At 69.6% G+C, this 52771-nt stretch carries 58 protein-coding genes (2 of these 58 only partly in view); 26 read left to right on the forward strand and 32 right to left on the reverse strand.

Going from position 1 to position 52771, the window contains the following annotated elements; all coding sequences use genetic code 11:
• On the reverse strand, positions 1 to 7 hold the 5' portion of the coding sequence (locus tag ACV7GQ_RS13315) for a hypothetical protein (RefSeq protein ID WP_470310722.1). 176 nt of this gene lie to the left of the window's left edge; 7 of the gene's 183 nt are visible here — the first part of the coding sequence; its start codon is at positions 5 to 7; its stop codon lies off the left edge, out of view.
• A gap of 163 nt (positions 8 to 170) precedes the next feature.
• Here ACV7GQ_RS13315 and ACV7GQ_RS13320 point away from each other — a divergent pair, with 163 nt between their 5' ends.
• Entirely contained in the window at positions 171 to 569 is a 399-nt protein-coding gene (locus tag ACV7GQ_RS13320; RefSeq protein WP_470310723.1) for a hypothetical protein, read from the forward strand.
• A 13-nt stretch (positions 570 to 582) separates the two neighbouring features.
• Here ACV7GQ_RS13320 and ACV7GQ_RS13325 read toward each other — a convergent pair whose 3' ends face one another.
• Genes ACV7GQ_RS13325 through ACV7GQ_RS13340 form a run of 4 tightly spaced genes read right to left on the reverse strand, consistent with a single transcriptional unit; the run spans position 583 to position 6114 of the window.
• Positions 583 to 1599: a cytochrome b/b6 domain-containing protein gene (locus ACV7GQ_RS13325; protein WP_470310724.1), complete on the reverse strand. Its 1017-nt coding sequence runs from the start codon at positions 1597 to 1599 to the stop codon at positions 583 to 585.
• Positions 1596 to 1976, reverse strand: a complete 381-nt coding sequence (locus ACV7GQ_RS13330; RefSeq protein ID WP_470310725.1) for a hypothetical protein — start codon at positions 1974 to 1976, stop codon at positions 1596 to 1598. Before ACV7GQ_RS13330 ends, ACV7GQ_RS13325 begins: the two co-directional genes overlap by 4 nt.
• A complete protein-coding gene (locus ACV7GQ_RS13335) occupies positions 1973 to 2635 on the reverse strand; it encodes a 4Fe-4S dicluster domain-containing protein (RefSeq protein ID WP_220617178.1) in 663 nt (220 codons plus the stop codon). The genes ACV7GQ_RS13330 and ACV7GQ_RS13335 overlap by 4 nt, the downstream gene beginning before the upstream one ends.
• Before the next feature lie 11 nt (positions 2636 to 2646).
• Positions 2647 to 6114: a formate dehydrogenase subunit alpha gene (locus tag ACV7GQ_RS13340; RefSeq protein WP_470310726.1), complete on the reverse strand. Its 3468-nt coding sequence runs from the start codon at positions 6112 to 6114 to the stop codon at positions 2647 to 2649.
• Positions 6115 to 6357: 243 nt separating this feature from the next.
• Here ACV7GQ_RS13340 and ACV7GQ_RS13345 point away from each other — a divergent pair, with 243 nt between their 5' ends.
• Positions 6358 to 8271: a hydrogenase iron-sulfur subunit gene (locus ACV7GQ_RS13345; protein WP_470310727.1), complete on the forward strand. Its 1914-nt coding sequence runs from the start codon at positions 6358 to 6360 to the stop codon at positions 8269 to 8271.
• Positions 8272 to 8640: 369 nt separating this feature from the next.
• A complete protein-coding gene (locus ACV7GQ_RS13350) occupies positions 8641 to 9267 on the forward strand; it encodes a TorD/DmsD family molecular chaperone (RefSeq protein WP_470310728.1) in 627 nt (208 codons plus the stop codon).
• A gap of 1 nt (position 9268) precedes the next feature.
• On the opposite strand, the gene ACV7GQ_RS13355 is transcribed toward ACV7GQ_RS13350, so the two are convergent.
• From ACV7GQ_RS13355 to ACV7GQ_RS13365, 3 genes are read right to left on the reverse strand one after another with little or no spacing between them, the layout of a single operon-like run.
• Positions 9269 to 9502 carry a hypothetical protein gene (locus ACV7GQ_RS13355; RefSeq protein ID WP_470310729.1) on the reverse strand — a complete coding sequence of 78 codons (234 nt, stop codon included), beginning with the start codon at positions 9500 to 9502 and terminating at the stop codon, positions 9269 to 9271.
• Positions 9495 to 9770 (reverse strand): hypothetical protein, encoded by a 276-nt coding sequence (locus ACV7GQ_RS13360; protein WP_470310730.1) that lies wholly within the window; start codon positions 9768 to 9770, stop codon positions 9495 to 9497. Before ACV7GQ_RS13360 ends, ACV7GQ_RS13355 begins: the two co-directional genes overlap by 8 nt.
• Positions 9760 to 9918 carry a hypothetical protein gene (locus ACV7GQ_RS13365; RefSeq protein ID WP_470310731.1) on the reverse strand — a complete coding sequence of 53 codons (159 nt, stop codon included), beginning with the start codon at positions 9916 to 9918 and terminating at the stop codon, positions 9760 to 9762. Before ACV7GQ_RS13365 ends, ACV7GQ_RS13360 begins: the two co-directional genes overlap by 11 nt.
• A gap of 90 nt (positions 9919 to 10008) precedes the next feature.
• On the opposite strand from ACV7GQ_RS13365, the gene ACV7GQ_RS13370 reads away from it, so the two are divergent.
• On the forward strand, positions 10009 to 11229 hold the full coding sequence (locus ACV7GQ_RS13370) for a DUF7405 family protein (protein ID WP_470310732.1): 1221 nt from the start codon (positions 10009 to 10011) through the stop codon (positions 11227 to 11229).
• On the opposite strand, the gene ACV7GQ_RS13375 is transcribed toward ACV7GQ_RS13370, so the two are convergent.
• The 7 genes from ACV7GQ_RS13375 to yqeC form a co-directional block, all read right to left on the reverse strand.
• Positions 11230 to 11373, reverse strand: a complete 144-nt coding sequence (locus tag ACV7GQ_RS13375; RefSeq protein ID WP_220617186.1) for a hypothetical protein — start codon at positions 11371 to 11373, stop codon at positions 11230 to 11232.
• A 46-nt stretch (positions 11374 to 11419) separates the two neighbouring features.
• Positions 11420 to 11767, reverse strand: coding sequence for a hypothetical protein (locus ACV7GQ_RS13380; protein WP_470313169.1), 348 nt, complete (start codon positions 11765 to 11767; stop codon positions 11420 to 11422).
• On the reverse strand, positions 11764 to 11910 hold the full coding sequence (locus ACV7GQ_RS13385; protein WP_470310733.1) for a hypothetical protein: 147 nt from the start codon (positions 11908 to 11910) through the stop codon (positions 11764 to 11766). Before ACV7GQ_RS13385 ends, ACV7GQ_RS13380 begins: the two co-directional genes overlap by 4 nt.
• Entirely contained in the window at positions 11907 to 12176 is a 270-nt protein-coding gene (locus tag ACV7GQ_RS13390) for a hypothetical protein (protein WP_470310734.1), read from the reverse strand. The genes ACV7GQ_RS13385 and ACV7GQ_RS13390 overlap by 4 nt, the downstream gene beginning before the upstream one ends.
• A 49-nt stretch (positions 12177 to 12225) precedes the next feature.
• Positions 12226 to 12990: a DUF7124 domain-containing protein gene (locus tag ACV7GQ_RS13395; RefSeq protein ID WP_470310735.1), complete on the reverse strand. Its 765-nt coding sequence runs from the start codon at positions 12988 to 12990 to the stop codon at positions 12226 to 12228.
• Positions 12987 to 14759, reverse strand: coding sequence for an aldehyde ferredoxin oxidoreductase family protein (locus tag ACV7GQ_RS13400; protein WP_470310736.1), 1773 nt, complete (start codon positions 14757 to 14759; stop codon positions 12987 to 12989). The genes ACV7GQ_RS13395 and ACV7GQ_RS13400 overlap by 4 nt, the downstream gene beginning before the upstream one ends.
• A 114-nt stretch (positions 14760 to 14873) precedes the next feature.
• Positions 14874 to 15593 (reverse strand): selenium cofactor biosynthesis protein YqeC, encoded by a 720-nt coding sequence (gene yqeC / locus ACV7GQ_RS13405; protein WP_470310737.1) that lies wholly within the window; start codon positions 15591 to 15593, stop codon positions 14874 to 14876.
• A 110-nt stretch (positions 15594 to 15703) separates the two neighbouring features.
• Here yqeC and moaA point away from each other — a divergent pair, with 110 nt between their 5' ends.
• The gene (gene moaA / locus ACV7GQ_RS13410; RefSeq protein WP_470310738.1) at positions 15704 to 16768 is read left to right on the forward strand and encodes a GTP 3',8-cyclase MoaA; all 1065 of its coding nucleotides are present in this window, start codon (positions 15704 to 15706) and stop codon (positions 16766 to 16768) included.
• 1 nt (position 16769) lies between these two features.
• Here moaA and ACV7GQ_RS13415 read toward each other — a convergent pair whose 3' ends face one another.
• Together ACV7GQ_RS13415 and ACV7GQ_RS13420 are read right to left on the reverse strand one after the other, a co-directional pair.
• The gene (locus ACV7GQ_RS13415; RefSeq protein ID WP_470310739.1) at positions 16770 to 18611 is read right to left on the reverse strand and encodes a molybdopterin biosynthesis protein; all 1842 of its coding nucleotides are present in this window, start codon (positions 18609 to 18611) and stop codon (positions 16770 to 16772) included.
• A complete protein-coding gene (locus ACV7GQ_RS13420) occupies positions 18608 to 19825 on the reverse strand; it encodes a molybdopterin molybdotransferase MoeA (RefSeq protein WP_470310740.1) in 1218 nt (405 codons plus the stop codon). Before ACV7GQ_RS13420 ends, ACV7GQ_RS13415 begins: the two co-directional genes overlap by 4 nt.
• A gap of 268 nt (positions 19826 to 20093) precedes the next feature.
• Here ACV7GQ_RS13420 and ACV7GQ_RS13425 point away from each other — a divergent pair, with 268 nt between their 5' ends.
• Positions 20094 to 20255 carry a hypothetical protein gene (locus ACV7GQ_RS13425; RefSeq protein ID WP_470310741.1) on the forward strand — a complete coding sequence of 54 codons (162 nt, stop codon included), beginning with the start codon at positions 20094 to 20096 and terminating at the stop codon, positions 20253 to 20255.
• A gap of 146 nt (positions 20256 to 20401) precedes the next feature.
• Here ACV7GQ_RS13425 and ACV7GQ_RS13430 read toward each other — a convergent pair whose 3' ends face one another.
• Positions 20402 to 20668 (reverse strand): MarR family transcriptional regulator, encoded by a 267-nt coding sequence (locus tag ACV7GQ_RS13430; RefSeq protein WP_135306228.1) that lies wholly within the window; start codon positions 20666 to 20668, stop codon positions 20402 to 20404.
• 158 nt (positions 20669 to 20826) lie between these two features.
• Here ACV7GQ_RS13430 and ACV7GQ_RS13435 point away from each other — a divergent pair, with 158 nt between their 5' ends.
• Both ACV7GQ_RS13435 and ACV7GQ_RS13440 read left to right on the forward strand, forming a co-directional pair.
• Positions 20827 to 21123 (forward strand): EMC6-like membrane protein, encoded by a 297-nt coding sequence (locus ACV7GQ_RS13435; protein ID WP_470310742.1) that lies wholly within the window; start codon positions 20827 to 20829, stop codon positions 21121 to 21123.
• A 2-nt stretch (positions 21124 to 21125) separates the two neighbouring features.
• Complete coding sequence (locus ACV7GQ_RS13440; protein ID WP_470310743.1) at positions 21126 to 22964, forward strand: ribosome biogenesis/translation initiation ATPase RLI; 1839 nt, start codon at positions 21126 to 21128, stop codon at positions 22962 to 22964.
• Between the two features lie 87 nt (positions 22965 to 23051).
• Here ACV7GQ_RS13440 and ACV7GQ_RS13445 read toward each other — a convergent pair whose 3' ends face one another.
• Positions 23052 to 23267, reverse strand: coding sequence for a hypothetical protein (locus tag ACV7GQ_RS13445; protein ID WP_166968259.1), 216 nt, complete (start codon positions 23265 to 23267; stop codon positions 23052 to 23054).
• Between the two features lie 78 nt (positions 23268 to 23345).
• A complete protein-coding gene (locus ACV7GQ_RS13450; RefSeq protein ID WP_166968258.1) occupies positions 23346 to 23867 on the reverse strand; it encodes an archaemetzincin family Zn-dependent metalloprotease in 522 nt (173 codons plus the stop codon).
• 39 nt (positions 23868 to 23906) lie between these two features.
• Here ACV7GQ_RS13450 and ACV7GQ_RS13455 point away from each other — a divergent pair, with 39 nt between their 5' ends.
• From ACV7GQ_RS13455 to fer, 5 genes are read left to right on the forward strand one after another with little or no spacing between them, the layout of a single operon-like run.
• Positions 23907 to 24305: a UPF0146 family protein gene (locus tag ACV7GQ_RS13455; protein WP_470310744.1), complete on the forward strand. Its 399-nt coding sequence runs from the start codon at positions 23907 to 23909 to the stop codon at positions 24303 to 24305.
• Positions 24306 to 24340: 35 nt separating this feature from the next.
• Entirely contained in the window at positions 24341 to 25207 is an 867-nt protein-coding gene (locus ACV7GQ_RS13460; protein ID WP_470310745.1) for a TIGR01548 family HAD-type hydrolase, read from the forward strand.
• A 51-nt stretch (positions 25208 to 25258) separates the two neighbouring features.
• On the forward strand, positions 25259 to 25648 hold the full coding sequence (locus ACV7GQ_RS13465; RefSeq protein WP_470310746.1) for a hypothetical protein: 390 nt from the start codon (positions 25259 to 25261) through the stop codon (positions 25646 to 25648).
• 54 nt (positions 25649 to 25702) lie between these two features.
• A complete protein-coding gene (npdG, locus tag ACV7GQ_RS13470) occupies positions 25703 to 26368 on the forward strand; it encodes an NADPH-dependent F420 reductase (RefSeq protein WP_470310747.1) in 666 nt (221 codons plus the stop codon).
• Between the two features lie 46 nt (positions 26369 to 26414).
• Positions 26415 to 27101, forward strand: a complete 687-nt coding sequence (gene fer / locus ACV7GQ_RS13475) for a ferredoxin Fer (RefSeq protein WP_470310748.1) — start codon at positions 26415 to 26417, stop codon at positions 27099 to 27101.
• Between the two features lie 47 nt (positions 27102 to 27148).
• On the opposite strand, the gene ACV7GQ_RS13480 is transcribed toward fer, so the two are convergent.
• Positions 27149 to 27415, reverse strand: a complete 267-nt coding sequence (locus tag ACV7GQ_RS13480) for a thioredoxin family protein (protein WP_470310749.1) — start codon at positions 27413 to 27415, stop codon at positions 27149 to 27151.
• A 104-nt stretch (positions 27416 to 27519) separates the two neighbouring features.
• On the opposite strand from ACV7GQ_RS13480, the gene ACV7GQ_RS13485 reads away from it, so the two are divergent.
• From ACV7GQ_RS13485 to ACV7GQ_RS13495, 3 genes are read left to right on the forward strand one after another with little or no spacing between them, the layout of a single operon-like run.
• Positions 27520 to 27675: a preprotein translocase subunit Sec61beta gene (locus ACV7GQ_RS13485; RefSeq protein WP_220617203.1), complete on the forward strand. Its 156-nt coding sequence runs from the start codon at positions 27520 to 27522 to the stop codon at positions 27673 to 27675.
• A 39-nt stretch (positions 27676 to 27714) separates the two neighbouring features.
• On the forward strand, positions 27715 to 28089 hold the full coding sequence (locus ACV7GQ_RS13490; RefSeq protein ID WP_470310750.1) for a DUF7532 family protein: 375 nt from the start codon (positions 27715 to 27717) through the stop codon (positions 28087 to 28089).
• Positions 28086 to 29486, forward strand: a complete 1401-nt coding sequence (locus ACV7GQ_RS13495; RefSeq protein WP_470310751.1) for a ribonuclease FAU-1 family protein — start codon at positions 28086 to 28088, stop codon at positions 29484 to 29486. The genes ACV7GQ_RS13490 and ACV7GQ_RS13495 overlap by 4 nt, the downstream gene beginning before the upstream one ends.
• Before the next feature lie 11 nt (positions 29487 to 29497).
• On the opposite strand, the gene ACV7GQ_RS13500 is transcribed toward ACV7GQ_RS13495, so the two are convergent.
• A complete protein-coding gene (locus ACV7GQ_RS13500; protein ID WP_470310752.1) occupies positions 29498 to 30880 on the reverse strand; it encodes an LVIVD repeat-containing protein in 1383 nt (460 codons plus the stop codon).
• A 71-nt stretch (positions 30881 to 30951) separates the two neighbouring features.
• On the opposite strand from ACV7GQ_RS13500, the gene ACV7GQ_RS13505 reads away from it, so the two are divergent.
• Positions 30952 to 31689 carry an SDR family NAD(P)-dependent oxidoreductase gene (locus ACV7GQ_RS13505; protein ID WP_470310753.1) on the forward strand — a complete coding sequence of 246 codons (738 nt, stop codon included), beginning with the start codon at positions 30952 to 30954 and terminating at the stop codon, positions 31687 to 31689.
• Positions 31690 to 31735: 46 nt separating this feature from the next.
• Here the strand turns inward: ACV7GQ_RS13505 and ACV7GQ_RS13510 are convergent, their stop codons facing one another.
• Together ACV7GQ_RS13510 and ACV7GQ_RS13515 are read right to left on the reverse strand one after the other, a co-directional pair.
• Positions 31736 to 31981 carry a hypothetical protein gene (locus ACV7GQ_RS13510; RefSeq protein WP_470310754.1) on the reverse strand — a complete coding sequence of 82 codons (246 nt, stop codon included), beginning with the start codon at positions 31979 to 31981 and terminating at the stop codon, positions 31736 to 31738.
• 74 nt (positions 31982 to 32055) lie between these two features.
• Positions 32056 to 32640, reverse strand: a complete 585-nt coding sequence (locus ACV7GQ_RS13515) for an LURP-one-related/scramblase family protein (RefSeq protein WP_470310755.1) — start codon at positions 32638 to 32640, stop codon at positions 32056 to 32058.
• Between the two features lie 118 nt (positions 32641 to 32758).
• Here ACV7GQ_RS13515 and uvrA point away from each other — a divergent pair, with 118 nt between their 5' ends.
• From uvrA to ACV7GQ_RS13535, 4 genes are all read left to right on the forward strand, one after another.
• Entirely contained in the window at positions 32759 to 35746 is a 2988-nt protein-coding gene (uvrA, locus tag ACV7GQ_RS13520) for an excinuclease ABC subunit UvrA (protein WP_470310756.1), read from the forward strand.
• 61 nt (positions 35747 to 35807) lie between these two features.
• On the forward strand, positions 35808 to 37691 hold the full coding sequence (locus ACV7GQ_RS13525; protein WP_470310757.1) for a S9 family peptidase: 1884 nt from the start codon (positions 35808 to 35810) through the stop codon (positions 37689 to 37691).
• 454 nt (positions 37692 to 38145) lie between these two features.
• The gene (locus tag ACV7GQ_RS13530; protein ID WP_470310758.1) at positions 38146 to 39795 is read left to right on the forward strand and encodes a pentapeptide repeat-containing protein; all 1650 of its coding nucleotides are present in this window, start codon (positions 38146 to 38148) and stop codon (positions 39793 to 39795) included.
• A gap of 39 nt (positions 39796 to 39834) precedes the next feature.
• A complete protein-coding gene (locus ACV7GQ_RS13535) occupies positions 39835 to 40791 on the forward strand; it encodes a WD40/YVTN/BNR-like repeat-containing protein (RefSeq protein WP_470310759.1) in 957 nt (318 codons plus the stop codon).
• Here the strand turns inward: ACV7GQ_RS13535 and ACV7GQ_RS13540 are convergent.
• The gene (locus ACV7GQ_RS13540; protein ID WP_470310760.1) at positions 40788 to 41174 is read right to left on the reverse strand and encodes a hypothetical protein; all 387 of its coding nucleotides are present in this window, start codon (positions 41172 to 41174) and stop codon (positions 40788 to 40790) included. The two genes, ACV7GQ_RS13535 and ACV7GQ_RS13540, sit on opposite strands and share 4 nt — an antisense overlap.
• Before the next feature lie 132 nt (positions 41175 to 41306).
• On the opposite strand from ACV7GQ_RS13540, the gene ACV7GQ_RS13545 reads away from it, so the two are divergent.
• Both ACV7GQ_RS13545 and ACV7GQ_RS13550 read left to right on the forward strand, forming a co-directional pair.
• Complete coding sequence (locus ACV7GQ_RS13545; protein WP_470310761.1) at positions 41307 to 41933, forward strand: hypothetical protein; 627 nt, start codon at positions 41307 to 41309, stop codon at positions 41931 to 41933.
• Between the two features lie 76 nt (positions 41934 to 42009).
• Positions 42010 to 43092 carry a geranylgeranyl reductase family protein gene (locus tag ACV7GQ_RS13550; protein ID WP_470310762.1) on the forward strand — a complete coding sequence of 361 codons (1083 nt, stop codon included), beginning with the start codon at positions 42010 to 42012 and terminating at the stop codon, positions 43090 to 43092.
• Here ACV7GQ_RS13550 and ACV7GQ_RS13555 read toward each other — a convergent pair whose 3' ends face one another.
• Positions 43093 to 43341 (reverse strand): DUF8151 family protein, encoded by a 249-nt coding sequence (locus ACV7GQ_RS13555; RefSeq protein ID WP_470310763.1) that lies wholly within the window; start codon positions 43339 to 43341, stop codon positions 43093 to 43095.
• 84 nt (positions 43342 to 43425) lie between these two features.
• Between ACV7GQ_RS13555 and ACV7GQ_RS13560 the strand changes: the two genes are divergently transcribed.
• Positions 43426 to 43653, forward strand: coding sequence for a DUF7860 family protein (locus tag ACV7GQ_RS13560; RefSeq protein ID WP_470310764.1), 228 nt, complete (start codon positions 43426 to 43428; stop codon positions 43651 to 43653).
• Between the two features lie 52 nt (positions 43654 to 43705).
• Complete coding sequence (locus ACV7GQ_RS13565; protein ID WP_470310765.1) at positions 43706 to 44101, forward strand: hypothetical protein; 396 nt, start codon at positions 43706 to 43708, stop codon at positions 44099 to 44101.
• Here ACV7GQ_RS13565 and ACV7GQ_RS13570 read toward each other — a convergent pair.
• The 5 genes from ACV7GQ_RS13570 to ACV7GQ_RS13590 form a co-directional block, all read right to left on the reverse strand.
• Positions 44092 to 45129, reverse strand: coding sequence for an ATP-binding protein (locus ACV7GQ_RS13570; RefSeq protein WP_470310766.1), 1038 nt, complete (start codon positions 45127 to 45129; stop codon positions 44092 to 44094). The two genes, ACV7GQ_RS13565 and ACV7GQ_RS13570, sit on opposite strands and share 10 nt — an antisense overlap.
• A 55-nt stretch (positions 45130 to 45184) precedes the next feature.
• On the reverse strand, positions 45185 to 46267 hold the full coding sequence (ygfZ, locus tag ACV7GQ_RS13575) for a CAF17-like 4Fe-4S cluster assembly/insertion protein YgfZ (protein ID WP_470310767.1): 1083 nt from the start codon (positions 46265 to 46267) through the stop codon (positions 45185 to 45187).
• Positions 46268 to 46305: 38 nt separating this feature from the next.
• Positions 46306 to 47556 carry a carboxypeptidase regulatory-like domain-containing protein gene (locus ACV7GQ_RS13580; protein ID WP_470310768.1) on the reverse strand — a complete coding sequence of 417 codons (1251 nt, stop codon included), beginning with the start codon at positions 47554 to 47556 and terminating at the stop codon, positions 46306 to 46308.
• Between the two features lie 68 nt (positions 47557 to 47624).
• On the reverse strand, positions 47625 to 48569 hold the full coding sequence (locus ACV7GQ_RS13585) for a PfkB family carbohydrate kinase (protein WP_470310769.1): 945 nt from the start codon (positions 48567 to 48569) through the stop codon (positions 47625 to 47627).
• Between the two features lie 78 nt (positions 48570 to 48647).
• Positions 48648 to 49775, reverse strand: a complete 1128-nt coding sequence (locus ACV7GQ_RS13590; protein WP_470310770.1) for a carboxylate--amine ligase — start codon at positions 49773 to 49775, stop codon at positions 48648 to 48650.
• A gap of 233 nt (positions 49776 to 50008) precedes the next feature.
• Here ACV7GQ_RS13590 and ACV7GQ_RS13595 point away from each other — a divergent pair, with 233 nt between their 5' ends.
• Positions 50009 to 50947 (forward strand): glycosyltransferase, encoded by a 939-nt coding sequence (locus tag ACV7GQ_RS13595; RefSeq protein WP_470310771.1) that lies wholly within the window; start codon positions 50009 to 50011, stop codon positions 50945 to 50947.
• Between the two features lie 16 nt (positions 50948 to 50963).
• On the opposite strand, the gene mutL is transcribed toward ACV7GQ_RS13595, so the two are convergent.
• Positions 50964 to 52771, reverse strand: the 3' portion of a protein-coding gene (gene mutL / locus ACV7GQ_RS13600; protein ID WP_470310772.1) for a DNA mismatch repair endonuclease MutL. The gene runs 274 nt beyond the window's last position; only the last 1808 of its 2082 coding nucleotides appear in the window; its start codon lies beyond the right edge, outside the window — the gene reads right to left on this strand; it ends in the stop codon at positions 50964 to 50966.

The following is a 52771-nucleotide window of genomic DNA, read 5'->3' on the forward strand; positions in this document are numbered from 1 at the left end:
CAGCCATACGTTGACTGTACACACACCAGTGGTAACAAATTTTCCCCGTCTGCGGCCCACCGCCGGCCACGTGAGGGCGTCCGTACGCTCGGAGTGCGGGGTCGCGTGCACGGGCGACGTGCTACCAGCCTGCACAACAGTCATACCGCAGTACGTCGTACGGTGCGGACATGCGGCTGGAACTTCGGGTTTGCAAGCACTGTTTCGAGGGGGAACACGGCAACGAACAGAAATCGGCGGTCACGCAGGACATGGTCGCCTGCGCCCGGCAGGTCCGGGAGTACAAGGACCTCGTCGGCCTCGACGGCGTCTACGTCACGATGGTCGAGGAGGGCGACCCCGGCGGCGCCGAGGCGCTGAACGTCATCGTCGCCAGCATCGAGGGCGACCAGGTGGCCCTGTCGGACACCCAACTCGTGATGGAGGACGGCGACGGGAACATGCTGGTCTATCCCGAACCGAAGGACATCCTGCAGGTGCTGACGCGGAACTTAGACCAGATACAGGAACAGACGCGGCAGGACGTCGGCGTCGACCTCTCGCCGGAAGGGAAGGCTATCGTCTCCTAGCGGGGGAGGGGGCTCAGTCGTCCGACGGCTCCTCGCGCCCGCCGTCGGTGGCGGCGGCCGGCCCCTCCTGTTCTTCCATCTGGCGCTCCCAGCGGATGCGCAGGACGTTACCGTACATCGACAGCACGAGCCCGACGCCGAGGACGAGGATGCCGACGTTGATACCGATGGTCAGCAGGACGCTCGTCGGCCCGCCGCCGATGGCGAGCTCGCGGGGCACCGGGTACCCCTCGTCGAAGATGCTCCCGATGAGCACCGAGACGATACCGATGACGGTCAGCGCGCCGAACACCGAGGACATCGTCCGCCACGAGGGCGAGAGCGACAGGCGCTCGATGCCGGTGGTGTCGGGCTCCTCGTCCTCGTCGGCGTGGTACTCGGGCACCATGCTCCGGGGGATGAACGCCTTCGTCTCGACGGGGTAGAACGCGGGGTGGAACCCGTGTTCGAAGACGTGGAACATGACCCCCATCAGCATGATGACGCCCAGCAGGCCGTGGAACGTGACGAACGCCATCGCGGCGGCCTTCGTCTGGAACATCGCCGCCAGCCCCGTCTTGCTCCAGATGAGCAGGCCGGAGATGGCCAGCAGCGTCAGCTCGATGGAGAAGATGAACACGACGCCCTTCCCGATGTACGAGAGGAGCGGCACCTCGTCGGCCTTGTAGCCGGCGAACTGCCGGGCGTTGGGGTGGCGTTCGTCGGCCCGGCCCAGCATGAACTTGACGTCCTGGATGAAGGCGTCGATGTCGTCTTTCCCGGGCAGTATCTCGCCGAAGTTGCTCCGGCCGGTCGGCGAGATTATCTGGAGGACGATCCAGAACACGATGAGCGCGATGAGGCCGACGCCGGTGATGCGGTGGATGGCCGTGACGCCGCTGGCGCCGCCCATCACCGCGAGCAGCCACCACAGTTCGTCGTTGAACATGATGGCGTAACCGGTGAAGAACAGCAGGAACACGTCGAGTCCCAGCAGCGAGTGGAACAGCGTCGTCACCCGCGTGAACTTCCCGTGGTCTAGGTTGCTCATCGTTGCTCACCTCCGTCCGCGGCGACGGCCTCGCCGCGCTCCTCGCCCGGCTGGCGCATCCGGTCGGCGAGCCGCCGGAACGCCGCCCAGTGGAGGAACACCATCACGAGGATGAACGCCCCCATCAGCACGTCGGCCGCGTGGACGAGCGCGATGAGGAAGTCGAGCGACGGGATGGTGTTGCCGAACACCCAGTCGGAGCCGATGCCGCCGCCCTCGACGGTCGGGTTCACCCGGTACAGCGACTCGTAGAAGATGTCGAACCCCTGGGCCCACCACACCGACAGCCCCGCGACGAGGATGCCGACGACGGCGCTGATGGCGACGTGGGACTGGGCGTAGCCCGACACCTCCGGAGTCTCCTGTTGCCCGCTCATTGGAACTCACCCGACTCTTCGCCGAAGATGATGTTCATCGCCTGGTCGTTGAAGAACACCCCGCTGTCACGGTGTTCCAGTTCGTCGGCGATCTCGCTCGGCGTCCCGACGAGGATGGCGTCGGTGGAACACTCCTCGGCACAGGCCGGGCCCTTGCCGACGTCCTGGCGCTCCTCGCACATGGTACACTTGTCCATCGTGTTGCCGCCGCCGACGAGGTTCGCGGCGCCGGTCCCCTGGTCGGGGAACTGCGGCGCGCCGAACGGACACGCCGAGAGGCAGTACTGACAGCCGATACAGAGGTCGTCCCGGACGCGGACGAAGCCGTTGTCCTTCTTGATGAGCGAGTCGGTCGGACAGACCGAGACACACGGCGCGTTCTCGCAGTGGTAACACTGCATCGGGATGGCCGTCTCGCCGGGGTTCTCGCCCTGCTCCATCGCCCGGCCGCTACTGGCGTTGAATCCGGGCGCGCCCTCCTGTCCTTCGAGCATCGTCGCGATGCTGATGCGTTGCTCGTCGCGCGGGACGTCCCACGTCCGTTTACAAGAGACGACACAGCCACCACAGTCGATACACGCTTCGACGTCCGGGAAGATACGGGCGTCCTCGCCCGTGCTCATGACGCCGTCGCGCATCACTTCGTTTCCTGTTGACATATCATTTCACCTCATTGCACCGTCGAGTTGTCACGGACGTCGAAGTCTTTCTGGAGGCCGACGTCGTTGCGGTCCTGCGGGAACTCGAGGTCCACGTCCATGTTGAGTTCGTCCAACAGGCTCTCGGTCGCCGGTCTGACCGCGACCATCGACACCTTCGTCTCCTGCATCTGGGTCTCGACGTCGTAGCCCCGCGACGTGATGGCGTTCGCCGAGTCGCCGATAGCGTAGGGAACGGTCCCGTCGGGGTACTTGTCCTCCAGACTGTTGCCCTTGAAGACGCCGGCCCAGTGGAACGGGAGGAACACCTCCCGGTCGTTGGGCCGGTTCGTGACGCGGGCCTTGACCAGCACCGAGCCGCGGTCGGTCGAGGAGATGACGACGAGGTCACCCCCGTCGACGCCGAGGTCCTCCGCCATGTTCGGCGTGATCTCCGCGTACATGTGCGGTTGCAGGTCGGCCGTGTGGATGTTCGACCGGGTCTCGGAGCCACCACCCTGGTGTTCGACCTGTCGGCCGGTGGTCATGATGGTGTCCAGGTCCGGCCCGTCGCTCTGGTTGTGGATGATGTCCATCGCCTGCTGCTGTTCCTTCGCGTTGTTCTGGTCGAGGCGGTAGAAGTTCCGCTGCTGGCCGTTCGCGGGCCATTCCTCGACCAGTTCGGGGAACGGACTCTCGATGGGTTCGCGGTGGACCGGCACCTTGTCGAGGAAGTTCCAGACGACGGCGCGTGCACGCCCGCGTCCGGTCGGCGCGTCGACCTGCCGGAAGTCGTACTGCTCGTAGAACGACGCGTCGATGTCCTGGGTCTCACGGACGTAGTCGGCGAACGCCTCGCTCTGGACGCCCGTCCAGTCGAAGGCGGGGTTGTCTATCTCCAGCGCCGGCTGGGCCTCGGGGTCACCCCCGTCCTCGCCCGGCGGGCCGCCGCCCTGTGGCCGCCCGTAGCTCATCGGGTTGTTGAGCTCCTGGGCGGCGGTGTACACCGACCCGTTCTTCGCGAGTGCGTGCTGTTGCGGGATGGTCAGCTCGTCGGCCTGCGTCTGTTTGTCCGGGTCGAGCAGGCTCTCCGGGAACGTCGTCTTCCACCCGGGGTACTCCGGGACGCCGTGGAACAGGCCGTCCTCGGCCGAGTCGCGCGGGTCGGCCCACTCGGGGTCGTACGGCGCACGGGTCAGGTCGAGCGCCTCTTCCTGACTCTCGTAGCGGTCTCCGACGGCGTCGAGCGTCGCCTCGAACGGGTAATCGTCGCCGGTGGGCATCGCGTCCCACTCGTCGGGCGTCGGCGCCTGGACCCCCCATCTGGTCCGGAAGTCCTGACCCCCGTTGTTGGGGTTCAGGTCGTCGTTCCAGATGATCGGCGTCCCGGGATGCCCCTCGCCCCAGCAGGGCCACGGGAGCATCCAGTACTCGCCCTCGACGGGTGTCCCCTTCGCCCCCTGTAGGTCCTCGCTGGAGAAGGCGTAGTCGTACTCCAGGTGCTGCTGGAGGCGTTCGGGATCCTGCCGGTAGCCGATGGTCATCGTACCGAGGTTGAACTCCCGGACGACGGCCTCGTACGTCGCCTTCCCGTTGTACAGTTCCTCGCCCTCGCCCCAGTCGAAGTGCTCGCCGAAGCCCAGCGCCCCGGCCAGTTCCTGCATTATCTGCAGGTCCGGCTTGGAGTTGTGGGCCGGCGGCCGCACCGGTTCGGACCACTGGGTCGCCCGGTGCGTGTTGGTCAGCGAGCGGTAGTGCTCGTACTGGCTGGAGGCCGGCAACAGGAGGATGGGCGGCCCCTCCTCGAAGTCCGGGAGGACGCTGGCCACCGAGGGGAACACGTCGACGACGACCAGCAGGTCGAGGTTCTCCATCCCCTCTTTCATCTGCTCCATCTCGCTGATGGAGTTCGCCGAGTGGCCCCAGAAGAACGCTATCTTCACCTCGTCCGGCTGGTAGATAGGCGTCTCCTGGTACCGCATGTCCTGCGGGAGCGCGGCCTCGAACCACCGGGCGACCGTCAGCCCGTTCTGGAACATCATCGAGTTGTCCGCCGGGAACGAGGTGTCGATGTCCTCGTTGCCCTCCGCGACGGCACTCTGCCGGACGTAGAGGTCCTCCGGCATCAACTCGAACTTGTCGTACATCTCCTCGAAGGACGTCGACCCGCTGGTGTAGGGGTTCTTGTCCCAGACGTCGGCCCACCACGACCAGCCACCGGGGCTCAAGCCGTAGTAGCCCGGCAGGATGTGGCTGGCGACGGCGAGGTCGGTCGCCCCCTGCACGTTGGCGTGGCCACGCATGACCTGCAGGCCGCCACCGCTCCGGGCCGCGGACCCGGAGGCCAGACTCGTCGCCGCGTACGAGCGGATGTTCTGGGTCCCGTTGTTGTGCTGGGTCCCGCCCATCGCCCACTCTATCTGGACGTTCGGGCGGGCGTCGTTTATCATGTCGCTGATGCGCTGGATGTCCTCGACGTCCACCCAGGTGATCTTCGAGACCGTCTCCAGGTCGTACTGGTCGAGCTCCGCGTCGACGTCTTCCCAGCCCTGGACCCGGTCGGTCAGCATGTTCTGCCCGCTGTCGTCGGCGTCCGGGTCCATCGCCAGACCGTGGCGGTCGCGGAGGTCCTTGATGACCCCCATCATCAGCGCCACGTCGGTCCCCGGTCGGAACCGGATGAACTCGTCGGCGTGGGCCGCGGTCTTGGTGAACCGCGGGTCGAGGACGAGGATGTCACCGCCCCGCTTCTGGCCCTCGAGGATGTGCTGCATCGCGATGGGGTGGGCCTCGGCCGGGTTCTGCCCGACGATGATGTCGAGGTCGAAGTTCCGGTAGTCGTTGACCGTGTTGGTCATCGCCCCGTATCCCCACGTGTTCGCGAGGCCGGCGACCGTCGTCGAGTGGCAGATACGGGCCTGGTGGTCGACGTTGTTCGTGCCCATGAACGCCGCCAGTTTCCTGATGGCGTAGGACTCCTCGTTGGAGTGGTGGGCACTGCCGAGCAGCATCACGCTCTCTCTGCTGTGTTCCGCGTCGACGTCTACGGCGTCGCTCGGCGAGACGTCGGAGTCCGGCCAGAGCGCCTGGATGTCTGTCGCGAGGCGGTCGTACGCCGCGTTCCACCCGATCTTGCGCCACTCGCCGTCCTCCTGAATCATCGGGTGTTTCAGGCGCTTCTCGGAGTGTTCGGTCTCGTAGATGCCCGCGCCCTTTGAACAGAGCGACCCGGCGTTTATCGGGTGTTCTTCCCACGGTTCCATGCCGACGAACGAGTCGCCCTCACGTTCCCCGTGGAACCCGCATCCGACCGAACAGTAGTTGCAGATGGTCTTCGAGAGTTCCGTCCCGGTGTCTGCGCCCTCCGGTTCGTCCTCCGTACTCTGAAGCGCCTGTCCGGCGCCACTGACCCCGAGCGCGACCGTCCCGGCGAGTGCGCTCGCCTTCATGAACGACCGTCTGTCGAGGTCTAACGAGACTGGTTCTTGTTGTGTACTCATGGTGTGTTCTCCCCCGCATGTCTGTTGCCGCTGTACGACGCCATCGAAGCTATACACATTGTCATGCCCTACCTTGGCGATAGTTGCCTGCACTGTGTAATAAAACATCGTGAACATTTCGTATCGTTTCTCCAGCATTTTTTGGGAAACCTAAAATAGAGGGCGGTAACCCGGTCTTTACGGCCGGGTAGGTGGTGAAATCACCCGCAAGCCATATGAGTGTGCCACGGTTCCTCACGGGTGATGAACACAGGTGCCTTCGTGTGTTCGTGTGGGGGCTCGTGCGACATCGACCTCGAGGCGGTCCGAGAGGGCGTCTCGGACGTCGACGTGGTCGCGAGTTCCGAGTTGCTCTGTCAGGACGGCCGCGGCGCGATGTCGAAAGTCATCGACGGCTACGACCTCGACCAACTCATCGTGACGACGCCCGAGCCGTCGTGCCAGGACCGGATTCGGTCGCTGGCCGACGACCACGGCCTCCACCCGGACGCGACACAGTTCGTGGACCACCGCGAGACCAACGCGTGGGTCCACGGCGAAGACGAGGCGACGGAGAAGACGGCCCGGCTCATCAACGCCAAGCAGGCGGGCCTCCGGCACGAGGCCATCAGTCGGACCGTCTCGAAGGAGGCGGGCAACCGCGTGGCGGTCGTCGGCGACCCCGACGCCGCCGCCTCGCTGTCGGACGAGGCCGACGTGACGCTCGTGGCCGACGGCCGCGAGTTCGCCGACGCGGAGGGGCTCGGCGACGTGACCGTCGAGCGCGGCCGAGTCGTCGACATCGACGGCTCGTTCGGCGAGTTCGAACTCACGCTCGAAGCCCGGGTGACGGAGGACTGCATCGACTGCATGGCCTGTGTCCACGAGGGCCCCGACGGGCTGGTCACCGAGTACCCCGTCGACATCCACCCCGACGCCCCGGAGGGAGAGTGGACGGACTGCTGTCCCACCGACGCCATCGACCTCGACGGGGTGACCCGCACCGTCGAGTTCGACCAGGTGATCTACCCCGGCGGCCGCGACGCCGCACGGGGCGGCCGACTCGGCTACTACACCGGCCCGGTCGACGCGGGGACCATCGCCGCCGTCGAGTCCCAGCTCGGCGGCATCGAGAAACCGCAGTTCCTCGACCTCGACATGGACGTCTGTGCGGCCGGCGAGTCGAGTCAGGAGGGCTGTACGGCCTGTGTCGACGCCTGCCCCCACGGGGCGGTCGACCGGCCCACCATCGACTCGGTCGAGTTCGACCAGACGGCCTGTCAGGACTGCGGGGCCTGTACGAGTTCGTGTCCGACCGGCGCGACGATGCTCCGGGAGCCCTCCAACGAGCGCATCGCGCGCGAGGTGGAGGCCCTGCTGGAGGGCGACGAGGACGACGGCGGCCTGCTCTCCCGCGGCACGACGCCGGCCATCGACACGCAGGTCGTCGCGTTCGTCTGTTCGGAGTACGCGGCCGAACGGCTCCGCGCGCACGGGCGCCGCGCCGTCGAGGACGACGACCTCGACTACCCGCCCATCCTGCCGGTCCGGGTCAACTGCACCGACACCGTCGGCGAGGCCCACGTGATGCACGCGCTCGCGGCGGGGGCCGACGGCGTCGCCATCGTCGGGTGTGGTGGCTCGTGTCTCCACTCCGGACCGGACCCGAAACAGGACCTCGTCGACCGGCTCAACCGGGCGACGCAGGACCTCGGGCTCGGGGAGCGGGTGGGCTTCTTCGCCCCCGAGGCGGGGGCCCCCGAGGCGTTCGTCGAGGCCATCTCCGGGTTCGTCGAGTTCGGTCTCGAGGAGACGCCCGTGCCCGCCGGCGACTACGAGGCCACCGGGCGCATCGACGCCGACTGGGAGGCCGAGCGAGCGAATCCCTCGTTCGACAGTCACGCCTGGACGTTGGAGAGCGTGCGAGCCATCCTCGACCACGTCGACCCCGAGCGAGAGATGGGGGGGGGGGGGGGGGGGGGGGGGGGGGGGGGGGGGGGGGGGGGGGGGGGGGGGGGGGGGGTGGGGGGGGGGGGGGGGGGGGGGGGGGGGGGGGGGGGGGGGGGGGGGGGGGGGGGGGGGGAGGGGGGGGGGGGGGGGGGGGGGGGGGGGGTGGAGAAGAGGAAGTTTTGTAGGGAGGTAAGATTGTTAGGATATAGGGGTAGAGGGGTAGAATAAGGTAGGGGGTATTAAGAGGTAAATAAGGTAGAATGAAAGTAAAGGAGGGTGGGGAGTGGGGAATGGATAATATGAGGGGGGGATTAGGAGGGAAGAGGGAGTGGTGGGGAATGTAGAATGATAGTGGGTGAAAGAAAGGGTAAGAGGAGAAGAAAGGTGTTAAAGGTAGGAGTGGGAGGGGGGATGTAAGGGAATAGTGTAGTGTGTGGGTGGGGGGAGAGGGGATTGGGAGATAGGTGAGGAGAAGAAGGGAGTGTTGTGTGGTGTGGTGTAGGAGTAGGAAGGAAGGAAGGGATAATGGAAGTTATATGAGGGGAGGAGTGGTAGGGGATAGGAGGGCCATCTGCTGTTCGACCAGGGGGGCCGACGATGAACGAGACGGCCGTCTACGAGGCCCGCCTCGAACTGATAGACTTCGTCATCGAGGTGTTCTGGGACACGCCCAGCGAGGCGTTCGTCGAGCGACTCCTCGGCGGCGAGGTGCAACTGCCCGACGAGTCGGTCAACGCCCCGATGGACGAGGGGTTCGAGGTGCTCGAGGCGTGGCTGGACGAGCAGGCGGGCCGGGACCCGGCGGTCGTCCAGAAGGAACTGGAGCGTGAGTACACCGACCTCCTCGTGGGGCCGCGCCCGCCGGTGTTGCCCCACGAGACTCACTACCGGGACGACACCGAGTTCATCGGCGAGGGGCTGGCGGAGGTCGAAGCCAGTTACGGCGCCGCCGGGTGGGCCTCGCCCGACGAGTACCCCGAGGAGGACGACTTCGTCGCCGTCGAGATGGCGTTCCTCCGTTATCTGGTCGACGCACAGCGGTCCGGCCGGGAGGAGACCGTCGGCTTCGAGCGCGTGTTCCTGGACGAACACCTGACCGTCTGGATAGACGACTTCGTCGAGGAGATGCGCGAGGAGGCCGACGACGGGCTGTTCCTCGCGGCGGCGCTGGTCTGTCGGGGGCTGGTCGAGTTCGAGAACGACATCGTCGGCCAGCTGGGGTAGGCTACCGGGACCCGACGACGAGGCCGACGCCGGCCACGAAGGCGACGGCCAGCAGGACCTTCACCGTGGGGACGAGCAGGGCGAGGGTCTGTTCCATCAGGAAGAGCGAGCGCCACGTCCCGACCGTCTCGGCGTAGATGGCGACGGCGCCCGCGCCGGCCACGACGAGACAGAGCGAGGTGACGGCGGCGACCGCGACCGCGCCGAACGGGTTCTCCCGCACCCACTCACGCATCGGGGATCACCCGCCGGCCGACGACGAGGACGACGAACAGCGGTATCAGGACGACCAGCAGGCGACTGACGAACAGGCCGACGAAACTGATGGTCGACTCGAGGTGGATGGCCCAGTGCCACGTGCCCTTTATCTCCGCGAGGAGGCCGACGGTCCCGACGACGAGCAGCGACAGCGCCAGGAGCGCTGCCAGCAGGTACACCGTGGTCCGGACGTACCCGAGGAGCGACGCGGCGTCGAACCGCCGGTCGGACTGTTCAGTCGCCACGCTCCACCTCCGTGCTGTAGTGTTCCTGATAGATGTCGTAGCCGATGACGAGGACGACGAGCACCCCTATCGCGAGGAAGACGGCACCGGTATCGGGGGCTAGCGGGAGGTCCAACCCCGTTCGGGAGTGCATGGGTATGAGTCCCATACACACTACGTACGGTACGAGCGTCAAAACGGTTGCGAACTTATTGGGGCGGTAAGGTTTTTCTTCGGTGGTCCCTTTCCTCGGGGTGACATGCATTCACGTCGGGCCCTCCTCTATCGCCTCGCGACGTTGACCGGCGCGGCCGGTCTCAGCGGCTGTTCGAGCTTCCTCGCCCGGCGCGCGGAGTCGCCGACAGCGGACCTCCCGCCGAACCCCCGCGCGGGGGACCTCCCGCAGCGTCAACACGCGTGGAACGACCGTCTCAGGACCGACAGCGACGGGAACCCTCTCTCGCCGGAGCACTTCCGTCTGCTCCTGTTGCGCCTCGACGCCGAGCCGGGCGAGGAGGCGGCCCGCACCGTCGAGCTGGCGATACGGACCCTGGAGGACGCCTTCGAGTTCCGGAGCGACGGCCTCCTCCACATGCTCGGGTGGGGGACGGCCTACTTCGAACGACTCGGCCGGCTCGGTGACTCGCCCATCCGTCACCCGACGGTCGTCTCCCGGACGGACGACCCGGAGCTGCTCTCGTACGACGCCATCCTCGTCCTCGCCAGCGACGTCCCTTCGCAACTGGAGGCCACCGAGTCGGCGATGTTCGGCACGCGGTCCAGCCTCGGCGACGTCGCCGTCGAGGAGCGACTGGGCGACGTGTTCACCGTCGCCGACCGGCGCACGGGCTTCCTCGGCGAGGGGCTCCCCGCCCAGCACGCCAACGCGGAGGGCGTCCCGGACGACATCCCCGAGGACGCGCCGAACTTCACGGGCTTCTTCTCCGGGCGGGCGGGTACACAGGCCTCCGAGGAGCGCGTCACTATCTCCGAGGGCCGCTACGCCGGCGGGACGACGATGCACCTCTCGCACCTGCGGGAGTCGCTGGACACCTGGTGGGCGATGCCCGAAGCCGACCGCGTGACACAGATGTTCTCCAGCGAGTTCTCGCCCGAGGACGTGGCCGGCAACGGCCCCATCGACTTCGCCGACGCGGTCACGGAACACGCGCGCGACACCGGTCGCGTCGGCCACTGGGAGAAGGTGGCCCGGGCGCGCAAGGACGACGAGCCGCTCCTGTTGCGCCGGGACTTCAACAGCGTCGACGGGGGCCAGGCCGCGGTGCAGTTCCTCTCGCTCCAGCGGACGCTGGACCACTTCGTGGAGACACGCGACGCTATGAACGGGTGGTGGTTACAGGACGAACACCCCGACATCCAGGACGAACAGCACAACGGCATCCTGGAGTTCATCGAGGTGCTGTCGCGGGCGAACTTCTACGTCCCGCCGCGTGACCGGCGGGCGTTCCCCGACGCCTGACTACTCCTCGTCGGTCAGGGAGACGTCGCCGTCTACCTCACCGTGGTTGGTGTCTATCGGCCAGACACCGTGGTCCCAGACCTCGTACCCTTTGAACGTATCTGTAGCACCCTTCGGGCGCCATTCGTTGTCCTCGTGCGCCATAGTATATCACACCGTTTTGCGTGGAGGGAGTTAACTGTTCCCCGCGTCACTCGGTCGGCGGCGCGTTCGGCGGGCGCTCCTCGGACGACGCCTCCTCGAGGAAGGCGTTGGCGTAGAGGTCGACGTGCATCTTCAGGACGTCGCTCTCCTCGAGGTCCCGCCCGTCGGCCTGCCGTCCGAGGAACGCGGCCAGTTCGTCGGTCGGCTCGTAGCTCACCGTCCGCCCCTCGACGTCGAACTCGACCTCGTGGGACTGTGAGACGAGGTGTTCTATCTCCAGCAGCGACTGCTCGACCTTGGTCTCGAGCGCCTCGTCGGTGTCCTGCATCATCTTCTCGCCCCAGCGTTCGGCGGCCTCGTAGAGCCGGTCGCTCACCTCGAAGGTGTACATCAGAACGACACCCCCTCGTCGGCGGTGAACTCGGGCGTCCAGCGCGTCGTCTCCTCGCACACCGGACAGCGCTCGCGACGGGGCTGCTCGTCGAGCGTCGAGAGGTCGATGAGCTGCCCACAGCCCTCGCAGCTGTAGTATGTCATCGCTCCGACGGCGGCCACGCTTCCGGCCCCGGACTCGTCTCGGACACCTCGGAGTACAGCACCACCAGCACGCCCAGCAGGACGGCCAGGACGGCGACGCCGGCGATGCCGCCGACGGCGGTCTGGCCGACGAAGTCGCCCGTGTTGATCGCGGCCCAATCGAACGTCCCCATCACGTTCAGCAGCGACAGGAGCAGCCACACGAAGGCGCCCAGTACGACGAACGTGAGTATCTTCGACTGTCGGAGTGCGGTTCTGAGTGTCATGTGTCCCTCTACGTACTACCATGCGTCACGCTACCAAAAAAGTACACCGTCACTCGGGGTCGTCGGCGACGTCCCAGTCGGCCTTCTCGGCCGCCGTCGACAGCGGCACGAACTCCCAGTCGGCCTCGTCGGCGATCGCCGCCTCGTCATCGAGGCCGACGACGACCATCCGCTCGGCGAAGAACATCGAGTGTTCGTCGATGTCCGCGAGTCGCTCGCCGGCCGACTGACCGGACCCGCTGAAGAAGTCCACGTCGACGCCGTGGTCGCGCTGGAACTTGCTGATGACGAACGTCTCGACGTCGCCGACGATGCCCAGCCAGTCCGTCCACGTCTTCGCGTCCCGGATGGCCAGTTGCGGGTCCGCGAGCCGCTGGGCCGCCGCGTAGGTCAGCGCCATCGTCATGTCGTCGATGCCGCCGCCGTGCGGACCGCTCGCGGCCTGTTCGTCCGCCTCGTCCGGGTGCTCTGGCGCGTCCTCGGGGGTGTCGGCGGCGGCCCCGCCGCCCGCGCCGCCGCTCTCGACCGGGATGCCCGCCGGCCGGTCCTTGTTCTCCCGCGGGACGTGCGGGACCGGGCCGGCGCTGGCGTCCGCGGCGTCGGTGTCGGCGTCCGACCCGTCGGCCGTCGCGCCGGCCGCGTCCGCGGCGCTCTCGCCGGCGTCCGGCGTCACGGCCGAGGGCGTCTCGACCGGCCCCGGGTCGGGTTCCTCGCTCGGGTCGCCCTCGCCGCGCCAGAACCAGTCGCCGCGGTTCGGGCCGTCCTCGTCGTTCGATTCTACGTCCAGTTCGTCAAGGTCTATCTCGTCTGTCATGGCTCTGAGAGCGGTGTCTCGGCGAGCGGCGTCTCGTCGTCGACGGCCTCGTCCAGTCCGAGGCGGGCGACCGTCGCACGGGCGGGCCGGCCGTCGGCCCCCCAGCCCCGGCGGCGGTAGTAGGCGTCGAGCATCGCCTCGAACCGTGCCGGGTCGACGGCGGCCCCGGCGTTCGGTCCCGATTCGAGCGGGTCGCGCAGGACGGCGGGCAGTTCGTCGTCGGCCCGGGAGACGCCCTCGCGGACGTTGAACAGGCGGGTGAGGTTCCACACCCGTTCGCCCACGGTCCGCAGGTCGCCGTCGACGTCGAGGCCGACGGCGTCGACCCACTCGGCGCCCAGGTCGTCGAACACGTCGCCGACGAAGTCGTCGACGACGAGACACCACAGCACCGAGCGCTGGTCCTGTTCGCGGACGACGGCGGCGGCCGCTCGTTCGGGCGACCAGTCCTCGTCGAACGCCTCGCGCTCGACGGTCCGGGCGCGCCGGTGGCAGGCCCCCCGGTCGCTCGTCGCGTAGGCCAGCGCCATGCTCTGTGCGCCCCGGGGGTCGTAGGCCGGCAGTTCCATCGCCTTGACCGTCGGGACGAGACCGGTCCCGCCGTAGCGCTCGGCGGCCGCGTCGACCCCGCCCGCGAGCGCGTCGCCGAGGTCGGTCTCCCGAGCGGCGATATCCCGGAGGAGCACCCGGGCGCCGTCGGGGTCGCCGAAGGCGAGGTCCCGGCCGACGTGCCCGGCGTCGGCGGCCTTGATGGCCCACGCGACGGCGCTCCCGGCGCTGATGAGGTCCATCCCGAGGCGGTCGCAGGTCTGGCCCAGCGCCGCGACGGCGTCGAACTCGTCGATGCCGAGCGCGGCCCCCAGGCTCATCGCCGACGCGCCGCGGGGGACGTGGTCGCCCTCGTCGGTCTCGACCCGGAAGCCGCCGGGGTTCTCGTCGTCGTCGTACTCCCGGCCCGCCGCCAGCGCCTCGACGGCGCTGATGCCCACCGCGTCGGCCCCCTCGAACTGGCCGTCGGTCCAGCCACGCGTCGAGAGCGCCCCCACCTCGTTGGCGAAGTCGACGCTCTCGACGGTCCCGCTGGACTCGAGCCAGCGGCCCGTCGCCGTCTCGCGGTACGCCTCCGCGTAGGACTCCCGCAGGGCCGCCAGCCCCTCGGGCGGGTCGCCGCGCGCGACGACGGCCTTCAGCCGTTTCGACCCCATCACCGCGCCGGCGCCGCCCCGGCCCGCGTGGTGGTCGCCGGCGTCGGAGGCGATGGAGGCGTAGGCGACCCGCTGTTCGCCCGCCGGGCCGATGCAGGCCACCGCCGCGTCCGGGAACGCCGCCGCCGTCTCGACGGTGTCGTCGCCCCACGTCTCCGCGGGTTCGACCGTCGCGGACCCGTCCTCGACGGTGATCCGGACCGGGGCGTCGGCCCGCCCGGTGACCAGCAGGCCGATGTTCTCCTCCAGCGCCCCGGCGAGGGCGTCGGGGAACTCGCCGCCGGCGTAGGAGTCGAGGAACCCGCCGGTCAGCGGCGACTTCGTGACCGCCGCGTAGCGGGACTCGCCGGGCAGGTACCCCGAGAGCGGGCCGAGCATGAACAGCAGCGCGTTGCCCGGCCCGAGCGGGTCCGTCCCGGCCGTCAGTTCGTCGTAGAGGTATCTGGCCCCCAGTCCCTTCCCGCCGACGTACTTCCGGCGCCACTCGTCGGGCACCCGGACGCTCTCGGCGGTCCCGGCCGAGAGGTCGACCCGAAGGATGCGCCCGGGCGTGTCGAGTGTCATGATACATCATTCGACGGTGGGTGGACAAAAACGTTGTTCCGACGCCGGCCCGTGGTTCGCCGGTGTCACTCGCCCCCGCGCACGGGAGAGGGTAGAGGAACCGGTAACCACCGCCTAGACGACGTCGACCAGCGGGTCTGGCGCGCGCATCTCCGCGAGGACCACCCGCGGTACGTCCGCCCGGTCGTGAATCTCGCTCGCTATCTCGCGCGCGGTGGCCGCCAGCTCGTCGTCGTCGACCATGTTCACGAGCGGGACCACCGTCGCGCCCTCGGGCACGCCCTTCCGGCCGCCCCGGTCGCTCGCGAGCACCGTCGCGACGTCGGCTGCGCGGATGGTGTCGCCCGGGTCGAGGCCGGTGAGGGCGGCCACCCGGTCGACCCGGTGGACGCGCTCGTCGGTCAGTGGCTGGCCGACGACGTGGGCGCTCGCGATGGGGACCACGGTGTCGGCCGTCGACGGGACCTGGGGCTCGCGGTCGCTCGGGGCCTTGAACCGGCGCATCCGCGCCCCGTCGGCCTTCACGAGCACCGGCAGGCCGCAGTCGGCCAGCGCCGCCACCGTCTCGCGGTCGTACCCCAGATACCGGTCCTCCCGCTCCCGTTCGGGGACGACGCCGACGGGCCACTCGTCGGCGGCCGCGACGGCCGCGACGGGGTCGTCCGTCACCGCCACATCTGCGACCCAGTCGTCGAAGATGGGGATGCGGACGGTGGCGGTGACGACGGCGCGGTCCAGTCGGGCGGCCAGCGCCGCCATCGTCGTCTTCTTCCCGCCCGCGCCGACGAAGCAGGTCGTTCCCTCGTGGGCAGCCAGCGCGCCGACGATGTCCATGCCCTAGCAGGTGCGGCCGTGGCTGAAAACGCTTCTCCCGATTGCCGTCGCTAGGTCGGGCCTACAAAACGACCCTTTAAATCCGCGGAGTGTGAACACCCGGCAAGCAAATGCTCGAAGACGAGTTCGGGCGCGAAGTGTCGGGGGTCCGCGTCTCGTTGACAGACCGGTGTAACTTCGATTGCGTCTACTGTCACAACGAGGGCCTCGGCGACACGCGCGGCCCGATGGACCCACAAGACGACGAACTGTCGACCGACGCCGTCGTCCGGTTCCTGGAGGTGGCCCGTGAGTTCGACGTGGAGGCCGTGAAGTTCACGGGGGGCGAACCGATGCTCCGGGACGACCTGGAGGAGATAGTCCGGCGCGCGCCCGACGAGATGGAGGTGTCGATGACGACCAACGGCACCTTCCTGCCGGGCCGTGCCGAGGGCCTCGTGGAGGCGGGCCTCGAACGCGTCAACGTCTCCCAAGACGCCCTCGACAAGGACGCGTTCGCCGAACTGACCCAGAGCGGCGCCTACGAGCGCGTCCTGGAGGGGGTCGAGGCGGCACTGGACGCCGGGCTCGCACCGGTGAAGCTCAACATGGTCGTGTTCGAACCGACCGCGGGGTACGTCCCGGGGATGGTCGACCACGTCGCCGAGAACGACGGGCTCCAGCTCCAGCTCATCGAGTACATGCCGGAGCTGGCTGGCCACCCCGAGTGGGCCATCGACATCCAGCGCGTCCACGACTGGCTCGAGGACCGGGCCGACCACGTCGAGACCCGCGAGATGCACGACCGCCGGCGCTACTTCGTCAACAGCGAGGCCGACGGCGACGCGACGGTCGAAGCGACCGGTGCCGAACGCGCGGCCACCGACGGGAGCGGCCTCGGGATGGTCGAGATCGTCGACCCCGTCGGCAACGCGGAGTTCTGTGCGAACTGCCACCGGGTCCGGCTCACCCACGACGGCTACCTCAAGGGCTGTCTGAACCGGAACGACGACCTCGTCGCCATCGGCGAGACGAAGGACGCGATGCGGGAGGCCTTCGAGAAGACCGTCGCCGAGCGGGTCCCGTACTACGGCGAGTACATGGTCGAGGACGGCGAGGGCGGCTGGGAACTCAACGAGGACTACCTCGACAGCGAGGGGGACCGCGCGCCCTACGAGTACGCCGACGACGAGTGAGTCACAGCCCCTCGATGGCCTGCTGGAGCGCGAGGACGCTCTCCTTCTCCGTCCGGTCGGCGTTGGCCAGCACACGGACCTGCTGGGCCCCCAGCGAGACGTAGTCGAGTCCGAGTTTCTCCGCGGTCGCCCGGAGTCCCAGCCCCGCGTCCGCCTGTCCGGCGGCGACCTTCCGGGCCGGGCTCTCGTGGGCCTTCGTCGTCAGTTCGTAGCCGTCGATGGCCTCGGCGACCGTCACGCGGTCCGTGTCGCGCTCCTCGGCGAGGGCGGCCAGCGCGTCGTCGAAGCTCCGCCGCAGCCCCGACCCGGTGTCGCGGTTGACGAAGCGCCAGTCGCCGTCGACGAGGGCCGCCAGCGAGTCGACGTCGGCGTCGGGGGCGACGACCAGCCCCCAGTCGCGCTCCCAGTCGCCGATGTTGACGGCCGCCTTCGGCGGTTCGGCCGGGCCGGCCGCGACGGCGACGTCGGGCGTGCCGTCCCCGAGCCGACGGAGTCCCTCCGTCGTCCCGACCGGGAGGTAGCGCGGGCGGGCGACGTCGTCCAGCAGTCGGGCGAGGGTGGGGTCGTCCTCGCCGACGCCGAGCAGCGTCGGCGGGCGCACGTCCGACGAGAACAGGTCCACCTCGACCGTCTCGCCCGCGCCGAGGTAGTCGGTGTCGGCGGGGACCGTGACGGTGCCGTCGGCGTCCACGAGGCTGGTGGTCGCGCCGCTCCCCTTGTCGACCGGGTAGACGAGCAGGTTCCCGTCGCCGTCCGCGACGAGGCCGACCGGGAGCAGGCGGTGGCGCCCCTCGCTGTACCGTTCGGTGACAGCCATCTCGCCCGTGACCGTCGCCGTCGCGGGCGCCTCGCGCCCGGCCGCCTCGCGGATGACCGGCGCGACGAACACGCGGAAGATGGTCAGCGCCGAGATGGGGTAGCCGGGCAGGCCGACGTACGCCGACTCGCCGACGGTGCCGACCAGCATCGGCTTGCCGGGCTTGACCGCCACGCCGTGCAGGAGGAGTTCGCCGCGGTCCTCGATGACCCGGTAGATGACGTCGACGGCGCTGGCGCTCGTCGACCCGGAGGAGAGGACGAGGTCGCACTCGTCGGCGGCCTCGTGGAGCAACCGCTCCATCTCCTCGTAGTCGTCGCCGGCGTGGGGGTACAGCACCGGGTCGCCGCCGGCCTCCTCGACGGCCGCCGCGAGCGTGTAGCTGTTGACGTCGTATATCTCGCCGGCCGCGCTGTCCAGCGGCTCGCCCGGCCGGACCAGTTCGTCGCCGGTCGAGACGATGCCGACGGTGGGCGTCCCGCGGACCGGTACCTCGTCGACGCCCAGCGCCGACAGCAGGCCGATCTCTCGGGGCGTGATTCGCGTGCCGGGGCCGAGCGCCCGCGCGCCGGCGGCGATGTCCGCGCCCGCCAGCATCACGTTGTCGCCGGGCGCGACGGCGGTCCGGACCTCGACGCCGTCCTCGACTTCGGTGGTGCGTTCGACCATCACGACGGCGTCGGCCCCGTCGGGCATCACCGCGCCGGTCGATATCTCGGCGACGGTCCCCTCCTCGACGGTCACGTCGGGTTCCTCGCCGGCGTGGACCGCGCCGACGAGGGGCATCGTCACCGGGTCGGCCTCGTCCGCGCCGAAGGTGTCGGCCGCCCGGACCGCGTAGCCGTCCATGCTCGCCCGGTCGAACCCCGGCACGTCCAGTTCGGCGTCGACGCGCTCCGCGAGGACGCGGTCGCGGGCCTCGGCGAGCGGCACCCGTTCGGGGTCGGGCGTCAGGTCGAGGCCGGCCAGCGTCTCGTGGGCTTCCTCCGGCGGGGCGAGGTCGCGGAACTCCCGTCGGTCGCTCATCGCGAGGCCTCCCAGTCCTCGACGGCGACCGTCTCGCCGGCGTCGTACCCCTCCCGGCGCTCGGGGACGACGACCCAGCCGTCCGCGAGCGCGACGCTGGAGAGGACCCCCGACCCGCTCGCACGGGTCGGCGTCGCCGTGACGCCGTCGTCGTCCTCGTCCAGCTGGACGCGTACGTACGTCCGGGTGCCCGGGTCGCTCACTACCTTGCGCGTCAACCGCGCGTCGGTCGTCGGCGGGTCCGTCGTCGGGAGGTGCCCGGCCCGTTCGAGCGTCGGGCGCAGGAACTGGACGGCGTTGACGATGCAGGCGACGGGATACCCCGGGAGCATGAGGACCGGCGTGTCCGCGACCCGACCCAGCGCGACCGGGTGCCCGGGCTTCAGCGCGACGCCGTGGACCAGCACCTCGCCCAACTCGTCGACCACCTCGGGGATGAGGTCGCGTTCGCCCACCGAGGACCCGCCGGTCGTCACCACCACGTCGTGGTCGAGGTCGCCCTCGACGGCCGCCCGGAGGGCGTCCTCGTCGTCGGTGACCACGTCCCGGTAGGTGGCCTCGCCGCCCCAGCGCTCGACGTACTGCGTGACCGTCTGGCCGTTCGTCTCGACGACCTCGCCGGGAGCGGGGTCGTCCTGGACGAGTTCCTCACCGGTCGGAACCACGCTCACGCGTGGGCGTTCGTACACCTCGACGGCGTCCAGTCCCACGGACTTCAGCAGGCCGAGGTCCGAGGGCCTGAGTCGGTGGCCGGCCTCGTACAGCGTCTGGCCGTCCTCGACGTCCTCGCCGACCGGGGCGACGTTCTCGCCGCCGGCCACCGCGTCGAAGACGGTCAGCGACTCGCCCTGTCGGTCGGTGTCCTCGACCATCACCACGGCGTCGGCGCCGGCCGGCAGTTCGCTCCCCGTGTGGACCCGGCTGGCGGTGCCCGGCCCCACGCGCTCGCCGACGCGCAACTGCTCGGGCGAGCGGTCGCTGGCGCCGAAGGTGTCCTCGGCCCGGACCGCGTAGCCGTCCATCGCCGCCCGCTGGTAGTGCGGAACCGGGCGTGCGGCCGCCACGTCCGTCGCGAGGACGCATTCGTCGGCGTCCCTGAGCGGGACGCGCTCGGTCCTGTCGTGCGGCGTCACGGCCGAGAGCAGCGTCTCCCGGGCCGACTCGACTCGTGTTCGCTGTTTGAACCCCTCCGTCCGTCGGGCCTCGTCGCTCATGCCCGTCGCTAGGCCGGTGGCGACCAAAAACCTCCGCGTGGACAGCGGGTGGCACCCCCGGGTCGGGCCGACCGCTGGGTGCCCCACCGACCTCGGGCGTAGAGGCGTCCACTGGAGCACGTGTGGAAAACAATCGAACAATTCTGTCTATCAGAAATGCTGTTTCGATTCACTCGTTCCGGAAGTCGGCCAGCATCTAGTAGTGTATAAGGGTATTACGAGACGTATGCCCACAGGACTTTAGTGGGAGTTCGTGCTTCGTGTTGACATGGCAACGAACGACGCCCGCTCAGCCACGCCCCGTCGCGTCACCGCCGACGCGCGGTTCGGTGCCGACGACAGGTACTGCCGACACTGTCAGGAGATAGCACTGGTGTTCGACCCGAGCGCGGGTCGGCCGCGCTGTCGGACCTGCGGTGCGCTCGCGTGACCGGGCGATGAGTATCCGACGGCACCTGAAAGCGCGGTTGGGACCGCGGTCGACCTACGAGTGTGGGCTGTGTGGCCTCACTTTCGACGAGGAGCGTCAGAACTGTCCGGCCTGTGGATACGGGGTGAGAGAAGTCAGTCGGTGAGTCAGTCCGAGACGGCGGCGTCGGCCTGTTCGGCCGGCTGTTCCGTTATCTCGTAGAGGTTCTGTCGGGCGTCGGCGAAGTAGACGTCCTCCTCGATGACGCCGACCTCGTCGAGCCGTTCGAGAGCGTAGCGGACCGTTCGCGCGGAGAGCATCGACTCTTCCACGATGCCTTTCTGGGTGAGCGGCCCGTCGTATTCCAGCACCTTGTAGACGAGCTTCGCGCTCGGTGGAAGGTCTGCGATGGCCTCCCCATCGGATTCCGTCATTACCTGCACCGAGTGGCGCCGGATGCATAAAGATTGAGGAGTCAGTTCGCCAGACCGGCGCTGACGGCGGAACTGTCGACTCGGTCGGCGCGGCGCCACCGGCGCCGAGCGGTACTGGAACCGCGCCCCTTTTGGTGGAGGGTAGTCCAGTAGTGGGTATGGCTACGGATACGGCGGACGGCATGAGCTCCCACATGCGGGGACTCACCGTCACGACCATCACGGCCGTCGCGGGCATCGCGGCGGCGTTCGTCTCGAACGCCGTCGCGTCGGGGGCGACGGACGTCACCGGCGTCCTCGTCGTGGCGGCCGCCGTCCTCGCACAGTTCCCGGTTCTCCGGCTCATCGGCATCGGTCAGGACGACCTCTCGACGAAGGACGTCCTCTACATCGCGTTCATGACCTTCGCGCTCTGGTTCGTCTCGTGGGGCATCCTGCTGACGGCCGGGGTGTAACGATGGCGGAGGACAGCATCGCGGTCGTCGACCTCGACAGGTGTCAGCCCGACCGCTGTAACTACGAATGTATGAACTACTGCCCGCCCAACCGGAGCGGGAAGGAGTGCATCGTCAAGCGCGAGGACGCCCACGAGGAAGACGAAGAGTTCGAGGGGAAACCCGACCAGGTCCGCATCTCCGAGGAGATCTGTCTCGGTGAGTCCTGTGGCATCTGCGTCAACAAGTGCCCGTTCGACGCCATCGAGATCATCAACCTCCCGCAGGAGCTGACCGACGACCCGGTCCACCGCTACGGCGAGAACGCGTTCGCGCTGTACGGCCTGCCGACGCCACAGGAGGGGCAGGTCACCGGGATCCTCGGGCCGAACGGCATCGGGAAGACCACCGCCGTCCGCATCCTCGCCGACGAGATGGCGCCGAACCTCGGGCGCTACGGCGAGCGGCCCGGCTGGGACGAGATTCTCGACGAGTACCGCGGGACCGCCCTGCAGGACTACCTCGAGGACATGCGCGACGGCGACGTCGAGGTGGCCCGCAAGCCACAGTACGTCGACCGCATCCCCGACCAGTTCGATGGGAAGGCCCGCGAACTGCTCGAACAGACCGACGAGCGCGGCGAGCTGGACTACCTCATAGAGCGGACTGGCATCCGACCGGTCGTCGACAACCACATCGACGACCTCTCGGGTGGCGAACTCCAGCGCGTGGCGCTGGTGGCGACGCTCGCCCGGGACGCCGACTTCTACTTCCTCGACGAGATCACGCCGTATCTGGACATCGGCCAGCGGATGACCGCCGCCCGTCTCATCCGCGAACTCGCCGAGGAGGGCGACCGCTCGATGCTCGTGGTCGAACACGACCTCGCCATCCTCGACCTGCTGGCGGACAACATCAACGTCGCCTACGGGTCGCCCGGCGCGTTCGGTATCATCACGTCGCCGAAGTCGACGAAGAACGGCATCAACGAGTACCTCTCGGGGTACCTCGAGAACGAGAACATGCGCATCCGGCAGACCGAAATCGAGTTCGAGGAGCACGCCCCGCGGACCGCCTCGACCGGCGACGTGGTCATCGAGTACCCGGACCTCCAGAAGAGCTACGGCGAGGGCGAGTTCTCGCTGTCGGTCGACGCCGGCACCATCCGCGAGAGCGAGGTGCTGGGCGTCGTCGGCCCGAACGGCATCGGGAAGTCGACGTTCGCGAAGATGCTCGCCGGGCGCCTCGAACCCAGCACGGGGTCGGTCGACACGAGCCTCGACATCGCCTACAAGCCCCAGTACATCGAAATCGACCAGCCGATGCGCGTCGACGCGTTCCTCGCCTCCATCACGGACGACTTCGGCACCTCCTACTGGAACACCGAGATCGCCCAGCCCCTCCAGCTCGACGCGGTGATGGAGCAGCAGCTGACGGACCTCTCGGGCGGGGAGCGCCAGCGCGTCGCCATCGCAGCGTGTCTCTCGAAGGACGCCGACCTCTACCTGCTGGACGAACCCTCGGCCCACCTCGACGTCGAACAGCGGGTGCTCGCGACCTCCGCCATCCGGCGCTACGCCGAGAACCACGACGCGACGGCGATGGTCATCGACCACGACATCTACATGATAGACCTGCTCGCGGACCGCCTGCTCGTCTTCGAGGGCGAACCCGCCAAGAACGGACACGCGGCCCCGCCACAGGGGATGCGCGAGGGGATGAACGAGTTCCTCTCGAACCTCGACATCACGTTCCGCCGCGACGAGCGGACCTCGCGGCCGCGCATCAACAAGCCGGGCTCCCAGCTCGACCGCAAACAGAAGAACGCGGGCGAGTACTACTACTCGCCGACGCAGAACTGAGGCCGGCGGCGTTTTCCGCGACTCGAGAGACGGTAGAGCAGCCGCTACTGTCGGCTCGAAAACGGAGAACACACGCTCCCGCGGGCGTCAGGCCGCGGGGTCGGAGGTATCGCCGGTCTCGGACCCGGCGACGGCGTCGTCGAGTCCGTCCGCGACCTCCTCGGGGTCGAACTCCTCTTCGGGCCGGAGCTCTCGGTCGGGGGAGTCGCCGGCCTGCTGTTCGGTGACCGATTCATCGCCGGTGACCGAGACGAAGATGTCACCTAGCTCCGCAACTCGGTCGCTGGACTGACTCTTGCTCATCGCATTCGGGAGGAAGACCCAGAGGGGATTAGATACTCTACCTAACTCGTTAGGACCGTCGCCGTCCGGCGGTTCTCTCTACAGGACGTCCCGCTGGCAGGAGCCACAGAGCGACGCCTCCTTGACGTCGACCTGCCGGACCGTCGGCGAGAAGTTCATGACGCAGCGCTTGTTGTCGCAGTGCTCCAGCCCGAGCGTGTGGCCGATCTCGTGGACGACCTCCTTGCGCACGCGGGCGGAGAATATCTCGCCGGCCGAGCGGTTCGAGAAGCCGCCGTCCGAGGACGTCTGCAGGCGGTACGTGGAGATGACGCTCCCCGACCCGCCGAGGTAGGCGAGTCCGAACACGTAGTTCCGGCGGCGGTAGAAGAGGTCTTTGGGCGTGATGGCGATGTTCTTGCTGCCCGACCCGACGCGGCGAGCGAGGTCGATGAACTCCTCGGCGCGGTACTGGTCGCGGTCGCCATCGTACGCACCGGCGGGCACCGACTGTGGCTCGTGCATAGAGACCTCGCAGTCGTAGGTGGCCCGGAGGCCGTCGGAGGCCTCACGCTTGACCTGGGCGGAGACCTCGCCCACCGGAACGATGTCGACGTGCATGCGAACCCATATGAGACGGCACCGCTTAAACATCCCGCCATGGGTGACTCCGACCGCGCTCTCGTCGACCGGTTGGCCGCCGCAGAGGCCGTGGTCGAAGTCGGTATCGGCAGCCACCCGGACGTGGCCGCGGGACTGGTCGAGCGCGGCGTCGACGTGACGGCGACCGACATCGAACAGCGACCGGTCCCCGAGGGCGTCGCCTTCGTCGTCGACGACGTGACCGACCCCGACCGCTCGGTGTACGAGGGGGCCGACGTCGTCTTCGCGCGGAACCTCCCGCCGGAACTTCACCGCCCCCTTCGAGCGGTCGCTCGCCGGGTCGGCGCCGCCTGCTGGTTCACCACGCTGGGCGGCGACCAGCCGACCGTGCCGGTCGACCGAGAGCAGCTGCCGGGCGGGGAGACGCTGTACCGGGCCAGCGAGGGCCCCGGATAGCAAGCGGCTTGAACGAGGGCCGCCACCGTCCCGACATGCAAGTCGACGCGGTGGTCCTCGACATCGACGGCGTCCTCGTTGACGTGGCCGACTCCTACCGACGGGCGGTCGTCGAGTCCGTCGAGCGCGTGTACGGCGACACCATCGAGAAGGCCGGCATCCAGCGGTTCAAGGACGCCGGCGGGTTCAACAACGACTGGGAGGTGACCGACGCGGCGGCGCTGTTCGTCCTCTCGGCCCGCGAGGCCGACGTGGCGGACCTCGCGGCCTTCACCGACGCCATCGCCGACCGGGGCGGCGGCCTCGAGGCGGCGAAAGCCGTCGTCCGCGACCTGCTCGACGAGACCGCCGCCGAGCGAGTCCTCGAGGCGTGGGACCCGGAAGAACTCCGGGACGTGTTCCAGACGCTGTACCTCGGGAGCGACCTGTACCGCGACCTGGAGGGCGGCGACCCGCCGTTCGACGCGCCGGGGTACATCAACGACGAACCGGTGCTGGTCGCCCCCGAGACGCTGGCGGCCCTGAGGGAGCGGTACGCCGTCGGCGTCGTCACCGGCCGGCCAGCGGCGGAGGCCGACATCGCGATGGAACGGGTCGGGCTGGACATCCCCGACGACCACCGCTTCACGATGGACGACTGGGCGGAGGGGAAACCGCACCCGCACGCCCTCGTGACGCTGGCCGAGCGCTTCGACGCCGAGCGCGTGGCGTTCGCCGGCGACACGCTGGACGACGTCCGGACGGCGATCAACGCCGACGCCGAGGACGGCGAGCGGGTCTACTACGGCGTCGGCGTCCTGACCGGCGGTCTGACCGGCGAGTCCGGGCGCCGGAAGTACGCCGACGCCGGTGCGAGCGCCGTCGTCGAGACGGTCGACGACCTCACCGACCTGCTGGCGTAGCGGGCCACGGAGAACGGCAGGGGTTTCTACGACGAGTCGGAACGGGTCGGTATGGGACGGCGAGGAATGCTCGGCTGGTCGCTGCTGGTGAGCGTCTGGGCCGGCCTCGTCGGCGGCGCGGCGGTGTTCGAACCGGGTATCCAGTACGTCCAGTTGTACGCCATCGGCTTCGCCCTCGTCGCGTTCCCGGCGGCGTACTGGACGATTTCGAACAATCAGCAGATATTCCGCACGTCGCACAGACCCGGCCGCGTCGCGGTGTTCATCCTCACAATCTTCGTCGTCACGGTCGTCCTGGCGACGGCGTTCGCGTTGCTGCTGGGCACCACCAGTCCGCTCGCTATCGTCGCGCAGTTGGTGGCCTACGGCGTGGGCCTCGCGGCGGCGCTGTACGCGGCCTACGGCGGCGGCGTCGACTACCTCTGGAACGAGTACACGTAGGCAAGTCCCACCGGTCGCACAACGCTTATTCGCAGGTCGCCCCACCCCGTAGATATGGATATCGCGCTACTCGGCGGGACCGGCGACATCGGCGAGGGCCTCGCCCTCCGCTGGGCGTACGACACGAACCACACGGTCATCGTCGGGTCACGTGAGGCCGAGAAGGCCGAGACCAAGGCCGAGGAGTACGAGACCGAGCTGGACAGTCGCGGCCAGGAGGTCACGATCGAGGGGCTGGCCAACGAGGACGCGGCCGCCCGCGCTGACGTGGTCGTCACGGCCGTCCCGGCGTACCACCTCACGGACACCGTCGAGGCCGTCGCGGACGTGCTCGGCGACGCCATCCTCGTCTCGCCGGCCGTCGGCATGAAGCGGGACGAAGACGGCTTCCACTACAACCGCCCCGGCGTCGGCAGCGTCACCCAGCTGGCCGCGAAGGCCGCCCCGGAGGGGACGCCCGTCGTCGGCGCGTTCCACAACCTCGCCGCCGGCCGACTGGCGAACCTCGACGCCGACCTCGACTGGGACACCGTCGTCGTCGGCGACGACACGGACGCGAAAGACACCGTCTGCGAACTCGCCGAGGCCATCGTCGGTCTGCGCGCGCTGGACGGCGGGCCGCTCTCGAACGCCGCCGAAGTCGAGGGACTGACACCCCTCCTCATCAACGTCGCCCGCCACAACGACGGCCTGCACGACCTCGGCGTCCGGTTCCAGTAGCGACCCGCGAAGAGAGACTTTTCACCCCGCAGTCCTACTCCCCGGTGTGGCCTCTCCATTCGAGATACTCGGTGTCGACCCGGACGCGGACGAGGCGGACATCGTCGACGCCTACCGGGAGCGAGTCAAGGAGACCCATCCCGACCAGGGCGGGTCGGCCGAGGCGTTCCAGGCGGTGCAGGACGCCTACGAGCGCATCGAGAACGGCTACGAGCCCGGCGACGAGCCGCGGCGCCCGCCGACCGGACCGGCGCCCGACCCCGCAGCCACCGAGACGGAGCCCGAACCGGACCCGGACCCGCCCGAACCCGAGGGCGTCGAGGTCCAGTACCTCAACTACGAGGTCATCGCGGACGAGGGGTGGGCACTTGACGACGACGACCTCTTCGAGAAGGCCGCCGACGGCGGGTTCGACCCCGAGGACTACGGCCGGTTCCACGTCGCCGAGAACGAGTCCCTCCTGGAGGCCGCCGAGGGCGAGGGGTACGCGTGGCCCTTCGCCTGTCGCGGCGGGGCCTGCACGAACTGCGCCGTCGCCGTCGTCGAGGGCGAGATGCCCTCGCCACAGAGCCACATCCTGCCACAGGAGCTCCACGACAGGGGAATCCGCCTCTCCTGTATCGTCGCGCCCGAGACGGACGCGAAGATAGTCTACAACGTCAAGCACCTGCCCGAGGTCCACGACCTGCTGCTCCCGGCGAGTCGGTTCGAGGCGTCCTCCTCGACGGACTGAGCGGGCGCTGTGGGGAGCGATGGGACTGCGAGAACGGAGGGGAGTGCCTACGCGCCGGCCTGCGAGAGCGCGTCTTCGAGGTCCTCGGCCTGCGTGACGCCGACGAAGCGCTCGACGATGCCGTCGTCGTTCTCGACGATGAGCGTCGGCAGGGAGCGTACCTGGTACTCGTTGGCGACGTCCTGCTCCTCGTCGACGTTTATCTTCTCGAACTGGACGTCAGTCCACTCCTCCTCCAGGTCCTCGAGGATAGGGTCTTGGGTCTTGCAGGGGCCGCACCAATCGGCGTAGAAGTCCTTGAGCGTGACCGTCATGGTTCTCTTCGATGTAATCTGTGGTGTCAGATAAGGATTGTCCATGTGGGTGCGCCGGGAGCGAACCCGAAAGGCTTACTCCCGGCGAGTGGACAGTCAGTGGTATGAGCAGCGACAGCGGCGGGCTGATGTCGAGTGCCGGACTGGTCAGGTACTTCGACGCAGAAGACCAGAACACCATCCGTATCGACCCGCGAACCATCGTGGCCTTCGGCATCCTGTTCGGCGCTCTCGTCCTGGTGCTGAACGCGATGGCCTGAGTCCGCGACGTTTTCTATCCCCCGCCGACAAGGGCGGGTATGCACTTCACACAGCGCGAACAGCGCGCGCTCCGGCAGGCCGGCGTCGAGCAGACGACCATCGAGGCCGCCTCAGAGGCCGTCGTCGCCGCCACCGACGCGGCCGCCGAGGACCTCGAGGCGTTCTTCGCCGACCGCGAGACCGTCCACTCGGACATGGACGTCGCCCACAGCTCCGCCGAGATTCAGACCCACACCGTGGAGTATCTGGACCTCTACACGCACGCCGACGACATCCGCGGCTACCTCCGGTTCGACTCGTGGGGCGTCCCCGTCGAGGGCGGGCGGGTGCTGAGCGACGACGTGGTCGAACTGACGCTGGGTCCGACCGTCGACGGACGGGTCCGCTTCGCGACCGAGCGAGACGCGCTATGAGCGTCCGCATCAGGGGCATCTACACGACGGCGCTGACCCACCTGCTCGACGAGGCGGGCATCGACGTGGTGCAGGCGTCGGGCCCCATCGAGGACCGCTTCGACGCCGACTTCGCGGTCGAGCGGGCGGCGGCGACCGTGGCGACGACCGACGACCGGCAGGGCGTCGGCGTCAGCGGCGAGAGCGACACCGTCGAGCGGGTGGTCGACCTGCTGGGCGACCTCGGCCGGGACGCGCTCTGGTGGGCCGACCCGCTCCCCGAGGGCGCGGTGTACGCCGGCGAGGTGACCGAGACGCTCGGGAGCGGTGCCGTCGTGGACTGCGGCGACGGCGAGGGGTTCCTACCGTACTCGAACGCCGACGACCGCGTGGAGTCGGGTGACAGACTCAGAGTGCAGGTCGTTGAGGGAAGCGCCCCGTGGACCGACGGGCGGCCCGTCCTCGACGGAACCGTCGCGGTCCGGGGCGGCGTCCTCACGCTGGAACGGGGCGCCTCGAACGCGACGACGGCGGGCGGCCCGGCGATGCTGGACGTGATATCGGCCGACCCCCGCGACGGGTGGGGCGTCTCGTGGGAACGTGCCAGCGACGAGGCGTCGTTCGACGCGCTGGCCGACGCGCTCTCGGCGGCCAACGCCCGCGCCGAGGCCATCGACGACGCACTCGGCGGGGCGGACCCACCGTCAGACGCCGCGCCCCATCGCTACCACGACGGCGGCGCGACGACGTGGGTGTGGTTCGGCCGGGAGAGCCGCTTCGCGCTGGACGAGCAGCGCCGCGCGGTGACGACGACGATGCGGGGCCACCACCGCGTGAAGGCCGGGTCGAACGCCGCCAGCGCCGCCGTCGACTACGTGGAGGCACTGTGTGACGACCCCGGGAGCGGCGGCGAGACGGACTTCCCCTTCGCCGTGACCGCCCGGCAGTTCGGCCCGCAGACGGGCGGGTCGCTCACGCTCGGCCACGGGAAACCGGACGGCCGGCTCATCACGCTGGGCCGGGCCGACGTGCAGTCGGTCGACGCCGACGGCACCGTCACCGTCGAGCGAGAGATGTCGCCGGGCGGCGAGTACGACGCACTGGGCGTCCCGAAGGAGGCCGGCGACGTCGCGGAGACGAAACTGAAGGAGGGGCGCTGGTGGTACCCGACGACCTACCGGGACAGCGACGGCGAGCGGAAGGGCACCTACGTCAACGTCTGCACGCCCGTCGAGATATTCCCGGACACCGCCCGGTACGTCGACCTCCACGTCGACGTGATAAAGCACGCCGACGGCAGCGTCGAACGCGTCGACGACGACGAACTCGACGCCGCCGTCGAGGCGGGGAACGTCCCCGAGGAACTGGCCGACCGAGCGCGGAGCGTGGCCGCCGCAGTCGCGAACGCGCTGTCCTGAGCCCGGCCGCCTCAGCGCCGGAGTCGCCACGCGGCGAGGCCGATAGCCGCGAGCGCCGTCGCCACGCCGAACCCGTCGCCGGCGGCCCCGACGATGCCCGGCCCGTCGGCCACCCCGTCCGTCGACTCGCTCGGCGTCGGGAGGCGCGGGTCCGGGAAGGTGTAGACGCCGGGGGTGACCTCCGACCCGGCGTTGGCGTTCGTGTTGGCCGCGAGGAAGCACCCGGCGCCGCGCTGGGCCGTCCAGAACGAGGTGGTCTCGGAGTCCCGCCACGCGAACACTTCGTCGGGAGCGGCGGGGTCGCGCACGTCGTGGACGGTGACGCCGCCGTTGTACCACGCCGCGTAGCAGCGGCCATCGACGAGTTCGAAGTTGTGCGCCGTCGTCAGCACGCCGCCCGGCGTCGGGTCGCTGGTCGACGGCGGGGCGATGGTGGCGACGGATTCGGGGGCCGTCTCGTCGCTGACGTCGAACAGTTCGATGCCGCTCGGACCGCCCGAGCCGTCGTCGTCGAGGTCCCACGACTCAGCGCCGACGCCGAGCAGCGTCGCGTCCTCGTTCACCGTGACGAAGTGGTCGTTACCGGGCGGTTCGCTCCGCTCGAGGGCCGGGCGCTCGACGGCGGCCAGTTCGGCCGGGTCGCGCCCGCGGACCCGCGAGACGAGCGAGGGGGCGGCCGGGTCCGAGACGTCGAGAATCCACGTCCCGGCGTCCCAGTAGGCCAGATACGCCCGGTCGCCGTGGACCCACACGTCGTGGAGCGGCCGGAGGCCGGCGGGCACGTCCCGCCACGCGTCGTCGGCGTCGAACAGCGACCACGTCCCGGCCTCGCGTTCCGTCTCCGTGTCGACGACCAGCAGGGGGTTCCCCTCCCGGCTGTTGGCCGTGAGGTAGGCGTAGCGGCCGTCGAAGTCGCAGTTGTGGACGACGGTGTCGACCTCGTAGCCGGCGACGCGGTCGGGCTGCTGGCGGTCGCTCACGTCGAAGACGACGAGGCCGTGAGCGCCCTCCGCGGGGTGGGCTGGGCCGGCGACGAGGAGCCTGTCGTCGACGACGGCGAGGTCCTGTACCTCCGCCATCGGCCCCCCGTCGCTGTCGGCCAGCAGGCCCGTCCGGTGGGTGATGAGGCGGGGGTTCGTGGGGGTGGTGGCGTCGACGACGGCGACGCCCGTCCCGGTGGCGACGTAGGCGGTGTGGCCGTCCGGACTGGTGACCAGTTCGTGGGCGCCCGGCAGGTCGACGGTCCCCAGTGGGTCCCGGCCTGTCGGCGTCCCGGGCGGCGTGCCTCCGGTGGCCTCGCCGGTCGGGGTCGGATGGGCGCTCGCGGCGCCGGTGACCGCGCCGGCCCCGACGCCGGCGGCGCCGACCCGCCAGAGGAACGTCCGCCGATGCATACCCCGATTCGGGGCGGGACGGCAAGAAGGCTTCCGGTGGGGGTTTTCATCCGGGGACCCCTAGCGGTGGTATGCTTTCGCCGGACCTCGACGGACGGACTGCACTGGTGACCGGGAGCGCGAAGGGCGTCGGCCGCGAACTCCTGCTGGCTATCACCGACCACGGCGCCGACGTGGCGGTCCACTACAACACGAGCGGCGACGCCGCCGCCGACGTGGCCGAGACGGCCCGCGAACGGGGTGCGACGGCGACGACGGTACAGGGCGACGTCACCGACCCGGACGCCGTCGACGGTATCTTCGACCGCGTCGAGGCCGACCTCGGCAGCGTCGACGTCCTCGTCAACAACGTCGGCGCGTTCGCGCCCACCTACTGGGAGGACATCGACTACGACACGTGGCGGACGGTGATGACGACGAACTTCGACGCCACCTGTCTCTGTGCGAAGCGCGCGCTCCCGGCGATGCGCGAGGGGTCGTGGGGCCGCATCGTCAACGTCGGCTACGCCACCGCCGAGCGGACCTACGTCGACCCGGTGAACTTCCCGTACTACGTCGCGAAGGCCGGCGTCATCATGTTCACGCGGATGCTCGCCGCCGAGACCCAGGACGACGGCATCACGGTCAACGCCGTCTCTCCCTACACCGTCGAGAACTCCGACGAGTTCCCCGAGGACCTGCCGCGCGGGCGGCCCGCCTCCTTCGAGGACATGCAGCAGGCGCTGCTGTTCTTCCTCGACGAGGACTCGGACTACATCTCCGGCGAGAACGTCGAGGTCGACGGCGGACTGGTGCCCGAGCAGTTGTAGTCGACGGCGACGCGGACGGTTCGACCCGCTTTGTCGGGCCGCGGAGTCACCGGCGGGAGAGAACGTAGCCGCCGAGAAGCACCAAACCGACTCCGACGGCGATGGGTGCGATGACGAAGAGGGGATGCCACGGCGCACACCCGTCACACCGTCCTGCGCTCACTCGCGCAGCGAGTGTGAGATGCGTGTAACTGCCGTAGCCCGAGAGCGCGAGTCCCAGCAGGACCGACAGGCCCGCTCCGACGGCGCGCAGCGTCCGGACGCGTTCGACCTGCGTGTTCGCGTTGCCCATATGCCGACGTTGGCGCGGCACGTAAAGCGCCTTCTGGACGTTCAAAGCGGGGTTTGAACGAGCGCGCCGTCCGCTCAGTTGCCCTGAATCGCGTCGATGACCATCGCCGCGGCGACGACGGGTTCCTTCGGCACGTCGCTGGCGTCGTCGATGGTTATCTCGTAGCGGTCCTTCAGCGAGAACTGGCCGTCGATGTTGCCGACGTGGTCGCCGTCCCGGTCGGTGATCTCGTACTTGTGGGGAATCCACTCCCCGAACGGCAGGGTGTTCCGGGCCAGCGTCACCAGCGCCCCGCGGGAGTTGATTTCGGCGAGTTTCTCCTCGGTCTGGGCGTCCCGGATCGTCCACGTGTCCTGCAGGATGGAGTAGTCGTTGTCGAGGACGACGACGTCCTCGCCGGTCTGTGAGTCGGTCAAGACGTAGTTGCCGGCGATGTCGACGATGCCGCCGGCGTTGACCTCGAACACCTCGTTGCCGTCGGCGTCGACGAACGGGAACTTCTCCTTGAGTTTGAACATCTTCTGCTTGCCCCGCAGGACGACGTTGCCGGCGGCGTCCATCGCCTTGTACTTGTTCCGGACGAGGCTCTGCTCGACGGTGTACGTGTCGTCCGTGAGTTCGATGCCCTGGATGTCGTACTTCGACGCCGTCTCGCTCATACACCCCGACTCACACAGCGACGACTTGAAACTTTTCGTAGATTTTCGCATCGGATGAAAAGAGAGTGCGCGAGCAACCGACAGGGTTTCACCGCCCCCGTCCTTGGTGAACCCATAGATGAGCAAGGACGTCATCGAGGTCAGGGGTGCTGAGGAACACAACCTCAAGGACGTCGACGTGGAGATTCCCCGCGAGGAACTCACCGTCGTCACGGGGCTGTCGGGGTCGGGAAAGTCGTCGCTCGCCTTCGAGACGGTGTACGCGGAGGGCCAGCGGCGCTACATCGAGTCGCTGTCGGCCTACGCCCGCAACTTCCTTGGCCAGATGGACAAGCCACAGGTCGAGAACGTCGAGGGGCTCTCGCCGGCCATCTCCATCGACCAGAAGAACGCCGCCAACAACCCCCGGTCGACGGTGGGCACCGTCACGGAACTCCACGACTACCTCCGGCTGCTGTACGCCCGCGTCGGCGTGCCACACTGCCCGGAGTGTGGCCGCGAGGTGGGCGAGCAGTCCGCCCAGAACATGGTCTCGCGCCTCCTCGAACTCCCCGATGGCACACGGGCGAAACTGTGTGCGCCGGTCGTCCGCGACCAGAAGGGGGCCTTCGAGGACCTGTTCGACGACCTCGTCAGCGAGGGGTACTCGCGCGTGGAGGTCGACGGCGAGGAGTACGACCTCACGCTCGACCGGCCCGAACTCGACGAGAACTACGACCACACCGTCGACGTGGTGGTCGACCGCGTGAAGGTCTCAACGGACGCTCGCTCGCGCATCAACGACTCCGTCGAGACGGCCCTGACCGAGGCCGACGGGACGCTGAAGGTCGTCCTCCCGGACCCGCCCGAGGGCGCGGCCGACGCGCTCGGCGGGTCGACCGCCCGCGCGACCGGCGACCTCGCCGACGCCGAGGGCGAGGCAGCGACGGACGAGGACCGCCTCGTCGTCGAACTCTCGGAGGACCTCGCCTGCACGCACTGCGGCATCGACATCTCCGAGGTCGAGACCCGCTCGTTCTCGTTCAACTCGCCCCACGGCGCCTGTCCCGAGTGTGAGGGGCTGGGCGAGACCAAGGAGGTCAGCGAGGACCTCGTGATCCGGGACCGCTCGAAACCGCTCAAGCACGTCTTCGAGCCCTGGAGCTACGACCGGACCTACTACTCCCGGCAGCTGGACAACGTCGCCGACCACTTCGGCGTCTCGCTGGAGACACCCTTCGAGGAGCTCGACGAGGAGATACAGCGGCAGTTCCTCTACGGCACCGACGACGTCGTCCACTTCCAGTGGCGCACGAAGAACGGCACGCGGGAGAAGACCGAACGGTTCGAAGGCGTCATCCCGAACCTCGAGCGCCGCCACGTCGAGACCGACTCCGACCGCGCCCGCGAGCACATCGAGGAGTTCATGGCGACGACGACGTGTCCCGCCTGCGAGGGGACCCGCCTGAAGGCCGAGTCCCGCGCGGTGCTGGTGGACGGCACGGCCATCACCGAGGTCAACCGGATGTCCATCGGCGACGCCCTAGAGCACTTCGAGGGCCTGGAGGCGAACCTCTCGGCGCGGGACACGAAGATCGCCGAGGAGATTCTCAAGGAGATTCGCGCCCGCCTCGGGTTCATGCAGGAGGTCGGCCTCGAATATCTGACGCTGGACCGCGAGGCGTCGACCCTCTCGGGCGGCGAGAGCCAGCGCATCCGCCTCGCCACGCAGATCGGCTCCGGCCTCGTCGGCGTGCTGTACGTGCTGGACGAACCCTCCATCGGCCTCCACCAGCGGGACAACGACCGCCTGCTGAACACGCTGGAGGAGCTGCGTGACCTGGGCAACACCCTGCTGGTCGTCGAACACGACACCGAGACGATGCGCCGGGCCGACCAGATAATCGACATGGGCCCGGGGCCGGGCAAGCGCGGCGGCGAGGTCGTCGTCAACGGCCCGCAGGAGGAACTGATGAACACCGAGGCGTCCGTCACCGGCGACTACCTGGCCGGCGACCGGGTGATTCCGGTGCCCGACGAGCGACGGGAGGGCGACGGCCACCTCACCGTGAAGGGGGCCCGCCAGCACAACCTCGCGGACCTGGACGTCGAGTTCCCGCTGGGGACGTTCACCGCCATCACCGGCGTCTCCGGGTCCGGGAAGTCGACGCTGATGCACGACGTCCTCTACAAGGGGCTGGTCCGCCGGATGAACGACACGGACGTCAACCCCGGCGAGCACGACGCCATCGAGGGCCTCGACGCGGTGGAGACGGTGCGGCTCATCGACCAGTCGCCCATCGGCCGCACGCCGCGGTCGAACCCCGCGACCTACACCAACGTCTTCGACCACATCCGCGAGCTGTTCGCCGAGACCAACCTCGCCAAGCAACGGGGCTACGAGAAGGGGCGGTTCTCGTTCAACGTCAAGGGCGGCCGGTGTGAGGCCTGCGGCGGGCAGGGGACCGTCACCATCGACATGAACTTCCTCTCGGACGTGGAGGTGCCCTGCGAGGAGTGTGGCGGCGCCCGCTACAACGACGAGACGCTGGACGTGACCTACAAGGGCGCGACCATCGCCGACGTCCTCGACATGAGCGTCGAGGAGGCCTACGACTTCTTCGAGAGCCACCCCGGCATCCGCCGTCGCCTCCAGCTCCTGAAGGACGTGGGGCTGGACTACATGACGCTGGGCCAGCCCTCGACCACGCTGTCGGGCGGAGAGGCCCAGCGGGTCAAGCTCGCCGAGGAACTGGGCAAGAAGGACTCCGGCGAGACGCTGTACCTGCTGGACGAGCCGACGACGGGGCTCCACCCCGAGGACGAGCGGAAGCTCATCGACGTCCTCCACCGCCTGACCGACGACGGCAACACCGTGGTCGTCATCGAGCACGAACTGGACCTCGTGAAGAACGCCGACCACATAATCGACCTCGGCCCCGAAGGCGGGGAGAACGGCGGCGAGCTCGTCGCCGAGGGGACCCCCGAGGCGGTCGCCCGGACCGAGGGGTCGTTCACCGGCCAGTACCTCCGTGACCTCCTCCCCGACGTCGAACTGGAGGGGCCGCGCGCCGACCGCGACCCCGTCGAGGGCGACGACGCCGCGGCGAAGGCCGACGACGACTGAGCGACTCGGCCGTCCGATTAGGCGGAACGCATACATGATGGCCGCGTCTGTGTGTGTCTGAATGGCTGACCCTGATACCGCCGAGACGCTGGAAGCGCTCGCCAGCCTGCCCACACTGGCACATCCGACCGCGTCCCCCGACGGCGAGGCGATCGCCTTCTACTACGACGGCACCGGCCGCAACGAACTGCACGTCCTCGACCCCGACAGCGGCGCGTCCGAGCGGTGGAGCGACGGCGAGGTCCCACGGAACGCCCGCTGGCACGTCGAGTGGGGCGCCGACGGCGAGCGCGTGTTCTTCCACCTCGACGACGCCGGCGACGAACAGAACGACCTGTACGCCATCGACCGGGACGGGACCGTCGAACCGGTCGTCGAGATGGACGGCCAGGTCGTGCTCCACGACGTCGGCACGGACGGCGAGAGGCTGCTGGTCGGGTCGACCCGGGACGGCCAGATGAACCTCTACGGGCACGACCGCACGACGGGCGAGACCACCAAACTCACCGACTACGACCGCGCGGTCTGGACCGGCCTGTTCTCGCCGGAGGGCGACCGCATCGCCTACGTCACCAACGAGTCCGAGGATTTCGACAACATGGACGTCTACGTGGCCGACGCCGACGGCTCGAACCCGCGGAACCTCGACGTCGGCGAGACCGGTGCGGAGGCCGGCCCGGCCGACTGGGGGCCGGACGGCCGGCGCCTGCTCGTCTCTGACAACAGCACCGACCTCGGGCGGTCGGGCGTCTACCACCTCGACAGCGGCGAGGTCGAGTGGTTCGAGAGCGAATACGAGGAGGAGCCACACGGCTTCACGCCCGACGGCGAGCGCTTCCTGACAACCCGGACCCGCGAGGCCGCGAAGATGCCCGTCGTCTACGACGTCGACTCGGGCGAGAGCCGGGAACTCGACCTCCCGGAGGGCGTCGCCACGTTCGCCGGGGAGTCGACGCTCGCCGACGGCCGGGTCCTCCTGACCCACACGACGCCGACCCGGCGACCGGACCTGCTGGCCTACGACCTCGCGACCGACGAGTACGAGACGCTCCACGAGGCCGAGTACGGTCCGTTCTCGCCCGAGGACTTCGCCGACGCCGAGTACCTCACCGTCGAGTCCGACGGCGTCCCCGAGACCCGGCAGGCGGCCGTCGAGCACGACCCCTACGAGACGCTGGAGGTCGGCGCGTTGCTGTACGACTCCGGCGAGCGACCGTCGCCGCTGATCGTCAACCCCCACGGCGGCCCGCGGGCGATGGACACGAAGTCCTTCGGCCTCTACACGCAGTTCCTCGTCCAGCAGGGGTTCTCGGTGTTGCAGGTGAACTACCGGGGGTCGACCGGGCGCGGCCGCGCGTTCGTCCAGCAGCTGTACGACGACTGGGGCGGGGCCGAACAGGGGGACGTGGCGACGGCCGCCGAACACGTCATGGACACGCGCGAGTGGGTCGACGCGGACAGCGTGGCCGTCTTCGGCGGGTCCTACGGCGGCTACTCGGCGTACTGGCAGCTGGTCCAGTACCCCGACCTCTACGACGCCGGCGTGGCGTGGATAGGGCTGACCGACCTCGCGGACCAGTACGAGAACACGATGCCCCACTACCGCACCGAACTGATGGAGAAGAACCTCGGGACGCCCGAGGAGAACCCCGACCTCTACCGGGAGCGCTCGCCCGTCGAGTACGTCGAAAACCTCTCGGCCCCGCTGTTCATGCTCCACGGGGTCAACGACCGCCGGGTCCCCGTCTCGCAGGCCCGGCTGTTCCGGGCGGCGCTCGACGACTTCGGCTACACCGAGGGGCCCGAGGGCGACTACGAGTACGAGGAACTCGGCGAGGAGGGTCACGCCTCCTCGGACATCGACCAGAAGATCCGGCTGTTCGAACTGCTCGACGACTTCCTCGGCCGGCGCATCGGCACCGACGCCGTCGCCGCCGACGACTGAGCGGACAGCACTTATTACGGTCCCTGTCGACGGGTTCGAGTACCGATGGTGTGGTCGGGCGCGGGGGACGGCCAGTGTCGCTTCCGGTGTGAGCCGGCGGCACAGCACGGGTCGATAGCCGACGGCGAGACGTGGCGCTGTCCACACGGTGCGATGGCCGACGCCGACCGCTGCCCGTTCCACCGCCCGCCCGCCGAGACGCCCGCCGACGTCGACGTGTCGGCGGCGTTCCTGGACGCCGTGGAGTCGGGCGCCGGCGGCGACCGGACGGCACGCCGCCGGTCGAAGCAGTTCCTCGGGGCCGACATCGCGACGCTGGACCTCTCGATGGCGGTGGTCGACGCCACCGACAACTACCCGATAGATCTCCGGGGCGCCAGCATCGACCGGCTGGACGGCACCGACAGCGAGGTCGGCCAGCGGCTGGACCTCCGGGGGGGCGACCGTCGGCGAGTTGCGACTCGACGGCGCCTACCACGAGCTCGACGCCCGCGGTGCGACCGTCGGGTCGGGCGCGTTCGCCGGCGTGCGCGTCGACGGCGTGGACTGCCGGGACGCCACCTTCGAGACGGTCGACTTCGACCGGGCGAGCGTGGGTGAGGCGGCGTTCGACGGCGCCACCGTCGGCGACGGCTCCTTCCACCACACCGAGTTCGGCATGGCCGACTTCGACGACGCGACGTTCGAGACGGGCGACTTCTACCACGCGACCTTCGACGAGGGGGACTTCCGCGGGGCCGCGTTCGGGACGGCGCGGTTCTACGGTGCGACGTTCGGCGGCGGCTACTTCAACGAGACCAGCTACGACGAGGCGGTGTTCGAGCGCATCGAGGCCGAGCGGTTCTACCTGCCCGACGCGACGCTGACGGGCGGCACCTTCGCCGACGCGGCGGTGTCGATGAAACTCGTCTTGAAGAACTCGACGTTCGTCGGCACCGACTTCACCGGGCTGGACGCCGAGCGGGTCGACCTCACGGGGAGCACGCTCGTCCGCTCGACCGTCGACGACGCGACGGTGGCGGACCTCCAGCTGGACGAGGCGACGCTCGCGAGTCCGCAGGTCACCGACTGTACGGTCGAGCGCGTGACCGCCGCGGACGTCCGCTGTCTCGGCGTCGTGGCCGTCGAGAGCTGCACCGTCGACACCGCGGACCTGTCGCCGGCGACCGCCGGCCCCGACGGGGTCGCGCTCGTGTCGCTGTCCGGGAGTACGGTCGGCGGCGGGCGGTTCGACCAACCCGCCGACGGCACGGTCGTCTACGACCTCGAACAGGCCACGCTGGGGACGGTGAAGTTCACCGGCGGCGGGTCGGACGGCCCGCTGGACCGGCTGGCGTTCCACCGGACGCGCTTCGACGGGTTTGACGTGCGCGACGACGACGTCGACCTGGAGGCCGCCGACTACCGGCTGCACGAACTCGCGGACGGCCTCGGCGACCCGCTTCGGGCGACGCTCGCGTACCCGCACGCACTCGAGACGGCGGTCGGCGCGGCTGGCGACGGCGAGACGACCGCCGCGCTGCTGGAACGGGCGGCGACCCGGGCGGCCGACCAGTCGGTCCCGGCAGCGGCCCGCGAGCGGTACGACCGGTTGGCGACGGCCGCCGAGGGGACCATCCCGGCCGCCGACGGCGAAGTGACGTACCTCCGGGCGAAGAACGGCGCCAACGACATCGCGGACAACACCGCCGCCTCGGCCTTCTTCGTCTCGCAGTTGGCCTACCGCCGCCGGACCCACGCCGGGCGCGTCGCCGACGCGAACGCGCCGCTCCGGGACCGCGTGCGGAGCCTCGGCCGCTGGGGACTGAACGCCTTCCTGTTCCTGACGACCGGGTACGGCGAGCGCCCCTCCTATACGCTCGGGGCCTCGGTGGCGCTCGTCGTGGGCTACGCCGCGCTCTACCTCGCGCTCGCGCCCCGCCTGTTCGTCGACGTGGGGCAGTACCTCCAGTTGAGCCTCGGGTCGTTCATCGCGTTCTTCCTCGGCGGCGTCGGGGCCGTCGACGACGCGACGGTCAACGTGGTCGCGCAGTCCGAGGCGTTCCTCGGCGCGTTCTTCATCGCGCTGTACGTGTTCGCGCTGACCCGGTCGGTCAGCCGGTGAGCGCGCAATCTTTCTCCCGGTCGCCGACGTAGGGGCGGTATGGACACCTGCTACGTCGCCCTCTCCGACCGCGTCCTTGTCGGTGACGGCGAGTGGACCGAGCGACTGCGCGACCACACGCTCGAGTGCGTCGCGGCCGACGCGAGAGCGCCCGACCGGGCCTTCGTCGGGACGGTCGACGCCGGACTCCAGCGGACGACCGACGGCGGGGAGACGTGGAGGGGCGTGCTGGACGCGGGCGACCGCGTCACGAGCGTCACCGTCAGTCCACACGACGCGGACGTGGTGTGGGCCGGCACGGAACCGAGCGCCGTCTACCGGTCGACCGACGGCGGCCGGACGTGGACCGAGCGCGGGGGGCTGACCGACCTCGACTCCGCCTCGCGGTGGTCGTTCCCGCCGCGGCCCCACACCCACCACGTCCGGTGGCTGGCCGTCGCCCCGGACGACCCGGACCGGGTGTACGTCGCCATCGAGGCCGGTGCGTTCGTCAGGACCGAGGACGGCGGCGAGACGTGGGTCGACCACCCCGCCGGCGGGCGGCGCGACAACCACACGCTGGCGGTCCACCCGGACGCTCCGGCGAGGGTGTACACGGCCGCCGGCGACGGCTACGCCCAGTCCGAAGACCGCGGCGAGACGTGGCAGTACCCACAGGACGGCCTCGACCACCGCTACGTCTGGGGGCTGGCGGTCCACCCCGACGACCCCGACTGCGTGGTCGTCTCGGCCGCCAGCGGTCCCCGGTCGGCTCACTCGACGACCGGCGAGAGCTACGTCTACCGCCGGACCGGCGGCGGGTGGACCACGGCGATGGACGGCCTGCCGGCCCTGGACGGTCTCGCACGGGCCGTGCTGGCCCCCGACCCGGCCGGCGCGGTCTGCGCGGTGACGAACCACGGCCTGTTCCGGTCGGCCGACGGGACGGACTGGACTCGGGTGGGGGCGTGGGACGACGCCTACGACCAGGTGCCACGCGGCCTCGCCGTCGTCTAGAGGACGGTCCCGAGCGCGACGACGAGCCCCGTCGAGGCCACGGTCAGGACGGCGGCGATGCCGAGAATCCTCGCGGCGCGCTTCCGGTCGGCGGCGACGGCCTCGCGTTCGGCGACCGAGCCGGCAGCCCCGCCGGACCCCGAGAGGTCGTACCGGGCCAGCGCCCCGAAGGCGACGCAGAACTGGAAGTAGTCCTGTAAGATTCCGACCCACCCGCCGAACAGGAACGGCGCGGTGGCCCAGAGCGCACTCGGCGGGAGCACGGAGAGCGCGACGGCGAGGACGATAGCCGCGGCGACGCCGAACGACCCGATACCCGCCTGCCGACGCGCGCGACGCTGTGTCGACCCGATGTTGCAGACGCCCGGCTGATACTCTGCCATGGCCGTGGACTAGAGTGCCGCGGCCTAAGGCGTATCGCCGCCGTGAACCGTTTAAACCGGATTAAATCGAGTTGAATCCGGCCCAACGACCGGCCCGGCTTATGCTCGAACGGTCCCGACGCCTCGCTTGCAATGTCGCTCACGAAACCGCTGACGCTCGCTCTCGTCGCACTGCTGGTCGCCGGCGGTGGCGTCGCCGCTGCCACCGGTGCCACACAGACAGCCACGGACGCGTCGACGGCGTCCGTCACGGACGTCGAGGCGGACGCGTCGCTCGGCAACGAGACAGTGACGGTCGCCGTCGCCGACGACGGGCAGGCCGTGGAGAACGCCACCGTGACCGTCGAAGGCGAGGAGGACGTCACCGTCCACACGGACGAGAACGGCACGGCGACCGTCGAGCGGTCGGCCCTGACCGACGACGACGAGTCCCTCGAAGCGGTCGAGGTGTCGGTCGAGGCCGGTGACGCCGAGGGCGAACTGGAGTACACGGTCGAAGACGGGTCGCTGACCCTCCAGGAGGAAGAGTACGAGTACGAGACCGACGAGGAAGCCGACGAAGAGGGCGACGAAGCCGACGACGAGGACGATAGCGACGAAGAATCCGAAGACGACGAAGAACCCGAAGACGACGAGGACGATAGCGACGAAGAATCCGAAGACGACGAAGAACCCGAAGACGACGAGGACGATAGCGACGAAGAATCCGAAGACGACGAAGAACCCGAAGACGACGAGGACGACGACAGCGACGACTAACGGCCGCGTCTCCGCGCCCGGTTCTCGCCGCCCGGAATCGAGAAAGTACTTGTCTCGCGACGCCGAGACGACAGGTATGCACGATGTCGTCGTCGTCGGTGTCGGCCCCGCCGGCGCCCGCTACGCCCGGCGGGCCGCCCAGCAGGGCTACGACGTCCTCGCGTTCGAACAGGGGACGGTGGGCGAACCACTGGCCTGTTCGGGCCACGTCAGCACCGACGTGTGGGACTACACCGACGACGCCCGCGACGAGTTGCTCCAGAACGAGGTGTCCGGCGCCCGGTTCCACACCGGCGGACCGGGCAGCGACGCCCACCCCTTCTACAAGGACGAGGTCATCTCGAACGTCATCGACCGGGTGGGGCTGGACCGCCACCTCGCCGAGTTGGCCCGCGAGGCCGGGGCGGAGGTCCGCGAGGAACACACCGTGGTCGGCGTCGAGGAACACCGGGACCACGTCGTCGTCGAGGTGCGCGGCCCCGACGGCGTCGAGACCCACCGCGCGAAGATGGTCGCCGGGTGTGACGGCCCCAAGAGCCGCGTCCGGCGGGAACTGGGGCTGCCCGAGCCCGACGAACTGCTCCACGGCGTCCTCGGGTTCGACGAGGCGCCCGACCACGGCGACTCGGTCGACGTCCACCTCACCGTCCCGCGCTTCTTCGCGTGGCGCATCCCCCGCGGCGCGGCCGGCGTCGAGTACGGCCTCGCGGTGCCGCCGGGCGACGACGCCCGCGAGCGGTTCGAGACGTTCACCGAGGAGTACGACGCGGACGTCACACGACGCTGTTCGGGCCTCATCCCAATCGGCCCGCCGAAGCGCGTCACGGGCCGCCGGTCGTTCCTCGTCGGCGACGCCGCCGCCCAGACCAAGCCGTTCACCGGCGGGGGCATCCTCTACGGCATGACCGCCGCCGACCACGCGGCCCGCGAGATAGAGCCCGAGGCCCCGGCGACGCTGGGCGACTACGAGCGCGCGTGGCGCGAGGACCTGCGGCAGGAGATACGCCTCGGTCACGCCGTGCGCGCGGGCTACTCGGTGCCGAAGGCGGTGCAGAAGCTCGGGCTGACGGCGTTCGAGGGCGAGATCGGCGTCCACATGGACCGGCCGACGACGCTGTTCTCCCGCGAGCAGCTCAAGGCGCTGCTCTCGCGGTCGTAGTCAGTTCGCCGCCACCGTCTGCCGGAGCCCCAGCCACACCCGCTTGTAGCCGAGCATGTAGACGCCGGCGTACAGCAGGACGGCGCCCATCCACAGTTCCCAGAGGCCGAACGTCGACTGTCCGGCGAGCAGGTTCGAGAGGCCCGCGCTCTCCGTGAGGGCGCCGACCACCGTCAGCAGGCCGGCGAGCAGCGCGGAGAACAGGAGGCCGAGCAGTTCAGCCAGCGATTCAGAGACGAGTCCGTTCATCGGCGGTTCGTATGCCGATACCGATTATAACCCTTTCCCCCGAGAAGCGCAAGCGGTTAGTGTGACGGCAGCGACCCGACGAGTATGACACAGTACCGCGATATGGACCACGGACTGCTGGCGAAACGCGGGTTCCTCCTCGGCGTCGGCCTGTTCGCGGTCGGCGCGCTCGGCGAACTCCTCGGACACACGCTCCTCGGCCCGTTCCCGTCGTGGGGCAACGTCCTGTTGACCGACATGGTGGCGCTCGGCATCCTGCTGGGCCTGCTCTCGCCGCTGGTCTTCGGTATCGTCCTGCCGCTCGTCGAGTGAGCGCGGCGCTTCGGTCGAAGCTATTTACGACTGCCGAGCGACAGCCCTTCGCATGAAGGCTTCGCGTTTCACCGTCGCCTCGGCCGTCGTCGCACTGCTCGGCTGTCTGGTCGCGTTCGTTGGACCGCTGGCGCTCGGGGCCGGCCCGGGCATCAGGGGGAGCGTGACCCTCTCGGCCGTCGTCGGGGCCGTCTTCGCCGGGAAGAACTTCCAGACGCTTCGCGAGCGCGGTCGCCCCCGGTTCGCGGCGGCGGTCATGGCGACGGTCGTCGGGCTGTGGCTCATCATTGCGCCCCTCCAGTACCAGACCGTCGGCGCGCCGCTGACCGCCGTGACGCAGTTCGGCGGGATGTGTCTCGCGGCGTTCTCGGCGTACACGGCGCTGGTCGCCGTCGAGTACTACCTCGGGGAACCGGAGTTCGCCGAGGACGACGTTGGCTACTCCTGACCCGGGTCGGGTCGCTGCAACCGGACGACCGCGACCGTCCCCCCGTCATCGGGAGACTCGAACGAGAGGTCGCCGCCGCACCTGTCGAGTACCCACGTCACGAGCCACAGTCCGAGTCCCTGCCCGTGTGTCAGCGGTGATTCCGTCTTCTGCTGGATAGCACGCCGCTGGGTTCGCGAGATGCCCGGCCCGTCGTCGGCGACGCGGAGGACGACCTCATCGTCGGCCTCCCGGAGCGAGACGGTAACGGCCGGTTGGTCGCCGGCGTGCTCGAGCGCGTTCTGGACCAGTTCCTGCACGACGAGTCGGAGCGCGCTGGTCGCCAGCACTGGGGCCGCCGACGGACCCTCGACGGTCACCGTCGCATCCGGGAAGTCCGCCGCCCGCTCCTCGACGACACCGTCGACGACGGCGGCGAGGTCGTGCGTCGAGAGGTCCTCGACGGAGCGGACGTCGGAGCTGAGTTGCCGGACTCCCTCCGAGAGCGACCGGATGCGTTCCGCCGCGGCGCAGACGTCCGCTGCCTGTCGTTCGAGGGCCTCGTCGTCGAGCCGGTCGCGGAGGTACTCCGACCGGCCGGTGATGACCGTGAGTTCGTTCCGGAGGTTGTGACGGAGGACGCGTTCGAGCACCGCCAGTTGCTGTTCGCTCCGCCGCAGTTCGGTGATGTCGCGGACGATGCCGACGGTGCCGCTGTGCCCCGCTTTCTCCGGGAGGAGCGCGATAGTGACCTCCGCGACGCGTCGCGTCCCGTCGCCGGGCGTGACCTCTATCTCCAGGGTATCGGCGTCGCGCTCGCCGTTCGCGAGCGAGCGGATGACGTCGAGACAGCGTTCGATAGCACGGTCTGTGAGCAACAGCGCGACCGAGCTACCGAGGAGCTCCTCCCGGGAGTAGGTGACGTGCTGGACGAGGGCGTCGTTGACGTACTGGAACGCACCACGGTGGTCGAGCGTGTACATCGGGTCGCCGGCCGCTTCGACTATCGTCTCGAACGGCGTCGCGGGGTCACCGGCAGTATCCGACACGGTCTCGGGTTCGTAATCATCTGTGTTAGTTGTTGTGCCGGTCGATAGCGAGCGTTCAGTACTGGGGGAGCCGCGCCGACGCCGCGGAGCCCTCGACGAACGGGAGGTCGGTGCGTTCGGCGGCGACCTCCTCGCCGTCTGTCCGGACCGTCAGCGCGTCGTCGGGCAGGTCCCAGTCGACGGCCGCCATGGCGATGGCGGCCTCGCGCATCGGACTGTCGACGGCGCGGGTGACCTCGCCGACGTGTTCGTCGCCGGCGAAGACGGCCGCGCCGGCCTCCGGGAGCGCGTCGACGGTGAGGCCGACGAGGCGATTCGGCGGGTGGCCGCGGTTCTCGATGCGCGAGACGACCTCCTGGCCGACGTAACACCCCTTCTCGAAGTCCAGCGCGTTGCGCAGGCCGAGTTCGTTCGGGACGTGGCCCTCTATCTCGGTGTCGAACAGCGGCGACCCCGCTTCGAGGGTGAGCGTCTCCCACGTCCGGTAGCCGAAGGGGACGGCGTTCAGCCCGCGGTTGACGAGCGTGTCGAACACCGGTTCGGCGTCCTCGGCCGCACACACCACGTCGTAGCTCTCCTCGCCGGCGAGGTTGTCCGTCCGGACGACCGAGACGCCGGCGTCGCCGAGTTCGCCCCGGTTGAACGAGAGCGGCGCCTCCGGCGAGGACGCCTGATGGAGGACGCTCGCTATCTTCTCGGTGGCCTTCGGGCCGTGGACGCCGAAGGTGGCGAAGTCGTCCGTGGCCACGCGGAAGTCTACGTCCTGGATGAACGTCTTCTCCCGCCACTCCTCGGCCAGCGGTTCAGCCCGCTGTGGCGGGGTGAAGACGAGCAGGCGCTCGCCGGCGTTGTAGACGTACATGTCCGTCTCGACGCGGCCCTGCGGGTCCAGCAGGAGGGCGTAACAGCCCCGTCCGTCGGTGTCGGGGACGCGGTTCGAGACGGCGTTGTCGACGTACTCGACCCGGTCCTCGCCGGTGACGACGAGGACGCCGTAGCCGAACTCGCAGACGCCGACGACGTTCCGGACCGCGCGGTGGGTCCGTTCGGGCCGGCCGTAGTCGTCGACGACGCGGCGCCCGCCCACCGTACGGAAGGTGGCCTCGTGGGCTTCGTGAACCTCCTCGAGGACAGTCATTGCTCACGGATGGGAGCCTCGCGCCCAAAAGGGTCCCGTTACCGCCGTCGGAGCGCGAGCACCGCGAAGAGCGCGAGGGCGACGACGACGGTCACGGGCGTGAACCCGGGGCCGCTCTCACCGATGGGCAACACGCCGTCGGTCGGAGTCTCGGTGTCCGTCTGCGTCGCCGTCTCGCTGACCGTCGTCTCCGCCGGCGTGTCCGTCGCGTCCGGGTCGATACCCTCGACGGTGGCCGTCGCCGAGAGGTCGCCCTTGGTCGCGGTGAAGGTCACGTTCCCCCCGCTGTCGACCGGCACCGTCGCGATGCCGGAAGCATCGGTCGTGCCGACCGTCTGGCCGCCCCGCGTGACGGTCGCGTTCGCCACCGGCTCGCCGTACTCGTCGGTCGCCTCGAGGCGGACCGTCTCGCCGACGACGACCCGCTGGTTGGCGGGCACGAGGTCTATCCGCGGCGTCCGCTGGATGGCCACGTCGACGGCCGTGTCCGACTCTCTGACCCGGAGCGGCTGGCTACTGGTCCCGTAGCCCGCCTTGGTCACTTCGAGCGTGTAGTCGCTGTTGACGGGGACGCTGATGGTCGCCTCGCCGTCAGAGAGGGTCTGGACGGTGCCGACCGACGGGACGGTGACGGAGGCGTTCCGGATGGGTCGTGGGTCCTCGAAGTGGTCGTCGGTGACGGTGACGGTGACCAGCGCCGACCCCTCCTCGAGCGTCGTCGTCGCCTCGGTCTCGCCGGTGACCGCTATCCGGGTCGAGTTGCGGAAGTAGCCGTCTTTCGTCGTGACGACGCGGTACTCGCCCGCCTCGACCGGCGGCGTCTCGACGACGCCGTCGGCGTTCGTCCGCTGGTCCGTGACGAACTGGCCCGAGCGGTAGAGCTGGACGCGAGCGTTCTCGACCGGAGTGTCATCGGTGTCACGTACCGTCAGCGTCGCGCTGGCCGTCTCCGAGACGGGCACCTCGACCGAGCGAGTGGTCGCGTCGGCGACGAGGTACGGGGAGTTGCGGATGTACTCGTCGTCGTCCAGGTGAATCCGCACGTCGGCGCCCTCGGGGACGTCCAGCAGCACCTGCCCGTTGGCCCGCGTCGTCTCGTTGACCGGGCCGCCGGCCCCGTCGTCCCACGTGGCGTAGACGTCGACGTCGCTCAGCGGGTCACCGTTCTGGTCGACGATGGTGACCGTCAGCGTCACTCGGTCCTCCTGTGCGACCACCACACCGGGAACGGCGGCTGTACCGGTCAGCACGACGACGCAGAGCGCGATGGACAACCGAAGAGAAGCCATGTAGGGATGGTAACGTGGACCGACCTTAACAGTATGGTCGGCTTATGCGGGTGGCGTCCGGCCCGTCCTCACCGGCCACGGTCGGCCTGTGACTCGACGAGGCGCTCGACCTCGGCGGGTTCGAGCGGCGTCAGCGGGCCGGGCATCGTCCGGGTCAGCGCCGCCGCGGCCGTCCCGTGGGCGAGCGCCTCGTCGGTCGGTGCACCGTCGACGAGCCGCTGGAGGACGGCCCCGACCAGCGCGGCGTGTTGGCCGGAGGTGTCGACGGCGGCCGTCTCGAAGGCGTCCTGTTCGTGGACGACGTTGTCGTGGTAGGCGACGACGCCGTGTTCGCTCCGGGTGAGGATGACCCGGTCGAAGTCGTACTCGGCCGCGATGGTGTGGACGAGGTCCCGCGGCCGACCCGTCTTGTCGAAGACGGCCTTCGCGTGGTCCTCGCTCGCGAACAGCAGGTCCACCGCGCCGAACAGGTCCGAGAGCGTGTCGTGGGCCGCCTCGGCGCTCCAGAGCCCCGGGTGGAAGTCGAGGTCCAGCGCCCGCAGCCCCGGCGTGGCACGGAGGAGCGCGCCCGCCGTCTCGGCGGCCGTCGCCGAGAGGGCCGCCGTCGACCCGGCGGCGAACACCGCGTCGGCGTTCTGAATTCGCCCCATCGGCATCTCGCCGGGCGTGAGCGACGCCATCGCGGTGTCGTCGCGGTCCTGCAGGAGCCGGTCCTGCCGCGGGGCGGCGGCGTCCTCGTAGAACGTCAGGCCCTGCCGGCCCTCGTCGGCGTCCGCCCAGACGACGTCCGTCTCCAGGCCGTGTTCGTGGAGTTCGGCGACGACGCGGCGGCCGAGCGGCGTGTCGGGCAGTTTCGAGAGCCAGACGGCGTCGCCGCCGAGCCTGCTCGCCGTCGCCGCGACGGTGCTCGCGGTGCCGTCTGCCCGCATCCGCACCTCGCGGGCCGTCTCGAAGCGCTGTCCGTCGGGCGGCGCGAAGCGGAGGGCCGTCTCGCCGAAAGTAACCAGTGACATACTCCGCGTATCGGGAGACTACGGCTTAGTTCAACCGGCCGAGTCAGCGTACGATTCGGACCGGGCGGGCGGCGACGGTCAGTTGACCGGGCCGTCGACGCTGACGACGGTCGCGGCCACCGCGCGAGCGCCCTCGACGACGTGGGGGAGCGGGTCGGAGAGCCGGAGGTTCGACCGCGTGGTCGGCGAGAGCAGGTCCGACGCGACGGCACGGGCGCTCTCCGGGCGTTTCACGGCGTGCAGGAGGTCCCCGGAGAGCGGCCAGTGGTACCGGGCCGGCGTGAACTCGAAGGACGGCACCCGCCCCTCCGAGAGGTACTCCAGCAGCGCCCGGGGGAAGTTCATGCCGGAGGCGACGCCGAGGCCCATCGACCCCCAGAACTTCGGATTGCACTCGAGCAGGTGGGGCGCCCCGTCGGCGTCGTTCTTGAACTCCAGCATCACGACGCCGCTCCAGTCGAGCGCCGACAGCAGTGGGTCGGCATGGTCGTACAGCTCCGGGTCCGCGAGCGACTCCGCGCAGGTGCTCTTGCCGCCCGACGGCGGCGACTCCCGGATGCGGCGGTGGGCGTAGTGTCCGCGAGCGACGCCGTCGGTGTAGAGCCCGAAGAAGCCCCGACTCCGGCCGGCGAGGAACTCCTGATAGACGGGGTCGGAGTCGTGGTGCTCCAGGTACGTCCGGTACGCGGCCCGGAGCTCCGCCGGGGAGTCGACGTACCGGAGGAAGCGTGGTTCCGTCTCGCTCCCCGTCTTGAACACGCCCGAGGGACCGACCGTCTCGACGGCGCGAGACACGTCGTCCGGCGACCGGATGCGGACCGACGTCGGCGTCGGCACGTCGAACTCTGCGGCCAGGGACTGCAGGTCGTGCTTGTCGACGGCCCGACGGAACGACGGCTTCGGCGGGAGAATCGGGTCGAGCGGGACGGGAATCGACTCGCGGTGCTCCGAGACGATTTCGGTCGTGCGACCGCCGACCGGCAGGACGTAGTCGTAGCCGTACTCCTCGACGACCCCGGCGAGTTGGGCCGCGTAGTCGGCGGCGTCGTCGGCTTCGATGCGGTGGTCCCGCGCGGTGTACCGGGAAGCGGCCGTCAGCGAGCACGGGAACTGTGCGACCACCCCGACCGTGTCGGCGACCGACTGGACGGCCCTGACAACCGTCAGGGACTTCTTCTCGAACCCGTCGGTGACCAGCACGTCCATACGACTATGTGTCACACAGTACCGTGGTTGTAATTACGGACTTACGTCGGATAACCGGTTTCAGACCGCGCTGCGGACGCGGCCGGTGCGTCGACCGGCCGAATCGGTCCAGACAGCGTACACCGGTTCGCGCGCCGTCGGTGAGGGGCCTGCCCAGTAAGGGCACGACTACCTCGACGCGGCCGACAATCGGGACACCATTACTTTGCGTCGCCGTCGGGAGGACGCCACCAGTGCGAGTCCTCCACCTCGTGACGCACCGCTCGTCGTTCTTCGACCGCCGCGTCGAGTGTCTCCGCGACCGGGGACACGACTGCGACGTCGTGCCCGTCCCGGGCCGGGACAGCGACGACCGGGCCGAGCGCAAGGCCACGCGGCGCTCCGTCGGCCACTACCTCCGGTTCTACGGCCGGGTGCTCTCGGCGGTCCGGCGCGACTACGACCTCGTCCACGCCCACTACGGCCTCACGGCCCCGTTCGCGCTGGCCCAGCCCCGTCGACCCGTCGTCCTCACGCTCTGGGGGTCGGACCTCATGGGCGAGTTCGGGTGGCTCAGCGAGCGCTGTGCCCGACTGGTCGACGAGACGGTGGTGATGAGCGACGAGATGGCGGCCCGTCTCGACGGCGACGCGACGGTCGTCCCGCACGGGGTCGACCTCAACCTGTTCCGACCGATGGACCCGACGGCGGCCCGCCGCGAGGTGGGGTGGGACCCCGACGCCGCCCACGTCCTGTTCCCGTACACCCCCGACCGGGCGGTGAAGAACTACCCGCTGGCCGAGCGCGTCGTCGACGACGCTCGGTCGCGGCTCGACCGCGAGGTCCGCCTCCACGCCGTCTACGAGGTCGAACAGGCGGCCGTCCCGACCTACATGAACGCGGCCGACGCGCTACTGCTGACCTCGCGCCGCGAGGGGTCGCCCAACACCGTCAAGGAGGCGCTCGCGTGCGACCTCCCGGTGGTCGCCACCGACGTCGGCGACGTGCGGGACCGGTTGGACGGGGTGACGCCGTCGGCGGTCTGTGCCGACGAAGCCACCCTCGCCCCGGCGCTCGCGCAGGTCCTCGACCGGGGCGAACGGTCCAACGGTCGGCGGGCCGCCCGGTCGCTGGCCGTCGAGCAGATGGCGGCGCGACTGGAGGACATCTACCGACGGGCGCTGGACGAGTGAGCCGGCGCGACGGCCGTCACTCGCGCCGGCCGGCGTGGCCGGGGTAGTCGCGTTCGAACCGGTCTTCGAGTTCCGCGCGGTCGAGTTCGATGACCGTCGGCCGGCCGTGCGGGCAGGCGTAGGGGTTCTCGCAGTCGTCCAGCGCCGCCAGCAGGTCCCGGACCGACCCCTCGGTCAGCGACGTGTTGCCGGTGACCGACGGGTAGCAGGCGAGGTCCCCGAGCAGTTCGTCGGCCGCCGCCTCGACGGTCGTCGCGGCCTCGCGCTCGCCGCCGACGAACGCCCCCAGCACGTCCCGGACGACGTCCGGCCCGGCGGCGTCGGCGATGACGCCCGGGAGCGTGCGCACCTCGACGGTGCGTTCGCCGGTCCGGGCGGTGTGAAAGCCGAGACTCGCCAGCGCGTCGCTGCGCGCCTCGAAGACGGCGGCCTCGCGGGCGGTGAGTTCGAGTTCGACCGGGTCCGCGAGCGCCTGGGTCGTCGTCTCGCCGGCGAACTCCGCCTGCAGGCGCTCGTAGTTCACCCGCTCGTCGGCCGCGTGCTGGTCGACGAGGACGAGGCCGTCGTCGGTCTCGGCGACGACGTACGTCTCGTGTAACTGCCCCAGCACCCGCATCGACGGGAGCGTGTCGTGACTCGTCTCGGGGTCCCCGCCCAGTCGCGCCTGCTCGTGACCCCCGGAGAACTTCCGGTCGGCCGGCACGTCGGCGGCGACCGACTCGCCGGACGGTGTGGCAGTCTCTGTCGTCTCTCCGGCCGAGTCGGACTGGTCGGATTCGGCGGACGGAGCGGCCGTCGTGCCCTCGTCGCCCGTCGCGGCGCTCCCGTCGGCGGCCGACCAGCCGTCGTCGGCGGTTCGACCCGAAACGGTGGTGTCCGAGGCCCCCGACCCGGTGTCGTCGGCCGCCGGCGCGGTCCCGGTGGCGCTTTCGGCCGCGTCGTTCGCCGCCGTCGTGTCGCGGGACCCCTCGTCCGGACCGCCGGGAGACGGTCCCGCGGACGACGACCCGTCGTCGCCACCGCCCGACCCCGACGGCGATATCTCCGTCTGCTCGGGCTGTGAGCGGCCGCGCGGCGCCGACGAGCGGAGCAGTCCCTCGCGCAACAGGGCGTCCTCGACGGCGGTGCGAACCTGCTCGCGGACGCCCTCGTCGTCGGCGAACCGGACCTCCATCTTCCGTGGGTGGACGTTCACGTCCACGTCGCCGGCCGGCACGTCCAGGAAGAGCACGGCGAAGGGGTAGCGGTCCGGCGCTATCTGGGTGCCGTAGGCGTCGACGACGGCGTCGTGGGCCGTCTTCGCGCGCACGTACCGGCCGTTGACGTACGTCGAGAGGTACTCCCGGCCGGCGCGCGTGGTCTCGGGGTGGGAGACGAGGCCGGAGACGCCGTCGAGCGGGCCGTCGGGGAGGTCCTCGCCGTCCACGGAGATCATCGCTTGGGCCACCTCCCGCCCGTAGACGGACATGACCGTCTCGCGGAGGTCCCCCTGCCCGGTCGTGGCGAACGTCTCGCGGCCGTCGTGGTCCAGCATGACGGCGACGTCCGGGTTCGCGAGCGCGTAGCTCGTCGCGATGGTGTTGACGTGGGCGAACTCCGTCGAGGCCTGCTTGAGGTACTTCCGGCGGGCGGGGACGTTGTAGAACAGGTCCTCGACCGCGATGGTCGTCCCCTCCGGACAGCCGGCGGGGTTCACCGCGGTCACCTCGCCGCCCTCGACGACGAGTTCGGTGCCGACGTCGCCCCCGCGCGGCCGGGTCGTTATCGTGAGCCGGGAGACGGCGCCGATGGCGTGCAGCGCCTCGCCGCGGAACCCGAGCGTGC

Source organism: Haloarcula sp. MBLA0163 (genome assembly GCF_055632435.1).

What these genes read in the sequence shown, in the direction of transcription:
- ACV7GQ_RS13320 (WP_470310723.1), top strand. Translation starts at nt 171, where the DNA reads ATGCGGCTGGAACTTCGGGTTTGCAAGCACTGTTTCGAGGGGGAACAC.
- ACV7GQ_RS13325 (WP_470310724.1), bottom strand. Translation starts at nt 1,599, where the DNA reads ATGAGCAACCTAGACCACGGGAAGTTCACGCGGGTGACGACGCTGTTC.
- ACV7GQ_RS13330 (WP_470310725.1), bottom strand. Translation starts at nt 1,976, where the DNA reads ATGAGCGGGCAACAGGAGACTCCGGAGGTGTCGGGCTACGCCCAGTCC.
- ACV7GQ_RS13335 (WP_220617178.1), bottom strand. Translation starts at nt 2,635, where the DNA reads ATGTCAACAGGAAACGAAGTGATGCGCGACGGCGTCATGAGCACGGGC.
- ACV7GQ_RS13340 (WP_470310726.1), bottom strand. Translation starts at nt 6,114, where the DNA reads ATGAGTACACAACAAGAACCAGTCTCGTTAGACCTCGACAGACGGTCG.
- ACV7GQ_RS13345 (WP_470310727.1), top strand. Translation starts at nt 6,358, where the DNA reads ATGAACACAGGTGCCTTCGTGTGTTCGTGTGGGGGCTCGTGCGACATC.
- ACV7GQ_RS13350 (WP_470310728.1), top strand. Translation starts at nt 8,641, where the DNA reads ATGAACGAGACGGCCGTCTACGAGGCCCGCCTCGAACTGATAGACTTC.
- ACV7GQ_RS13355 (WP_470310729.1), bottom strand. Translation starts at nt 9,502, where the DNA reads ATGCGTGAGTGGGTGCGGGAGAACCCGTTCGGCGCGGTCGCGGTCGCC.
- ACV7GQ_RS13365 (WP_470310731.1), bottom strand. Translation starts at nt 9,918, where the DNA reads ATGGGACTCATACCCATGCACTCCCGAACGGGGTTGGACCTCCCGCTA.
- ACV7GQ_RS13370 (WP_470310732.1), top strand. Translation starts at nt 10,009, where the DNA reads ATGCATTCACGTCGGGCCCTCCTCTATCGCCTCGCGACGTTGACCGGC.
- ACV7GQ_RS13375 (WP_220617186.1), bottom strand. Translation starts at nt 11,373, where the DNA reads ATGGCGCACGAGGACAACGAATGGCGCCCGAAGGGTGCTACAGATACG.
- ACV7GQ_RS13385 (WP_470310733.1), bottom strand. Translation starts at nt 11,910, where the DNA reads ATGACATACTACAGCTGCGAGGGCTGTGGGCAGCTCATCGACCTCTCG.
- ACV7GQ_RS13390 (WP_470310734.1), bottom strand. Translation starts at nt 12,176, where the DNA reads ATGACACTCAGAACCGCACTCCGACAGTCGAAGATACTCACGTTCGTC.
- ACV7GQ_RS13395 (WP_470310735.1), bottom strand. Translation starts at nt 12,990, where the DNA reads ATGACAGACGAGATAGACCTTGACGAACTGGACGTAGAATCGAACGAC.
- ACV7GQ_RS13400 (WP_470310736.1), bottom strand. Translation starts at nt 14,759, where the DNA reads ATGACACTCGACACGCCCGGGCGCATCCTTCGGGTCGACCTCTCGGCC.
- yqeC (WP_470310737.1), bottom strand. Translation starts at nt 15,593, where the DNA reads ATGGACATCGTCGGCGCGCTGGCTGCCCACGAGGGAACGACCTGCTTC.
- moaA (WP_470310738.1), top strand. Translation starts at nt 15,704, where the DNA reads ATGCTCGAAGACGAGTTCGGGCGCGAAGTGTCGGGGGTCCGCGTCTCG.
- ACV7GQ_RS13415 (WP_470310739.1), bottom strand. Translation starts at nt 18,611, where the DNA reads ATGAGCGACCGACGGGAGTTCCGCGACCTCGCCCCGCCGGAGGAAGCC.
- ACV7GQ_RS13420 (WP_470310740.1), bottom strand. Translation starts at nt 19,825, where the DNA reads ATGAGCGACGAGGCCCGACGGACGGAGGGGTTCAAACAGCGAACACGA.
- ACV7GQ_RS13425 (WP_470310741.1), top strand. Translation starts at nt 20,094, where the DNA reads ATGGCAACGAACGACGCCCGCTCAGCCACGCCCCGTCGCGTCACCGCC.
- ACV7GQ_RS13430 (WP_135306228.1), bottom strand. Translation starts at nt 20,668, where the DNA reads ATGACGGAATCCGATGGGGAGGCCATCGCAGACCTTCCACCGAGCGCG.
- ACV7GQ_RS13435 (WP_470310742.1), top strand. Translation starts at nt 20,827, where the DNA reads ATGGCTACGGATACGGCGGACGGCATGAGCTCCCACATGCGGGGACTC.
- ACV7GQ_RS13440 (WP_470310743.1), top strand. Translation starts at nt 21,126, where the DNA reads ATGGCGGAGGACAGCATCGCGGTCGTCGACCTCGACAGGTGTCAGCCC.
- ACV7GQ_RS13445 (WP_166968259.1), bottom strand. Translation starts at nt 23,267, where the DNA reads ATGAGCAAGAGTCAGTCCAGCGACCGAGTTGCGGAGCTAGGTGACATC.
- ACV7GQ_RS13450 (WP_166968258.1), bottom strand. Translation starts at nt 23,867, where the DNA reads ATGCACGTCGACATCGTTCCGGTGGGCGAGGTCTCCGCCCAGGTCAAG.
- ACV7GQ_RS13455 (WP_470310744.1), top strand. Translation starts at nt 23,907, where the DNA reads ATGGGTGACTCCGACCGCGCTCTCGTCGACCGGTTGGCCGCCGCAGAG.
- ACV7GQ_RS13460 (WP_470310745.1), top strand. Translation starts at nt 24,341, where the DNA reads ATGCAAGTCGACGCGGTGGTCCTCGACATCGACGGCGTCCTCGTTGAC.
- ACV7GQ_RS13465 (WP_470310746.1), top strand. Translation starts at nt 25,259, where the DNA reads ATGGGACGGCGAGGAATGCTCGGCTGGTCGCTGCTGGTGAGCGTCTGG.
- npdG (WP_470310747.1), top strand. Translation starts at nt 25,703, where the DNA reads ATGGATATCGCGCTACTCGGCGGGACCGGCGACATCGGCGAGGGCCTC.
- ACV7GQ_RS13480 (WP_470310749.1), bottom strand. Translation starts at nt 27,415, where the DNA reads ATGACGGTCACGCTCAAGGACTTCTACGCCGATTGGTGCGGCCCCTGC.
- ACV7GQ_RS13485 (WP_220617203.1), top strand. Translation starts at nt 27,520, where the DNA reads ATGAGCAGCGACAGCGGCGGGCTGATGTCGAGTGCCGGACTGGTCAGG.
- ACV7GQ_RS13490 (WP_470310750.1), top strand. Translation starts at nt 27,715, where the DNA reads ATGCACTTCACACAGCGCGAACAGCGCGCGCTCCGGCAGGCCGGCGTC.
- ACV7GQ_RS13495 (WP_470310751.1), top strand. Translation starts at nt 28,086, where the DNA reads ATGAGCGTCCGCATCAGGGGCATCTACACGACGGCGCTGACCCACCTG.
- ACV7GQ_RS13500 (WP_470310752.1), bottom strand. Translation starts at nt 30,880, where the DNA reads ATGCATCGGCGGACGTTCCTCTGGCGGGTCGGCGCCGCCGGCGTCGGG.
- ACV7GQ_RS13505 (WP_470310753.1), top strand. Translation starts at nt 30,952, where the DNA reads ATGCTTTCGCCGGACCTCGACGGACGGACTGCACTGGTGACCGGGAGC.
- ACV7GQ_RS13510 (WP_470310754.1), bottom strand. Translation starts at nt 31,981, where the DNA reads ATGGGCAACGCGAACACGCAGGTCGAACGCGTCCGGACGCTGCGCGCC.
- ACV7GQ_RS13515 (WP_470310755.1), bottom strand. Translation starts at nt 32,640, where the DNA reads ATGAGCGAGACGGCGTCGAAGTACGACATCCAGGGCATCGAACTCACG.
- uvrA (WP_470310756.1), top strand. Translation starts at nt 32,759, where the DNA reads ATGAGCAAGGACGTCATCGAGGTCAGGGGTGCTGAGGAACACAACCTC.
- ACV7GQ_RS13525 (WP_470310757.1), top strand. Translation starts at nt 35,808, where the DNA reads ATGGCTGACCCTGATACCGCCGAGACGCTGGAAGCGCTCGCCAGCCTG.
- ACV7GQ_RS13535 (WP_470310759.1), top strand. Translation starts at nt 39,835, where the DNA reads ATGGACACCTGCTACGTCGCCCTCTCCGACCGCGTCCTTGTCGGTGAC.
- ACV7GQ_RS13540 (WP_470310760.1), bottom strand. Translation starts at nt 41,174, where the DNA reads ATGGCAGAGTATCAGCCGGGCGTCTGCAACATCGGGTCGACACAGCGT.
- ACV7GQ_RS13545 (WP_470310761.1), top strand. Translation starts at nt 41,307, where the DNA reads ATGTCGCTCACGAAACCGCTGACGCTCGCTCTCGTCGCACTGCTGGTC.
- ACV7GQ_RS13550 (WP_470310762.1), top strand. Translation starts at nt 42,010, where the DNA reads ATGCACGATGTCGTCGTCGTCGGTGTCGGCCCCGCCGGCGCCCGCTAC.
- ACV7GQ_RS13555 (WP_470310763.1), bottom strand. Translation starts at nt 43,341, where the DNA reads ATGAACGGACTCGTCTCTGAATCGCTGGCTGAACTGCTCGGCCTCCTG.
- ACV7GQ_RS13560 (WP_470310764.1), top strand. Translation starts at nt 43,426, where the DNA reads ATGACACAGTACCGCGATATGGACCACGGACTGCTGGCGAAACGCGGG.
- ACV7GQ_RS13565 (WP_470310765.1), top strand. Translation starts at nt 43,706, where the DNA reads ATGAAGGCTTCGCGTTTCACCGTCGCCTCGGCCGTCGTCGCACTGCTC.
- ygfZ (WP_470310767.1), bottom strand. Translation starts at nt 46,267, where the DNA reads ATGACTGTCCTCGAGGAGGTTCACGAAGCCCACGAGGCCACCTTCCGT.
- ACV7GQ_RS13580 (WP_470310768.1), bottom strand. Translation starts at nt 47,556, where the DNA reads ATGGCTTCTCTTCGGTTGTCCATCGCGCTCTGCGTCGTCGTGCTGACC.
- ACV7GQ_RS13585 (WP_470310769.1), bottom strand. Translation starts at nt 48,569, where the DNA reads ATGTCACTGGTTACTTTCGGCGAGACGGCCCTCCGCTTCGCGCCGCCC.
- ACV7GQ_RS13590 (WP_470310770.1), bottom strand. Translation starts at nt 49,775, where the DNA reads ATGGACGTGCTGGTCACCGACGGGTTCGAGAAGAAGTCCCTGACGGTT.